This is a genomic window from Streptomyces sp. NPDC025618 (assembly GCF_055558795.1).
The window spans coordinates 117,686-172,683 of record NZ_JBVHLW010000005.1; the positions used below are offsets into that span (position 1 = coordinate 117,686).

51 protein-coding genes, 1 pseudogene and 1 riboswitch (2 of these 53 running past the window's edge) are annotated in these 54,998 nt (G+C 73.5%); of the genes and pseudogenes, 25 read left to right on the forward strand and 27 right to left on the reverse strand.

Going from position 1 to position 54,998, the window contains the following annotated elements:
• Positions 1 to 235 carry the final stretch of a PIG-L family deacetylase gene (locus ACZ4A5_RS07520; RefSeq protein WP_467579429.1) on the forward strand. Its footprint begins 1,859 nt before the window's first position, so only the last 235 of its 2,094 coding nucleotides appear in the window; its start codon lies beyond the left edge, outside the window; the stop codon is at positions 233 to 235.
• A 68-nt stretch (positions 236 to 303) separates the two neighbouring features.
• Here the strand turns inward: ACZ4A5_RS07520 and ACZ4A5_RS07525 are convergent, their stop codons facing one another.
• The 6 genes from ACZ4A5_RS07525 to ACZ4A5_RS07550 form a co-directional block, all read right to left on the reverse strand.
• On the reverse strand, positions 304 to 1,101 hold the full coding sequence (locus tag ACZ4A5_RS07525) for a thioesterase II family protein (RefSeq protein WP_467579432.1): 798 nt from the start codon (positions 1,099 to 1,101) through the stop codon (positions 304 to 306).
• Between the two features lie 84 nt (positions 1,102 to 1,185).
• Positions 1,186 to 2,826 carry a GMC oxidoreductase gene (locus ACZ4A5_RS07530; RefSeq protein ID WP_467579435.1) on the reverse strand — a complete coding sequence of 547 codons (1,641 nt, stop codon included), beginning with the start codon at positions 2,824 to 2,826 and terminating at the stop codon, positions 1,186 to 1,188.
• Positions 2,823 to 5,621, reverse strand: coding sequence for an ATP-binding protein (locus tag ACZ4A5_RS07535; protein ID WP_467579438.1), 2,799 nt, complete (start codon positions 5,619 to 5,621; stop codon positions 2,823 to 2,825). Before ACZ4A5_RS07535 ends, ACZ4A5_RS07530 begins: the two co-directional genes overlap by 4 nt.
• Complete coding sequence (locus tag ACZ4A5_RS07540) at positions 5,618 to 8,206, reverse strand: AAA family ATPase (protein ID WP_467579441.1); 2,589 nt, start codon at positions 8,204 to 8,206, stop codon at positions 5,618 to 5,620. Before ACZ4A5_RS07540 ends, ACZ4A5_RS07535 begins: the two co-directional genes overlap by 4 nt.
• Positions 8,207 to 8,217: 11 nt before the next feature.
• Positions 8,218 to 11,058 (reverse strand): helix-turn-helix transcriptional regulator, encoded by a 2,841-nt coding sequence (locus ACZ4A5_RS07545; protein WP_467579444.1) that lies wholly within the window; start codon positions 11,056 to 11,058, stop codon positions 8,218 to 8,220.
• Positions 11,059 to 11,428: 370 nt separating this feature from the next.
• Positions 11,429 to 12,646 carry an acyl-CoA dehydrogenase family protein gene (locus ACZ4A5_RS07550; protein ID WP_398874173.1) on the reverse strand — a complete coding sequence of 406 codons (1,218 nt, stop codon included), beginning with the start codon at positions 12,644 to 12,646 and terminating at the stop codon, positions 11,429 to 11,431.
• Positions 12,647 to 12,811: 165 nt separating this feature from the next.
• Between ACZ4A5_RS07550 and ACZ4A5_RS07555 the strand changes: the two genes are divergently transcribed.
• Positions 12,812 to 13,468: a TetR/AcrR family transcriptional regulator gene (locus tag ACZ4A5_RS07555; protein WP_467579447.1), complete on the forward strand. Its 657-nt coding sequence runs from the start codon at positions 12,812 to 12,814 to the stop codon at positions 13,466 to 13,468.
• A 41-nt stretch (positions 13,469 to 13,509) separates the two neighbouring features.
• Here the strand turns inward: ACZ4A5_RS07555 and def are convergent, their stop codons facing one another.
• On the reverse strand, positions 13,510 to 14,049 hold the full coding sequence (gene def / locus ACZ4A5_RS07560) for a peptide deformylase (protein ID WP_467579450.1): 540 nt from the start codon (positions 14,047 to 14,049) through the stop codon (positions 13,510 to 13,512).
• A gap of 166 nt (positions 14,050 to 14,215) precedes the next feature.
• Here def and ACZ4A5_RS07565 point away from each other — a divergent pair, with 166 nt between their 5' ends.
• From ACZ4A5_RS07565 to ACZ4A5_RS07585, 5 genes are all read left to right on the forward strand, one after another.
• Positions 14,216 to 15,454 carry a MurT ligase domain-containing protein gene (locus ACZ4A5_RS07565; RefSeq protein ID WP_301889506.1) on the forward strand — a complete coding sequence of 413 codons (1,239 nt, stop codon included), beginning with the start codon at positions 14,216 to 14,218 and terminating at the stop codon, positions 15,452 to 15,454.
• Between the two features lie 29 nt (positions 15,455 to 15,483).
• Positions 15,484 to 16,212 carry a type 1 glutamine amidotransferase gene (locus tag ACZ4A5_RS07570; protein ID WP_467579455.1) on the forward strand — a complete coding sequence of 243 codons (729 nt, stop codon included), beginning with the start codon at positions 15,484 to 15,486 and terminating at the stop codon, positions 16,210 to 16,212.
• 130 nt (positions 16,213 to 16,342) lie between these two features.
• Positions 16,343 to 17,368, forward strand: coding sequence for a 6-phosphofructokinase (locus tag ACZ4A5_RS07575; protein WP_467579458.1), 1,026 nt, complete (start codon positions 16,343 to 16,345; stop codon positions 17,366 to 17,368).
• 334 nt (positions 17,369 to 17,702) lie between these two features.
• Complete coding sequence (locus ACZ4A5_RS07580) at positions 17,703 to 18,653, forward strand: cytochrome c oxidase assembly protein (RefSeq protein ID WP_467579461.1); 951 nt, start codon at positions 17,703 to 17,705, stop codon at positions 18,651 to 18,653.
• A 102-nt stretch (positions 18,654 to 18,755) separates the two neighbouring features.
• Complete coding sequence (locus ACZ4A5_RS07585) at positions 18,756 to 18,914, forward strand: hypothetical protein (RefSeq protein WP_467579464.1); 159 nt, start codon at positions 18,756 to 18,758, stop codon at positions 18,912 to 18,914.
• Positions 18,915 to 18,930: 16 nt separating this feature from the next.
• Here ACZ4A5_RS07585 and ACZ4A5_RS07590 read toward each other — a convergent pair whose 3' ends face one another.
• The 9 genes from ACZ4A5_RS07590 to ACZ4A5_RS07630 all read right to left on the reverse strand — a co-directional run bounded on the left by ACZ4A5_RS07590 (position 18,931) and on the right by ACZ4A5_RS07630 (position 26,737).
• Positions 18,931 to 19,320, reverse strand: coding sequence for an SSI family serine proteinase inhibitor (locus tag ACZ4A5_RS07590; protein ID WP_467579466.1), 390 nt, complete (start codon positions 19,318 to 19,320; stop codon positions 18,931 to 18,933).
• 156 nt (positions 19,321 to 19,476) lie between these two features.
• Positions 19,477 to 20,139, reverse strand: coding sequence for a peptidylprolyl isomerase (locus tag ACZ4A5_RS07595; protein WP_467579469.1), 663 nt, complete (start codon positions 20,137 to 20,139; stop codon positions 19,477 to 19,479).
• A gap of 102 nt (positions 20,140 to 20,241) precedes the next feature.
• On the reverse strand, positions 20,242 to 21,843 hold the full coding sequence (locus tag ACZ4A5_RS07600; protein ID WP_467579472.1) for an alpha/beta hydrolase: 1,602 nt from the start codon (positions 21,841 to 21,843) through the stop codon (positions 20,242 to 20,244).
• Between the two features lie 173 nt (positions 21,844 to 22,016).
• Positions 22,017 to 22,814, reverse strand: a complete 798-nt coding sequence (locus ACZ4A5_RS07605) for an urease accessory protein UreD (RefSeq protein WP_467579474.1) — start codon at positions 22,812 to 22,814, stop codon at positions 22,017 to 22,019.
• On the reverse strand, positions 22,811 to 23,506 hold the full coding sequence (ureG, locus tag ACZ4A5_RS07610; RefSeq protein ID WP_467579477.1) for an urease accessory protein UreG: 696 nt from the start codon (positions 23,504 to 23,506) through the stop codon (positions 22,811 to 22,813). The genes ACZ4A5_RS07605 and ureG overlap by 4 nt, the downstream gene beginning before the upstream one ends.
• 197 nt (positions 23,507 to 23,703) lie before the next feature.
• On the reverse strand, positions 23,704 to 24,396 hold the full coding sequence (locus ACZ4A5_RS07615) for an urease accessory protein UreF (protein ID WP_467579480.1): 693 nt from the start codon (positions 24,394 to 24,396) through the stop codon (positions 23,704 to 23,706).
• Complete coding sequence (locus tag ACZ4A5_RS07620; RefSeq protein ID WP_467579483.1) at positions 24,396 to 26,117, reverse strand: urease subunit alpha; 1,722 nt, start codon at positions 26,115 to 26,117, stop codon at positions 24,396 to 24,398. The genes ACZ4A5_RS07615 and ACZ4A5_RS07620 overlap by 1 nt, the downstream gene beginning before the upstream one ends.
• Positions 26,110 to 26,421, reverse strand: a complete 312-nt coding sequence (locus tag ACZ4A5_RS07625) for an urease subunit beta (RefSeq protein WP_467579486.1) — start codon at positions 26,419 to 26,421, stop codon at positions 26,110 to 26,112. Before ACZ4A5_RS07625 ends, ACZ4A5_RS07620 begins: the two co-directional genes overlap by 8 nt.
• Positions 26,422 to 26,434: 13 nt before the next feature.
• Complete coding sequence (locus tag ACZ4A5_RS07630; RefSeq protein WP_467579488.1) at positions 26,435 to 26,737, reverse strand: urease subunit gamma; 303 nt, start codon at positions 26,735 to 26,737, stop codon at positions 26,435 to 26,437.
• A 799-nt stretch (positions 26,738 to 27,536) separates the two neighbouring features.
• A riboswitch (cyclic di-AMP (ydaO/yuaA leader) is annotated at positions 27,537 to 27,710 on the forward strand.
• 4 nt (positions 27,711 to 27,714) lie between these two features.
• Between ACZ4A5_RS07630 and ACZ4A5_RS07635 the strand changes: the two genes are divergently transcribed.
• Positions 27,715 to 28,185: a C40 family peptidase gene (locus ACZ4A5_RS07635; protein WP_398874070.1), complete on the forward strand. Its 471-nt coding sequence runs from the start codon at positions 27,715 to 27,717 to the stop codon at positions 28,183 to 28,185.
• A gap of 82 nt (positions 28,186 to 28,267) precedes the next feature.
• On the opposite strand, the gene ACZ4A5_RS07640 is transcribed toward ACZ4A5_RS07635, so the two are convergent.
• On the reverse strand, positions 28,268 to 28,708 hold the full coding sequence (locus ACZ4A5_RS07640) for an ATP-binding protein (protein WP_467579492.1): 441 nt from the start codon (positions 28,706 to 28,708) through the stop codon (positions 28,268 to 28,270).
• A 253-nt stretch (positions 28,709 to 28,961) separates the two neighbouring features.
• On the opposite strand from ACZ4A5_RS07640, the gene ACZ4A5_RS07645 reads away from it, so the two are divergent.
• Together ACZ4A5_RS07645 and ACZ4A5_RS07650 are read left to right on the forward strand one after the other, a co-directional pair.
• A complete protein-coding gene (locus tag ACZ4A5_RS07645) occupies positions 28,962 to 29,831 on the forward strand; it encodes a helix-turn-helix domain-containing protein (RefSeq protein ID WP_467579494.1) in 870 nt (289 codons plus the stop codon).
• A 90-nt stretch (positions 29,832 to 29,921) separates the two neighbouring features.
• Positions 29,922 to 30,086, forward strand: a complete 165-nt coding sequence (locus tag ACZ4A5_RS07650) for a DUF397 domain-containing protein (protein WP_467579497.1) — start codon at positions 29,922 to 29,924, stop codon at positions 30,084 to 30,086.
• A gap of 4 nt (positions 30,087 to 30,090) precedes the next feature.
• Here ACZ4A5_RS07650 and ACZ4A5_RS07655 read toward each other — a convergent pair whose 3' ends face one another.
• Entirely contained in the window at positions 30,091 to 31,242 is a 1,152-nt protein-coding gene (locus tag ACZ4A5_RS07655) for an 8-amino-7-oxononanoate synthase (protein ID WP_467579500.1), read from the reverse strand.
• A 200-nt stretch (positions 31,243 to 31,442) separates the two neighbouring features.
• Between ACZ4A5_RS07655 and bioB the strand changes: the two genes are divergently transcribed.
• From bioB to ACZ4A5_RS07700, 9 genes and pseudogenes are all read left to right on the forward strand, one after another.
• Positions 31,443 to 32,666, forward strand: coding sequence for a biotin synthase BioB (bioB, locus tag ACZ4A5_RS07660; RefSeq protein WP_467579502.1), 1,224 nt, complete (start codon positions 31,443 to 31,445; stop codon positions 32,664 to 32,666).
• Positions 32,659 to 33,963 carry an adenosylmethionine--8-amino-7-oxononanoate transaminase gene (locus ACZ4A5_RS07665; protein ID WP_467579505.1) on the forward strand — a complete coding sequence of 435 codons (1,305 nt, stop codon included), beginning with the start codon at positions 32,659 to 32,661 and terminating at the stop codon, positions 33,961 to 33,963. Before bioB ends, ACZ4A5_RS07665 begins: the two co-directional genes overlap by 8 nt.
• Positions 33,964 to 34,029: 66 nt before the next feature.
• Positions 34,030 to 34,746, forward strand: a complete 717-nt coding sequence (bioD, locus tag ACZ4A5_RS07670) for a dethiobiotin synthase (RefSeq protein WP_467579508.1) — start codon at positions 34,030 to 34,032, stop codon at positions 34,744 to 34,746.
• Between the two features lie 227 nt (positions 34,747 to 34,973).
• Positions 34,974 to 35,669 carry a class I SAM-dependent methyltransferase gene (locus ACZ4A5_RS07675; RefSeq protein ID WP_467579510.1) on the forward strand — a complete coding sequence of 232 codons (696 nt, stop codon included), beginning with the start codon at positions 34,974 to 34,976 and terminating at the stop codon, positions 35,667 to 35,669.
• A gap of 82 nt (positions 35,670 to 35,751) precedes the next feature.
• Positions 35,752 to 36,627, forward strand: coding sequence for an LLM class F420-dependent oxidoreductase (locus tag ACZ4A5_RS07680; RefSeq protein ID WP_467579512.1), 876 nt, complete (start codon positions 35,752 to 35,754; stop codon positions 36,625 to 36,627).
• A gap of 181 nt (positions 36,628 to 36,808) precedes the next feature.
• A complete protein-coding gene (locus ACZ4A5_RS07685; RefSeq protein ID WP_467579514.1) occupies positions 36,809 to 38,152 on the forward strand; it encodes a hemolysin family protein in 1,344 nt (447 codons plus the stop codon).
• Entirely contained in the window at positions 38,149 to 39,162 is a 1,014-nt protein-coding gene (locus ACZ4A5_RS07690) for a hemolysin family protein (RefSeq protein WP_467579516.1), read from the forward strand. The genes ACZ4A5_RS07685 and ACZ4A5_RS07690 overlap by 4 nt, the downstream gene beginning before the upstream one ends.
• Before the next feature lie 70 nt (positions 39,163 to 39,232).
• Complete coding sequence (locus ACZ4A5_RS07695; RefSeq protein ID WP_467579519.1) at positions 39,233 to 40,036, forward strand: SGNH/GDSL hydrolase family protein; 804 nt, start codon at positions 39,233 to 39,235, stop codon at positions 40,034 to 40,036.
• A gap of 71 nt (positions 40,037 to 40,107) precedes the next feature.
• A pseudogene (locus ACZ4A5_RS07700) lies at positions 40,108 to 40,545 on the forward strand (VOC family protein).
• A 16-nt stretch (positions 40,546 to 40,561) separates the two neighbouring features.
• Here the strand turns inward: ACZ4A5_RS07700 and ACZ4A5_RS07705 are convergent.
• Positions 40,562 to 41,392 carry an alpha/beta fold hydrolase gene (locus ACZ4A5_RS07705; RefSeq protein ID WP_467579522.1) on the reverse strand — a complete coding sequence of 277 codons (831 nt, stop codon included), beginning with the start codon at positions 41,390 to 41,392 and terminating at the stop codon, positions 40,562 to 40,564.
• Positions 41,393 to 41,549: 157 nt separating this feature from the next.
• Here ACZ4A5_RS07705 and sigJ point away from each other — a divergent pair, with 157 nt between their 5' ends.
• Complete coding sequence (gene sigJ / locus ACZ4A5_RS07710) at positions 41,550 to 42,497, forward strand: RNA polymerase sigma factor SigJ (RefSeq protein ID WP_467579525.1); 948 nt, start codon at positions 41,550 to 41,552, stop codon at positions 42,495 to 42,497.
• Here the strand turns inward: sigJ and ACZ4A5_RS07715 are convergent.
• Positions 42,446 to 43,225 (reverse strand): SDR family NAD(P)-dependent oxidoreductase, encoded by a 780-nt coding sequence (locus ACZ4A5_RS07715; RefSeq protein WP_467579527.1) that lies wholly within the window; start codon positions 43,223 to 43,225, stop codon positions 42,446 to 42,448. The genes sigJ and ACZ4A5_RS07715 overlap by 52 nt on opposite strands.
• A 176-nt stretch (positions 43,226 to 43,401) precedes the next feature.
• Between ACZ4A5_RS07715 and ACZ4A5_RS07720 the strand changes: the two genes are divergently transcribed.
• Positions 43,402 to 44,142, forward strand: coding sequence for a GntR family transcriptional regulator (locus ACZ4A5_RS07720; protein ID WP_467579530.1), 741 nt, complete (start codon positions 43,402 to 43,404; stop codon positions 44,140 to 44,142).
• 18 nt (positions 44,143 to 44,160) lie between these two features.
• On the opposite strand, the gene ACZ4A5_RS07725 is transcribed toward ACZ4A5_RS07720, so the two are convergent.
• From ACZ4A5_RS07725 to purB, 4 genes are all read right to left on the reverse strand, one after another.
• Complete coding sequence (locus ACZ4A5_RS07725; protein ID WP_467579533.1) at positions 44,161 to 45,327, reverse strand: ROK family protein; 1,167 nt, start codon at positions 45,325 to 45,327, stop codon at positions 44,161 to 44,163.
• A 164-nt stretch (positions 45,328 to 45,491) separates the two neighbouring features.
• Complete coding sequence (gene mug, locus ACZ4A5_RS07730) at positions 45,492 to 46,001, reverse strand: G/U mismatch-specific DNA glycosylase (protein WP_467579737.1); 510 nt, start codon at positions 45,999 to 46,001, stop codon at positions 45,492 to 45,494.
• Between the two features lie 26 nt (positions 46,002 to 46,027).
• Complete coding sequence (locus tag ACZ4A5_RS07735) at positions 46,028 to 46,453, reverse strand: large conductance mechanosensitive channel protein MscL (RefSeq protein ID WP_467579536.1); 426 nt, start codon at positions 46,451 to 46,453, stop codon at positions 46,028 to 46,030.
• Between the two features lie 169 nt (positions 46,454 to 46,622).
• On the reverse strand, positions 46,623 to 48,065 hold the full coding sequence (purB, locus tag ACZ4A5_RS07740; RefSeq protein WP_467579539.1) for an adenylosuccinate lyase: 1,443 nt from the start codon (positions 48,063 to 48,065) through the stop codon (positions 46,623 to 46,625).
• Positions 48,066 to 48,227: 162 nt separating this feature from the next.
• Between purB and ACZ4A5_RS07745 the strand changes: the two genes are divergently transcribed.
• The 3 genes from ACZ4A5_RS07745 (at position 48,228) to ACZ4A5_RS07755 (ending at position 52,814) form a co-directional block, all read left to right on the forward strand.
• The gene (locus ACZ4A5_RS07745) at positions 48,228 to 49,601 is read left to right on the forward strand and encodes a dihydrolipoyl dehydrogenase family protein (protein ID WP_467579542.1); all 1,374 of its coding nucleotides are present in this window, start codon (positions 48,228 to 48,230) and stop codon (positions 49,599 to 49,601) included.
• Positions 49,602 to 49,691: 90 nt separating this feature from the next.
• Positions 49,692 to 51,053, forward strand: coding sequence for a GNAT family N-acetyltransferase (locus ACZ4A5_RS07750; RefSeq protein ID WP_467579545.1), 1,362 nt, complete (start codon positions 49,692 to 49,694; stop codon positions 51,051 to 51,053).
• A 75-nt stretch (positions 51,054 to 51,128) separates the two neighbouring features.
• Positions 51,129 to 52,814: a DUF885 domain-containing protein gene (locus ACZ4A5_RS07755; protein WP_467579548.1), complete on the forward strand. Its 1,686-nt coding sequence runs from the start codon at positions 51,129 to 51,131 to the stop codon at positions 52,812 to 52,814.
• 58 nt (positions 52,815 to 52,872) lie between these two features.
• Here the strand turns inward: ACZ4A5_RS07755 and ACZ4A5_RS07760 are convergent, their stop codons facing one another.
• Together ACZ4A5_RS07760 and ACZ4A5_RS07765 are read right to left on the reverse strand one after the other, a co-directional pair.
• A complete protein-coding gene (locus tag ACZ4A5_RS07760; RefSeq protein WP_116210477.1) occupies positions 52,873 to 53,244 on the reverse strand; it encodes a toxin Doc in 372 nt (123 codons plus the stop codon).
• On the reverse strand, positions 53,244 to 53,474 hold the full coding sequence (locus ACZ4A5_RS07765) for a hypothetical protein (RefSeq protein ID WP_116210478.1): 231 nt from the start codon (positions 53,472 to 53,474) through the stop codon (positions 53,244 to 53,246). Before ACZ4A5_RS07765 ends, ACZ4A5_RS07760 begins: the two co-directional genes overlap by 1 nt.
• 200 nt (positions 53,475 to 53,674) lie before the next feature.
• On the opposite strand from ACZ4A5_RS07765, the gene ACZ4A5_RS07770 reads away from it, so the two are divergent.
• Positions 53,675 to 54,121 (forward strand): Lrp/AsnC family transcriptional regulator, encoded by a 447-nt coding sequence (locus tag ACZ4A5_RS07770; protein ID WP_467579552.1) that lies wholly within the window; start codon positions 53,675 to 53,677, stop codon positions 54,119 to 54,121.
• On the opposite strand, the gene ACZ4A5_RS07775 is transcribed toward ACZ4A5_RS07770, so the two are convergent.
• Positions 54,111 to 54,998 carry the final stretch of an AAA family ATPase gene (locus tag ACZ4A5_RS07775; RefSeq protein WP_467579554.1) on the reverse strand. The gene runs 2,196 nt beyond the window's last position, so the window shows 888 of its 3,084 coding nt (coding positions 2,197-3,084); its start codon lies beyond the right edge, outside the window; its stop codon occupies positions 54,111 to 54,113. The genes ACZ4A5_RS07770 and ACZ4A5_RS07775 overlap by 11 nt on opposite strands.

Here is a 54,998-nt window from a genome sequence, read left to right on the forward strand (position 1 = left end):
CAAGGGCCTCGTCCGGCTGTCGGCCGGTTCGGGCCGCCCCGGCCCCTGGGCGGACGAAGGCATACCGCACCGTGGCATGACCGGCATGACCCAGGACGCCAAGGGCCGTACGGTCGCCGTCGTCCTCGGCATGGACGGCAGGCTCAGCAGCGCCCGGCACACGGGCTCGGGCAAGTCCGCGTTCACGGACTGGCTCTCGCACGACGGCACGACCCAGGCCGACCTGGAGTCGTGACCCCGGCGCCCGGGGCGGGCTTGTCGCGGATGCCGCGGCAAGCCCGTTTCGCGTTCATGACCAGCGCCCTACGCCCCCTGGCGGGCCCGCAGGTGGTCCGCCATCAGCGTGTTGAGTGCCTTCTGGTGCGCGGCCAGGTAGAAGTGACCGCCCGGGTAGACATGGAAGTCGAAGGGGCCCTCGGTGTGCTCGGCCCACGCCCGGGCCTCCTCCAGGGTCACCTTGGGGTCGTCGTCACCGGTCAGCGCGGTCACCGGGCAGTGCAGCGGCTCCCCCGGCTCATAGGTGTAGGTCTCCGCGGCGTGGTAGTCGGCGCGGATCGCCGGGAGGACCATGCGCAGGATCTCCTCGTCGCCGAGGAGCTGGGTGTCGGTGCCGCTCAGCCCCTTCAGCTCGGCGATCAGGCCGTCGTCGTCCCGCTGGTGCACGGTCTCGTGCCGGGGCCTGGACGGCGCGCGGCGGGCGGAGGCGAAGAGTCCGGCGAGGACGATGCCCTTCTCCCGCTCGAAGCGCCGGGCGACCTCGAAGCCCAGTGTGGCGCCCATGCTGTGCCCGAAGAACGCCAACGGCCGGTCGGCCCACGGGAGGAGCGCGGCGAAGACCCGGTCGGCGAGCTCGGGGATGTTGTCGATGAGCGGCTCCGTACGGCGGTCCTGGCGGCCGGGGTACTGAAGGCAGATGACGTCGATGTCGGCCGGCATGGCCTGCGACACGGGGAAGTAGAAGCTCGCCGAACCACCGGCGTGGGGCAGGCAGACCAGCCGGGTGGCGGCGTCCGGGCGCGGGTGGAACCTGCGGACCCACAGGCCGTTGTCCTCGGGGTTGTCGATCACGGTCGGTCGTTCCTTCCAACGGAAATTCGACATACGGAGCAAGCGTGAGCAAGGTGACGAACAGCCGTGGGCGGCAGGGACCTTGCGGCCCCCGCCGCCCACGGTCACCCGGCCACCTTATGACGCGAGGACGTCCTGCTTGATGATGCGTTCGATGTTCCGTTCGGCAAGTGCGGTAATGGTCACAAAGGGGTTGACACCGATGGAACCGGGGATGAGCGCCCCGTCGTTGACATAGAGGTTGGGGTAGCCGGTGACGCGGCCGTAGAGGTCGGTGGCCTTGCCGAGGACGCAGCCGCCGAGCGGGTGGTAGCAGAAGTCGTCGGCGAACGCCTTGAGCTGGGAGCCGAAGAGGTCGTAGCGGTAGACGGTGCCGTTGGCCTTGTTGATCCGGTCGAAGAGGGACTTCGCGGCATTGACGGCGGGCGCGTTCTGGTCCCGCGTCCAGCGCAGGAGGGCCCGGTCGGTGGCCTTGTCGTAGACGAAGGTGCCGCGCTCGGGGTTCTTGGTGATGGCGAGGTAGAGGCTGACCCAGGTCTCGAGGCCCGCCGGCATGGGCGCTATCTCCGCGAAGACCGGGGCGGCCGCGTTGTCCCAGTCGTTGATGCCGAGCGCGGGGATCGAGGACTGGTGGGCGCCGGTGGTGTCCCAGATGTGGTTGGCGCGGGCGGTCATGATGTTGCCGTTGGGGCCCCACCCGGCGCCGACCTCGGCGCTGAGGTCGGGCAGGGCGCCGGTGTCCCGGGCCCGTACGAGCAGTTCGGTGGAGCCCAGGCTGCCCGCGCCGAGGAAGAGATGGCGGCAGGTGATCCGCTTGCGGGCGAGCACCTTGCCGTAGGCATCGGCCTGTTCGACCGTCAGGACGTACTTGCCGTCGGACTGCCTGCCGATCGCCCGGACGGTGTGCAGGGCCTCGATGGTGACCTTGCCGGTGCCGAGGGCGGCCGCCAGATAGCTCTTGTCCAGGCTCCGCTTGCCGTGGTTGTTGCCGTAGATGACCTCGGTGGCGAGCGCCGACTTCGGCACCTCCCCGGCCGCCTCGCGCTGCATGTAGGGGAAGTCGTAGACATTGGGCACGAAGGTGGTGCCCAGCCCCGCCCGGCGCGCGTGCTCGCGCGAGACCCGGGCGAACTTGTAATACTCGGACTTCTCGAACCAGTCCGGGTCGATGTGGTTGACCCCGAGCGCGCTGTCGGCGCGCGGGAAGTAGCGGTCGTACATCTCGCCCGAGTCGACCTGCGGCAGCACCTCTTCGAAGTAGGCGCGGGACGGGCGTACGGCCATGCCGCCGTTGACCAGCGAGCCGCCTCCCACGCCGCGCCCGACGTAGACGGACATGTCGCTGTACTCGACCCGGTCCAGGACACCCGCGTAGGGCTCGATGTCACGGTTGATGACGTCCAGCCAGAGGAAGGAGCCCAGCGGGGCCTTGGTGCGGTTGCGGAACCAGCTGGAGCGCTTGTCGGGCGCGAGCATGGTGTTGAAGATCTTGCCGTCTGGGCCCGGCTGGTTCCACAGCTGGCCCATCTCCAGCATCAGCGTGGGCACTCCGGCCTCGCCGAGGCGCAGGGCGGAGACGGCGGCGCCGTAGCCGGTGCCGATCACCACGGCCGGTACGTACGCGCCGTCGGTGGCCGTGGCCGCGGCGGCGCGCGTCGCGGTGGTGATGGTGGTCGCCCCGGCCATGGCGGCGGCGCCGAGGGCGGCCATGCCGAGCAGGCGGCGCCGCGAGAGGGGCTGGTTCAATGCGCTGTTCATGAGTGACCTTTCGTACGGGTGACAGTGGTGGGGGCCGCCGGGGCACCGTCTGAGGGTGCGGCCGAGGCGTCCGGCAAGAGGTGGGCCAGGGCGGCGAGTTCGCCCCTGCCCGCCACGTCGAGCTTCCGGTAAGCGTGGGTCAGGTGTTTCTCCACCGCCCGGGAGCTCACCTCCAGGAGCTCGGCGATGTCCCGGTTCGACACCCCGTGCGCGGCGAGCCCGGCGACCTTGCGTTCGCTCCGGGTGAGGGACTCGATCGCGACGGGGGCCACCGGGCTGGCCATGGCGCGCAGTTCGCGGGCCGCCAGGTCCGCGAGCCAGGGCATCCCGCCGGCGAGGGCCTGCTCGCGGCCGCTGCGCAGGTGGGTCTCGGCCTCCGGCCGGCCGCCGGCCCGCAGCCGGCGGCCGAGCAGGACGGCCGTGCGGGCGCGCTCCAGGCCGTTGACGGACCCCTCCAGGATGGCGAGGGACTCGCGGAGCAGGGCGATGCCCCGCTCGCCCTGGGTGACGGCCCCGCGCATCCGCTGGGCGCGGCCGATGGCCACGGGGCTCCCCCAGGCGGCCGCCCGCGCGCACTCCTCCTCCAGCAGATCCCTGGCCAGGGCGGGGTGTCCCATCCGGTAGTGCAGCCCGGCGGCCCAGGAACGCCAGGGGAAGACGGCGGGGTTGCGCCAGTCGGCGCGTTCGGCGGACCGGCCCCACTCCAGGATGTGCTCCAGCGCCGTGGGCAGATCGCCGGACACGACCGCCATCGAGCCGCGGACGAGGTGCAGGGAGGACGGCTGGTTCCCCTGCCGTACGCCGTCGCGGCGGTAGGCCAGCAGCCTCCGGGCCAGGGCCGTGTCCCGGCTCTCGATGGCGACCATGACGATGCCGACGAGCGACTGGAGCGTCGCCCACTCGGTCACGCCCAGGGCGAGCGCCTCGTCGGCCTGGGCCCGCGCCTCCGCCAGGCGGCCCTGTGCGAGCAGCACATGGGCGAGTTCGACGCTGATCACCGCGCGGGGCACGGTGGTGCTCTCCCTGCGGGCCCGTTCCTGGGCGGTGTGCAGCCAGGGCCCGATGGTGCCGACGGAGTCGGCGGCGATCAGGACGTGCGTGAGCAACGGCAGGGCGGTGTACGCGTGGTCGGGGGCGGCGGGCTCGTACTGCAGGAGGCGGTGGGCGAGCCGGGCGGCCTCCGCCGCGGACGTGCCCTGGGCCATGGTCGCGCCGTGCAGCAGTACGGTGACCAGTTCGCGCTCGGCGGCGGTGTCCAGGGAGGGGTCAGGTCCCAGGGAGCGCAGCCGTTCGGCGCTGGCGCGCAGCTGCCCCGGCGTCACCACCTCGACGTGGCGCAGCCGGGCCTCGAGCCGTAGCGCGGGCTCGCGGTCCTCGTCGGCGGGCCGCCCGGACGTGCCCAGTTCGTCGGCGAGTTCGCGGACCGCCTCGACGGAGGGCAGCGGGACGCCGCCGAGCTGGGACGGCGGGATGCGCGCGGCGGCCAGGGCGCGCTGCCGGGGCGCGGGGATGAGGTCCAGCGCCTGGAAGACGTGCCGGATCGCGGCGGCCGGGTCGAAGGCGCGCTCGGCGGCGGCGAGGTCGACGAGGAGCGCGGCCCGCTGCGGCTCGTCCGGCGCGCTGCCCAGCAGGGCCCGGCGCAGGCACCGGGCGGCGTCCTCGTGGGCCCCGCGGTGCAGGGCGGCCGTGGCGGCGGCGCGCAGCACCTCCAGGGCCCAGTCCTCCTGGCACGAGGGCGCGGCCAGAAGGTGGGCGGCGGCCTCCTCGGCGGGGTACCCGGCGCAGTGCAGGAGGAGCGCGGCGCGGACGTGGTGCTCCTCCTGCTCCGCCGGGCTCAGCAGGTCCTCGGCGGCGTCGCGTACGGCCCGGTGCACGAAGCGGGGTTCGGAGCCGGCCGTCAGCAGCCCGAGCCTGCACAGGGCCCGCAGGGCGGTGTCGCGGCCGGTCGGGTCGAGGCCGGCGAGCCGGCCGGTGAGCTCCGGGGCGGTGCGGGTGCCGAGGACGGCCAGCACCTCGGCCAGGGCGCGTACGGGCCGGGGCTGGGCGCGCAGCGCGACGGCGAGGCGCTCGCGCAGCGCCGGCAGCGGCGCCTCGGCCAGGGCCGTGGCCGAGGCGGCGTCCGGCTCGCCCTCCCCGGCGGTGGCGTCGATCAGGGCGGTGAGGAACATCGGGTTGCCGCCGCTGATTTCCTGACAAGCAGTCACATAGGCGGATGTGCCCGCCCGGCCGTGGCGGGCGGCCACGAGCTCGGCGGTGCTCTCCCGCCCGAGCGGCGCCGGGCGCAGGACGTGGGCGGCGCTGTCGACGATCTCGTGGACCCGCGGCTCCTCGGCACGGGGCTCGCCCTCGCGCAGGGTGACGACGGCAGTGATCCGGAGGTGGTTGATCCGGCGGGCGAGTCGGCCGAGCCAGCGCAGGGACTGCGGATCGGCCCACTGGAGATCGTCGACGAGCAGCAGCAGGGGCTGCCGTTCGCTGTGCCGGACGGTGAGGGCGAGAAGTTCGCCGTAGTGCCCGCCCTCGGGCGGTTCCGGCTGGAGGGGGTCGAGGAGCTGGCCGGTCACGCCGAAGGGGAAGTCCGTCTCCATGGGGGCCGCGCTGGCGGTCAGTACGCGCGTCCCGGACCGTTCGGCGAGGGGCGGCAGGGCGCGCAGCAGGGCGGTTCTGCCGATGCCGATGCCACCGGCGACGACGATCAGCGAGCCGCTGCCCCGGGCGGCGTCCCGCATCGCCCCGATGATGAGGTCCAGCTCTCGCTGCCGGTCGAGCAGTCGCCGGTCGGGCACGGGCGTCATCGGGTCTTCCTCCCTAAGGGCCCCAGGACGCGGGCCAGTTCGGTCCGGCGGGTGATGCCCAGCTTGCGGTACGCCTTGGTCAGGTGCAGTTCCACGGTGCGCAGGGTCACCGAGAGCTCGGCGGCGATGGCGCGGTTGGTCATGCCGCGCGCGGCGAGGACCGCCACGCGCAGCTCGGCGTCGGTCAGCCCGCGGCCGGAGGGGATCTCCTCCTGGGGGGCGGCCGCGGGGACGGCGGGGGCCTGGGCGGTCCGGAAGGCCACTTCCGCGACGTAGCGCATCGCCCGGTCGACGTCGTCGGGCGCGCCCCAGGCACGGGTGAGGCGGCGCTCCTCGGCCAGCAGGTCGGCGGCCGGCCCGCCGCGCGCGGCGGGGCCGTGGGCCGCGGCGGCGGCCGAACGCCAGGGCAGCAGGACGGGGTTGGCGACCTGCCGGGCGAGCAGCAGGCGGCCGCACTCCAGCAGGTCCGCCAGCGCCGGGCCGCCGCGGCCGCCCGCGAGCCGCACCCGGCCGCGCGCGTAGAGCAGATAGGCCCAGGCCAGGCCGCCCTCCGCACCGGCCGGGCGGACCCCTTCGACCGCGCGCTCGGCGGTCGCGACATCGCCCAGCGCCAGATGGGCGAGTGCCCGGAGTCCGGCGGGGGCGGGTGCCATCAAGGGGTGCCAGCAGTGGGGCGGCATGACGTGCTGGAGGCGGTCGAGGAAGGTGACGGCCTCCTCGGGTCTGCCCTGGTGGAGCGCGGCCTGCGTCTCGACGATCAGGGCGAGCCCGACGGTCGGGCGGGCGCCGGAGCGCTGTGCGCGCACCAGGACCGCGTCCAGCGCGGCCTGCGCCTCGGCGAAGTCGCCGGTGAGGAGCAGGGCGTGGCAGGCGGCCAGTTGGGCGGCCGGCGGGGCTGCATCCCTGGCGTCGGGGGCGAGGGCGGCACGGGCCAGGGAGCGGGTGCGCGCGATGTCCTGGCCACGCAGGGCGCAGTGCCAGGCCGCGACACCGGCTTCGGCCGGTTCCGCGGGCAGATCGGGCAGGGCGGCCATGGCGGGCCGGTCCAGCTCGGGTTCGGCGCCCTGCTGGCTGTGTTCGGCGAGCCAGTACAGCGCCCGCAGCGCGGCCCGGTCCTGTGTGCTCACATCCGTACCGTCGAGGATGCGGGCGATCAGCGGCTGGGCGGACACCACGTCGCCGCGGGCCACGAGGAGGCCGGCGGCCTCGACCCACGAGGGGCCCGCGCCGGCGTCGGCCCGGGTGAGCAGGGCGCTGCGCAGGTGCCGGTCCGAGACGGCGGGCGAGCTGGGGAGCACGACGGCGCTCAGCTCGACGAAGAGCTTCGCCCGCGCGGCCGGTGCCATGGGCTCGCGCAGCGCGCGGTGCAGCAGCCGGCCCGCCGCGCGCAGGTCTCCGGCGGCGTGGCAGCGGGCGGCCTCCCGGCGCAGGGCGTCCACGGCCCAGGGGGCGCCGATGACGTGGGCGGCGAGCAGCATCCTGGTCAGCACGCCGTCGGGGAGCGCGGCCCGGTGGGCGTGCCGGGCGGCACGGGCGTAGAGCGACTCGCGCCGCTCCGCGCCGAGCCCGGCGAGCACCGCCTCGGCGGCCCGCGGTTCGCGGAAGGCGGGCCGGTCGCCGTCGGTGAGCAGGCCGGTCCCGGCCAGCCGGCCCACGGCACGGGCGGTGTCGGTGCCGCCGGGGTCCGTCAGCGCGGCGATCATGTCGGGGGTGCCGTCCCGTCCGCAGACGGCGATGGCCCGCAGGACGTCGAGGAGTTCGGCGGGGAGGGCGGCCGCCGTCCTGGCCGCGCGTTCCCGGAACGCTTCGGCGACGCTGTCGGCGAGGTGCGGCAGGTGGTCGGCCGCGGGCCGCCAGCCGTGCCGGGCGAACCGCCCGGCCACCGTGCGCAGCAGGGCGGGGTTGCCGCCGACGGCATGGGCGGCGGCCGTGCCGAAGACCGGATCGACCGGCGATCCGTAGGCCCGGGTGAGGAGTTCGGTCACCCCGGCGGGGGACAGCGGGGCCGGGGTGAGGGTGTGGCGGACGACGGTGCGCCCGGTGGCGAGCGAGCCGGGCTCCAGCGGGTCGTGGGTGCCGTCGGCGGGGACGCCGCCGCGGGTGGTCAGCAGCATCATCGGGGCGCCCGAGAGCCGGCGGGCCAGGGCCCGCAGCCAGCGCCACGAGTGCGGATCGGCCCACTGGGCGTCGTCCAGGGCGACGAGCAGGGGCTGTTCGCGGGCCGCGGCGAGGAAGGCGCGGCACAGCGCCGGTACGAGGACGGTCTCGTCCGCGCCGGACGGCGGTGCGGCCCCGGGCCGCCCGAGGGCGGCGAGGAGCTGGTCGGCGACGCCGTAGCGCAGCGCGGATTCCTCCCACGACGCGTGGGCGGTGACGGCCCGGACCCCTCTCCGCCCGGCGAGCGTGACCGCCTGGTTCAGCAGGGCGCTGCGGCCGCTGCCGGGTCCCCCCTCGATCTCGACGAGGGCGGACGGGCCGTCGCGCAGTCCGCTCAGCAGGTCGCGCAGCAGCTCCTGTTCGCGGTCCCGCTCGACGAGCTCCGTCCCCCCGTGTCCGTCCCAGTGGCCGGTGTTCCCTTGTGTCACCCGCGGCGCTCCTAGTTGCTCGCGACGCGGGTGCCGGCCGGTGAGTGCCGCGGTCCGTCGGGTGCGTGGCGGCCCGGGCGGTAGGGGGTGCCGAGGGAGGAGGGCAGGTCGGCGCGGCCGCGGACGTCGAGCTTGCGGTAGACGTTCGTCAGGTGGGCCTCGACGGTGCGGAGGCTGATGAAGAGGGTGGCGGCGATCTCCTTGTTGGTGACACCGCGCCGGGCGAGCTCGGCGACGCGGCGCTCGCTCTCGGTCAGGGAGTCGACCGGGCTGGCGGCAAGCCGGGACATCCGGCCGCCCGCCGCGACGAGCAGGTCCCGGGCGCGGGCGGCGAGCATGTGGTAGCCGCAGCCGGTGGCGAGTTCGACGGTGCGGCGCAGGTGGCGGCGCGCGTCGGGGGTCGCGTCGTGCCGCAGGAGCTCGCAGCCGAGCTGGTATTCGGCCTTGGCGCGGTCGAGGCGGGCCGGGGAGGCGGCCAGGGCGTCCACGGCCTCGACGAGCAGGTCCAGCCGGGCGCGGCCGTCGGCGACGACACCGGCGGCGATCAGCCCGAGGCCGACGGCGCGCGGGGTTCCCCAGCGGCGTGCGGCCTCCTGTGAGCGTTCGGCGAGGTCCGCTGCGGCCTTGGTGCGGCCCTGGCGCACGAGGGTGGTGACGGCGGGCAGCCACCACGGGGCGAGGACCGGGTTGCCGATGCCCGCCGCCTCCATGCTGCGCCCGCAGTGCAGCCACAGCTCCAGCGCGCCGTCGAGATCGCCCCGCTCCCGCCGGGCTCTGCCCTTGGTGTAGAGGAAGTGGTGCCATTCCCAGACGCCTTGGGCCACGTCCGGTCCGGCGACTCCGTCGAGCAGGGCGTCGGCCTCTTCGGCCTCGCCCCAGGAGAGCAGGGCGGTGGCGAGGGCGAGGGCCGGCATGGTGGCGTCGGGGCAGCCCGCCCGGGTGGCGTGTTCGACGGCGGTGCGGGCGGTCGAGACGGCCGCGGTGACGTCGCCGGTGCCGTGCAGGGTGAGGGACTGCCCGCAGAGCGCGGCGATGTGGGTCCACGTCTCGCGGCGCGCCCGGCTGTCGGACACGCACCGGCCCAGAGCGTCCATGGCCTCGTCCACCTCGTCGGCGAGGGAGAGCACGAGGGAGGCGCCGAGCACGCAGGGGCCGACGGGTGCGGGCTCCTTGATCCACAGGGCGCGGCGGGCCAGGTCGACGGCCGGGCCCGCGGGCTCGCCGTCGAGGGCGGCGAGGACGCTCAGGCCGGCCAGCAGGTGGCGTTCGGCGCGGCTCTCACCGGGGGGTACGGGCCAGTCGCGGGCCCGTTCGCGGGCGGCGGGCAGGGCCGTGCGGTCGTTGACGGCGGTGACGAGGAGGGCGGCCGCGACGGGGGCGCGGAGCGCTTGGCCCGGGACGCCGGGCTCCGTCGGCAGGGTGTCGAGCACGGCGCCCAGTTCCCGTACAGCCTGGGGGGCGCGGCGGGTGCCGGCGGCGATCAGCCCGTACTGCACGACGATGCGGGCCCGGTCGTGCGGGCGGGTGGCCTCGGCGAGGGCCTGCCGCAGCTGCGCGAGGGTGGTCGCGGGCGCCAAGTGCGCCGAGGTACGGGCCAGTTCGACGCGTATCTCCTGGCGGAGGCCGCCGGTGGGCCCGGCGGCGAGGGCGCGGCGCAGACTGCGCATGGCGGCCCGCGCGGTGGCGCGGTCCGGCGCCTGGGCGGCGGCCTCGCGGAGCACGCCGGGCATCCACGGCTCGGCCGGCTCCTTGAGGTGGACGAGCTGGGCGGCGACCTCGCCGGCGGGGCGGCCCGCGTCGTTGAGCAGCCGGGCGGCGCGGGCGCGCAGTGCCTCCCGCTCGGGGGCGGGCAGTTCGGCGAGGACGGCGCGGCGGACGGCTTCCCGCATGGCGGCGGGCCCATCGGCCGGGGCGAGGATCCCGTCGCGGCGCAGGGTCTCCAGCGCGGCCGTCAGGCGTCTGCCGGTCACCGCCGAGAGCGCGCCCAGCGGTTCGGGGTCGGTGTGGCCGAGGACGGCGACGGCGCGGGCGACGGCGCGGACGTGACCCGCCTGTCCGGACAGCCTCGCCGTCGCCGAGCGGGTGAGGAGCTCCTCGCCGATGGCGCGCAGCCGGTGGAGGCCGTCCGCGTCGGGGCGGATGTCCGCCGCGCGCACGTCGGTGAGCAGCCGGGTCAGCAGTCCGGGGTTGCCGCCGGAGAGCTCCGCGCAGTGCTGGAGGAAGGATTCCGACGGGGAGCGGCCCAGGGCGCGGGTCACGACGGTGGCGATGGCCGCGGGGTCGAGCGGGCCGAGGTCCAGGGCCGTGCAGCCGTCGTGGGCGAGGAGCGCGGAGAGCGCGTCCGCGCCGGGCCCGGGGTGGTCGGTGCGCTGGGCGAGGACCACCAGGAGGGGTAAGGAGGTGGCGCGGCGGAGCACGAAGCCCAGGCCGTTCAGGGAGGTTTCGTCGCACGCCTGGGCGTCGTCGAGGAGGAGGGCGAGCGGCCCGTTCGCCAGGAGGCCCGTGGCGCGGCGGTGGAGCGCGCGGTGGACGGCGTACGCGGCGGGGGCGTCCGGGAGGCCGGCGTCGAAGGGGTCGAAGGGTGCGAAGAGGTCGCGTAAGACCTGGTGTTCGCGCGCACCGGACGGTGCCGTACGGTGCCGTACGGTCATGCCGGTGGAGGTCAGCCGCTCGGCGAGGGCGGCGAGGAGAGCCGTCCTGCCGGTCCCGGCCGGGCCGCGGACGACGACGGCCCGCGCGGATCCGGCGCGCACGGCCGCCGCTGTCCGCAGGAGGCCGTCCAGCGCGTGGGAGCGGCCGGACAGGTGCCGCCGGGAGGAGGTGTCCTGTTCCCGATCGCTGCTGACCGCCACGGCGCTTCCTTCTTCCATGAAGCCACACTTGAGCTCCGGTGATCGACGTGCGCACCGGAGGGCGGATCCCCAAGAGCGACCGCCAAGACCGGACTTGCACGAACAAGATCGGAAACGACGGTAACAGAACGCCTGATGAACGCCTATGACGTTTGAGCCAAAACGACATCCCAGACACGACCGAAAACGTGCGTTCGATTCCTGGATGCCCACAGGGTCCGCCCGTCAGCGGGCCCCTCGGCAATTGAGCCGAAAACAATCCATCGGGGACAAGCCGACATCTCCACGTAATACGCCTGTTGTAGCCTCCCGCGGCTTCGCAGCGGGCTCCGCGGGTGCCGGGCCGAGGCCCGCGGAGCCCGCTCCCGGGCTATCGGATCGGCATCCCCGACAGCGTGCGCGCGATGACGAGGCGCTGGATCTCGCTCGTGCCCTCGAAGATCGTGTAGATGGCGGCGTCGCGGTGCATGCGCTCCACCGGGTACTCACGGGTGTAGCCGTTGCCGCCGAGGATCTGCATCGCCTGGGCCGTCACGGCCTTCGCCGTCTCCCCCGCGAAGAGCTTCGACATCGAACCCTCCGCCGCGGTGAAGGGCTTGCCCGCGGTGGCCATCCAGGAGGCGCGCCAGACCAGGAGGCGGGCGGCGTCCACGCGGGTGCGCATGTCGGCCAGCTGGAAGGCGATGCCCTGGTTGTCGATGATGGGGCGGCCGAACTGGACCCGGGTCTTGGCGTAGTCGAGGGCGACCTCGTACGCCGCGCGGGCGATGCCGACCGCCTGGGCGCCGACCGCGGGGCGGGACGCCTCGAAGGTGGCCATCGCGGCGTTCGGCGACCCCGCGCCGCGCTGCCCCGCCGCCCGCTCCCGCGCCCTGGCCAGCCGCTCGTCCAGCTTCTCCTTGCCGCCGAGCAGACAGTGGCCGGGGACGCGGACGCCGTCGAGGACGACCTCGGCGGTGTGCGAGGCGCGGATGCCGTGCTTCTTGAACTTCTGCCCCTGGGAGAGCCCCGGGGTGCCCGGCGGGATGATGAAGGAGGCGTGGCCGCGCGAGCCCAGCTCCGGGTCGACCACGGCGACGACGACATGGACGTTGGCGATGCCGCCATTGGTCGCCCAGGTCTTGGTGCCGTTGATCACCCACTCGTCCTTGGCCTGGTCGTAGACGGCGCGGGTGCGCATGGCGGAGACATCCGAACCGGCGTCGGGCTCGGAGGAGCAGAAGGCGGCCACCTTCACATCGGCCGCGTCGCCGTACATCTGCGGCACCCAGGTGCCGATCTGCTCCTCGGTGCCGTTGGTGAGCACGCCGATCGCGGCGAGGCCCGTGCCCGCGATGGCGAGCCCGAGGCCCGCGTCACCCCAGAAGAGCTCCTCCAGGGTGAGCGGGACGCCGAGACCGGTGGGGTCGAAGAACTGCTGCGCGTAGAAGTCGAGGGAATAGAGGCCGATCTTGGCGGCCTCCTGGACGACCGGCCAGGGGAACTCCTCGCGCTCGTCCCACTCCGCGGCGGCCGGGCGCATCACGTCGACCGCGAAGCCGTGGATCCAGTCGCGAATGCCCCGCTGATCCTCGTCGAGCTCCATCATGAACTGCGTCACGACCCCTCCAACTCGTCATTACTCGCGGTAACATGAGTATGTTACCCGTCAGTAGAGGTGTCAACAGCCCGGCCTCCCGGATTCGCTGAGTGGGCTTGGTGTTACGTTGCGCAGGCGTTACCGGATACACAGGGGCGGGGAGGCGGGTCCTTAATGGAAACCAGTCAGCGGGACGATCAGCAACGAGCCGCGGAGCGGCGGCGCAAGGAGCTGCTGGAGGCCGCGGACCGGGTGGTGCTGCGGGACGGGCCGGGGGCGTCCATGAACGCCATCGCGGCGGAGGCGGGCATCACCAAGCCCATCCTCTACCGGCACTTCGGCGACAAGGGCGGGCTCTACCGCGCCCTGGCCACGCGCCACACGGAGGCTCTGCTCGCGGGGCTGCGCGCCGCGCTCGACGCCCCGGCGGCCACCCGGCGCGACCGCGTCGAGGCGACGCTCGACACCTATCTCGTGGCCATAGAGACCCGGCCGCAGGTCTACCGCTTCCTGATGCACCCGGCCGACGAGGGCCACCCCTCCGACCAGGGCGAGCAGGGCTTCGACGTCGGCCGGCACTCCGCGCCGCTGCTGCGCCGGCTCGGCGAGGAGCTGGCCCAGGTGATAGCCGAGCGCGTCGACCTCGGGCCGGGCAGCGACGAGCTGGCCCGCGCGTGGGGGCACGGCATCGTCGGCATGATGCACGCGGCGGGCGACTGGTGGCTGCGCGAGCGGCCGTTCCCGCGGGAGAACCTCGTGCGGCACCTCGCGGACCTGCTGTGGGGCCGGCTCGCGGCCGCGGGCGACCTGGAGGGCGGCCCGGTCTTCTGACCGCGGCTCAGGCGCCGGGCGGGCCCGGCCCGTGGCACGGGTCAGGCCGCCCAGGGAGCCTTGCGGACGGCCCGCAGCGCGCGGCGCCGCCGCAGGCCCGTCAGGCGGTCGAGGTACAGGCCGCCGTCGAGGTGGTCGCACTCGTGCTGGAGGCACCGCGCGAAGAAGCCGGTGCCGCTCACACGCACCGGGGCGCCGTCCACGGTGAAGCCCTCCACCACGGCGTGGTCGAAGCGCGGGGTGCCCGCCTCGATGCCCGGCACGGACAGACAGCCCTCGGGCCCGCGGACGACGACGCCGTCGGCCTCCACCAGGCGGGGGTTGACGAGGTGTCCGAGGTGACGGAGGTCCTCGTCGTCGGGGCAGTCGTAGACGAAGACCCGCAGCGGAACGCCGATCTGGTTGGCGGCCAGGCCCACGCCGTGGGCCGCGTACATCGTGGCGAACATGTCCTCGACGAGTTTCGCCAGGTCAGGACCGAAGTCCGTGACCTCTTCGCACGGTGCGCCAAGGCCCCGGTCGCCGAGCAGCCGCATGGGCCGCACCTGTCCCGCGCTGCCGGGAATCGAGCTTGTTCGCATGGGGTCAAGCGTACGTTCCAGGGGCTCTGGGTTCGGGCCCCCGGCCGGATCTCGATAGGCTGAGCCCCGACCGAAGCCTCCTGGCCGGCGTTCGGCACGGAGGGGGCGTTCCACCGGCGGACCAGGAAACAGGCGGCGGCGCCGGATGCAAGGAGGATCTAGGACGATGGCAGGCAACACGGGGCCGCTGTCGCCGCGGGCCAAGCTGGCCGTGACGGCGGGCAAGGCAGCTGCGGCGGTGTCGCGAGCCGCGGGCCGCGGCAGCGGATCGGTGATCGGTGGCAAGGTCGCGCTCAAGCTCGACCCCGATCTGCTGGCCCGGCTGGCGACCCACCTGGACGTGGTCCTGGTGTCCGCGACCAACGGCAAGACGACCACGACCCGGCTGATCGCCGAGGCGCTGCGGGCCAGCGGCCCGGTCGTCTCCAACGCGCTGGGCGCGAACATGCCGGCCGGCATCACCTCCGCCCTCGCGGGCGGCTCGGACGCGCGCTACGGCGTGATCGAGGTGGACGAGAAGTATCTGGCGGGTGTCGCCCGGGACGTCTCACCCAAGGCCATAGCGCTGCTGAATCTCTCGCGCGACCAGCTCGACCGGGCCGCGGAGACGCGCATGCTCGCCGAGAAGTGGCGCGAGGGACTGGCGGGCACCAAGGCCGTGGTGATCGCCAACGCCGACGACCCGCTGATCGTATGGGCCGCCTCCTCCTCGCCGAACGTGGTGTGGGTGGCGGCGGGCCAGGAGTGGAAGGACGACGCCTGGTCGTGCCCGTCGTGCGGTGGCGTGATGCAGCGCCCCGGCGACGACTGGTTCTGCGGCGAGTGCGGCTTCCGCCGGCCGACCCCGAGCTGGGCGCTGTCGGGCGACTACGTCCTCGACCCGCACGGCAGCGCGTGGCCGATCCACCTCCAGCTGCCCGGCCGGGCCAACAAGGCGAACGCCACCACGTCGGCGGCCGTCGCGGCCACCTTCGGGGTGCCGCCGCAGGTCGCGCTGGAGCGGATGTACCAGGTGCAGGCCGTCGCGGGCCGGTTCGACGTGGTGTCGTTCCTGGGCCGTGACGTCCGGCTGCTGCTGGCGAAGAACCCGGCCGGCTGGCTGGAGACCTTCTCCCTCATCGACGGCCCGCCCGCCCCGGTGATCCTGGGCGTGAACGCGCGCGGCGCGGACGGCACGGACACCTCGTGGCTGTGGGACGTCGACTACACCCGCCTCGCCGGGCACCCGATCTTCGTGATCGGCGACCGCAAGCTCGACCTCGCGGTGCGGCTGGAGGTCGCGGGCCTGGACTTCCGGGTCTGCGAGACCGTCGACGAGGCGGTGCAGTCCGCACCGCCCGGCAGGATCGAGCTGATCGCGAACTACACGGCGTTCCAGGACGTGCGCCGCCGCGTCGGCAACTGACCCCGCGAGCACTTGACAGGATTGTGAGCATGAGCCAGAACAGTCTGCGTGTCGTGTGGGTCTACCCCGACCTGCTCAGCACCTACGGCGACCAGGGCAACGCCCTGGTCCTGGAGCGGCGCGCGCGCCAGCGCCGCCTCGATGTCCAGCGCGTGGACATCCGCTCCGACCAGCCCATCCCGACCTCCGGTGACATCTACCTGATCGGTGGCGGTGAGGACCGTCCGCAGCGGCTGGCGGCCGAGCGGCTGCGCCGTGACGGCGGTCTGAACCGGGCCGTCGCCAACGGCGCGATCGTCTTCTCGGTCTGCGCCGGCTACCAGATCCTTGGCCACGAGTTCATCAACGACCTGGGCCAGCGCGAGCAGGGCCTCGGGCTGCTGGACGTCGTGAGCACCCGCGGTGAGGACGAGCGCTGCGTCGGCGACGTGCTGGCCGACATCGACGAGCGGCTGGGCCTGCCCCCGCTGACCGGCTTCGAGAACCACCAGGGCGTCACCCATGTCGGCCGCAACGCGCGCCCGTTCGCGCGGGTGCGGATCGGCAAGGGCAACGGCACCGGCGACGGCACCGAGGGCGCGTACAACGACACCGTCTTCGGTACGTACATGCACGGCCCGGTCATGGCCCGCAACCCGCACATCGCGGACATGCTGATCAAGCTGGCGCTGGACGTCAACGCCCTGCCGCCGGTCGACGACCGCTGGTACGACGCGCTGCGCGAGGAGCGCATCGCGGCGGCGACCCAGCCCGCCTGAGCCGCGGAACGGGCCGGTCGGCCCGGATGACGGACGGTTGTATCCCCCGCCACCCACCGCTTGTAGGGTGGCGGGGATCCAGCCGGACGACGGGGTCCGGTCTCCGGCCCTGTTGTGAAGGTTCCCTGTCATGCGCATTGGTGTACTCACCTCCGGTGGCGACTGCCCCGGTCTGAACGCCGTCATCAGGTCCGTCGTGCACCGCGCCGTGGTCGACCACGGCGACGAGGTCATCGGTTTCCACGACGGCTGGCGGGGCCTGCTGGAGGCCGACTACCGCAAGCTCGACCTGGACGCGGTGGCGGGCATCCTCGCCACCGGCGGCACGCTCCTCGGCTCGTCGCGGGTGCGGCCCGCGCAGCTGCGGGACGGCGTCGAGCGGGCCAAGGGCCACGTCGCCGACCTCGGCCTCGACGCCGTCATCCCGATCGGCGGCGAGGGCACGCTCAAGGCGGCCCGGCTGCTGTCCGACGCGGGCCTGCCCATCGTGGGCGTCCCGAAGACCATCGACAACGACATCGCGTCGACCGATGTGACCTTCGGCTTCGACACCGCCGTGGGGGTCGCCACCGACGCCCTGGACCGGCTGAAGACGACCGCCGAGTCGCACCAGCGCGTGCTGATCGTCGAGGTCATGGGCCGCCACACCGGCTGGATCGCCCTGCACTCGGGCATGGCCGCGGGCGCGCACGCCATCGTCGTGCCGGAGCGCCCCTTCGACATCGACGAGCTGACCGAGGTCGTCGGCCGCCGCTTCGAGGACGGCAAGCGCTTCGCGATCGTGGTGGTCGCCGAGGGCGCCAAGCCGCGCGAGGGCTCGATGGCCTTCGAGATCGGCGCCACGGACGTCTACGGCCACGAGCGCTTCGCGGGCGTCGCCCGGCAGCTCGCCGGCGAGCTGGAGCGGCGCCTGGGCAAGGAGGCGCGCCCGGTGATACTCGGCCACGTGCAGCGCGGCGGTACGCCCACGGCGTACGACCGGGTGCTGGCGACGCGCTTCGGCTGGCACGCGGTGGAGGCCGCGCACCAGGGGGCGTTCGGGATGATGACGGCGCTGCGCGGGACGGACATCACGCTGGTGCCGCTGGCGGAGGCGGTCGAAAGCCTCAAGACGGTGCCGCACGAGCGTTACGCCGAGGTGGAGTGCGTCCTGTGAGACCGGGCGCCGGCTGAGCTCTCCCCTCCGCCCCGGGCCCGTTCCCGCCTGCGGCGAGCCTTTCCCCACCCCGCCCCTTCCCGAACTGGGGGCAAGCCCCCACACCCCCAGCAACACGCTTCGCGCGTTGTCCTCAATCGCCGGACGGGCTGGAGATCCAGCCCGTTGGGGGCACCTCCCAGCGTTAGCCGGGGGAGAGTGAGGACGCGGCCGCGGGCCGCACCCGCCGCAGGCGGCAACGGACCCGCACCCGGGGACGGCCCCCGGCCACCGCTCCGGCCGAGGGCGCCTCTAGTCTTGACGAGGCGCATTGGTGCGAAATGGGAGAGAGCGGATGGATCACAGCGGGCACGGCATGATGATGGACATGCCGCCGTTCACGCTGGGACGGGGGTTGCAGTACAGCAGCGAACCCTTCTTCTTGATCGGCTGCCTGCTGGCGCTGGGGCTGTACGGCTGGGGCGTGGTCCGGCTGCGGCGGCGGGGTGACGCCTGGCCCGTGGGCCGCGTCGTCGCGTTCGTGACCGGTGTGCTGACCGTGGCGCTGGTGATGTGCACCAAGCTGAACGACTACGGCATGGTCATGTTCAGCGTGCACATGGTGCAGCACATGGTGATCAGCATGCTCTCGCCGATCCTGCTGCTGCTCGGCGCGCCGGTGACGCTGACGCTGCGGTCGCTGCCCGCGGCCGGGCGGGGCCGCAGGGGCCCGCGCGAATGGCTGGTGTCGCTGCTGCACAGCCGCTACATGCGGATCATCACGCACCCGGCGTTCACGATCCCGCTGTTCATCGCGAGCCTGTACGCGCTGTACTTCACCCCGCTCTTCGACTTCCTCATGGAGACGAAGACCGGGCACATCGCGATGATGGTGCACTTCCTGGCCGTGGGTCTGGTGTTCTTCTGGCCGATCATGGGCGTGGACCCGGGTCCGCACCGGCCCGGCTATGTGATGCGGATGCTGGAGCTCTTCGCGGGCATGCCCTTCCACGCCTTCTTCGGCATCGCGCTGATGATGGCCTCGGAGCCGATGATCGGCACGTATATGCACCCGCCGGCCTCGCTGGGCATCGACGCGCTGGAGGATCAGCAGGCCGGTGGCGGCATCGCCTGGGCGTTCAGCGAGATCCCCTCGGTCGTGGTGCTGCTGGCCCTCGTCCTCCAGTGGTACCGCTCGGAGCAGCGGCAGGCCCGCCGCTTCGACCGCGCCGCGGACCGCGACGGCGACAAGGAACTCGCCGCCTACAACGCCTACCTGGCGTCGCTCCAGGGCCGGGGGCGGTAGGCGGACGCCGTAGCGGCAGGGGCCGCGGCCGGGAGACGATGGTCTCCTGGCCGCGGCCCTTTCGCTTGCCACGCATCCGGGCCGCCGTGAGGAGGTACGGGCATGCCCGGATCGACGAAGGCGATGGCGGTGCTGACGGTGGGCTCGCTCATCGTCGTGACCGCGTATTCGGTGACGATCGGCAGCAACGGCTGGCTGTGGTTCACGTGGGTGATGCTGGGGCTGCTGACGATAGGGGCGTCGGCGACCAGGAGAACGTAAGGGCCCGCGGGGCCGGTCAGAAACGGAAGACGGGGCCCGTCGCCGCGTCGAGCGCGCACGCGTTGGGGTAGGTCTTGTGCCAGACGATCGGCCGCCCGTTCCAGTCGCCTTCGGCGGTCGCGGTGACCGGGTCGTACTCCCGCGTGCACAGGTGGCTCTCGACGATCACCTCCCCCGGCTCCCCTTGCGCCCGGTGCAGGGCGGCGCAGGCCGCCGTCCCGTGCGGGTGGTGCCCGTCGCCGTCCGGGCAGGTGAGCTGGAGCCCGCGGGTCCAGGTGTTCTGGGCGCCGGAAACGGTCAGGAAGAGCCGCCCGTGGTCGGATTCGCCGGCCGCTGGGGGCGCGGCCAGGGCGAGCAGAGCGGTGGCGCTCGCCGCGGTGGCCACGGCGGCGGTACGTACGGACATCGGTTCCTCCTGGGGCGCGGGGGTGCCCGGAGCAAGCTCATCGCGCGCGCGAGGCGCGCCGCAAGCCCCCGCACCGGCCGGTCCCCCGACCGGCCGCACACCGTCACCCGCCCGGCGGGCCCTCTCCCCGCGCCCCCGCCCTCCGTCGGCGTAACGCTATCCGACCCTGATGTGGACGCGTTTGATGTCGACGGGCAACGTCGGGAAGCCGTCGCCGGGGCCGTTCTGGTCGTCCTCGCCGCCTGCCGCGATCTTCCGCAGCACGTCGAGGCCGGCGGTGACCTTTCCGAACGGGGTGTAGGCGGGTGGGAGCTTGGTGTCCTTCCAGACGAAGAAGAACTGGCTGCCGTTGGTGTCGGGGCCGGCGTTGGCCATCGCCACCGTGCCGGCCGGGTAGGTGGCCCCGGCCAGGTTCTCGTCGGGGAAGGAGTAGCCCGGGCCGCCGCTCCCGGTGCCGGTCGGGTCGCCGCATTGCAGTACGTAGATGCGTGCCGTGGTGAGCCGGTGGCAGTGCGTCCTGTCGAAGTACGCGCGCTGCGCGAGGAACCTGAAGGAGTAGGTGGTGCACGGCGCCTTGTCGGTCTGCGCCCGGAAGGTGACGGCGCCCTGGCTGGTGCGCAGCGTGGCGCTGTAGGGCCTGGCGGCCTTGACCGGGTCGAAGACCGGTATCCCCTTGAATCTGTCGGCGGGGACGGCGGGCGTATAGGTGCAGGCGGCCGTCCGCGCGGGTGGCGGCGGGGTGTCCGCCGCGGCAGGCGTCGCGGCGCCGAGAGCGAGCAGCGCGGCGGCGGTGAGCAGGGCGTGCGGCTTACGGAGCATGGGACGGTTCCCTTCGGATGCGACTCCGGACGGGCATGGACCGACGATCGCGCCCCGGTCCCTCAGGGACCGGGGCGCGACTTCCGCCGTGACCTCTGAGCCTTACTTGGCCGCGGAAGCCTTCGGGGGCTCCGGGACGGCGTGCGGGGCGCACGTGACGTCCTTGCTGTCGACCTTGCCCTCGAGGAGGTAGGCGTCGACACGGGAGTTGATGCAGGGGTTCACGAGGCCCGTGACGCCGTGCGAACCCGCGCCCTGCTCGGTGATCAGGCGCGAGCCCTGGAAGCGCTTGTGGAGCTCGACCGCGCCCGCGTAGGGGGTGGCGGCGTCACGCGTGCTCTGGACGATGAGCGTCTTCGGCAGGCCCTTGTGCGTGGTGACCTCGACCGGCGTGCCCTGAGGGGCCTTCCAGGTGGCGCAGGGGAGGTTCATCCAGGCGTTGGCCCAGGTCATGAAGGGGGCCTGGCGGTTGACGCGGGTGTTGTCCCGGTCCCACTTCTTCCAGCTGGTGGGCCACTTGGCGTCGGCGCACTCGACCGCGGTGTAGACGGCGTTGCCGTTCTCCGCGGTGATGTTGGCCGCCTTGTCGGCCAGGTTCGGGCCGGCCGCGGCGACCAGCGGCTTGCTGTCACCGGCGACGTACTTGCTCCAGGCTTCGGCGACCGGGACCCACGAGGAGTCGTAGTACGCGGCGCTCTGGAAGAAGTTGATGAGCTCGGCCGGGCCGACGACCCCGCCGATGGGGTTCTTCTTGGCGGTGGCCCGGATCTTCTCCCAGCCCCGCTGGACCTCGGCCTGGGTGCCGCCGAGGTGGAAGACGGCGTCGTGCTGGGCGACCCACTTCTCCCAGTCCTTGAAGCGGCCCTCGAAGGCGACGTCCTGCTCCAGGTTGGCCTGGTACCAGATGTTCTCCTGCGCCGGGTTGACGACGCTGTCGACGATCAGGCGGCGGACGTGGTCGGGGAAGAGCGTGCCGTAGACGGCGCCGAGGTAGGTGCCGTAGGAGACGCCCAGGTAGTTGAGCTTCTTCTCGCCGAGGGCGGCGCGCACGACGTCGACGTCACGGGCGGTGTTGGCCGTCGTGAGGTACGGCAGGAGGTCGCCGCTGCGCGCGGCGCAGCCGTCGGCGTACTGCCGGGCCAGCTTGCGCTGGGCGAGCTTGTCGGCCTCGTTGGAGGGCACCGGGTCGGCCTTGGGCGCCGCCACGAACTTCTGCGGGTCGATGCAGGAGATCGGGGCGGAGTGGCCCACGCCGCGCGGGTCGAAGCCGACGAAGTCGTACGCCTTGGCGGTCTTGGTCCACAGCGGGCTCTTGGTCGTGATCCGCTTGGGGAACCTCAGGCCGGAGCCGCCGGGGCCGCCGGGGTTGTAGATCAGCGAACCCTGGCGCTCCGCGGCGGTGCCGGTGGACCGGGCCCGGTCCACGGCGATCTTGATGGTGCGGCCGTTCGGCTTGCGGTAGTCCACCGGCACCGTGACGAAACCGCACTCGATCGGCTTCTCCAGGGCCCAGTCGGCAGGGCAGTCCTGCCACTTGATGCCCGACTTCGCCGCCTTCGCGGCGGCGACCTGCACACCGTGCGCCTCGGCGGCGCCGCCCGGCACGCGGTCGACCGCGCCGGCTGCCGGGGCGGTCAGGAACCCGGCCACCAGCGCGCCGGTCACCGCAGTGCCGGCCGCGCCGAGTATTGATGTAGGTCTCACGTAGGAATCCCCCTGCTGATGCGCCGCCTGCTGCGGCGATGATCGCACTACTGCTGCTCGGATCCTTCCGTCTCCCTTGCCATAAAGGACAGGTTCCACAGGGGTTTCTTTACTAATCCGTAAGAATGAAGACACAAAAGACGCCACATGTGCCGCCGTTCATCCCCGGCGCATCAAATCGCCCGCATGATGCGATCTGCCGGCATGTCGCCCGCTTCCAGTGCTTTTCGGAGCCGGAGGCCGTCCGGGGCGACCGCGCACACCACGGCGGCGGGCCCGGCGAGCGGGGCGACGGCGGCCGTCGCGCCGAGCGGGCGCGCCGCCACCGGGGCGCCCTCGAAGGCCGGGTCGACGACGAGGAGTTGGCCCACGGCCCGGTGGCCGCCGAGCACCGCGCCGCCGTCCCAGCCGGGCGCCCCGGGCCCGTACGACAGCTCCTGGTCGAAGAGCGGGCGGCCGGCGCGGTGGACCGTCAGCCGTGCGGTCAGCCGGCCCGGCTCCTCCCCCGCGCGGCCGAGGATCTGCTCCTCGCGGAGCACCAGGCGCGCGGTCGGCGCGAGTTCGACCCGGGTGGTGCTGCGCAGGTCGCTGCCCCGGGCGGAGATCAGCGGCTCGGGCAGCCAGTGCAGCGTGGCCCCGTCGCCGACGCGGATCCGGGTGTCGTAGGTGGCCGGCTCGCCCGTACGGCCGGGCAGGGCGATGGTCGCCGCCGTGGTGGAGAAGCGCAGGGTGGCGCCGTCCTCGACCTCGGCGGTGAGGGTGAGCCGGTCGCCGCCGAGGGGCGCGCTCATCGCGCCCACGAGGGCCACCCGCGCCCCGGGCCCGGACGCCCGCAGCCTGCGCAGCGCGAAGGGGCCCGCGCCGTCGAGGACGGGCAGGGCGGTGCCGCCCCTGCCGTCGGGGGTGGCGACGATCCGGGCGGCGGCCCGGATCCCCGCGGCGGGCTCGGGCCGTACGGGTGCGAGGGTCATCGGGTTCCGGCGGTCCAGGCGGTGAGCTGCGCGCGTACCCAGTCGGCGACGGGGCCGACGCCGCCCTCGGTGGCCAGCGAGGTGAAGGCGACGGGGAGTTCCCCGCGCTGGGCCTTGGCGTCGCGGGCCATGCCCTCCAGGTCGGCGCCGACGTAGGGGGCGAGGTCGGTCTTGTTGACGACGAGCAGGTCGGCGGTGGTGACGCCGGGGCCGCCCTTGCGGGGGATGTCGTCGCCGCCCGCGACGTCGATGACGAAGATCTGCGCGTCGACGAGCCCCTTGGAGAAGGTGGCGGTGAGGTTGTCGCCGCCGGACTCGACGAGGATCAGGTCCAGCGGCCCGACCGCGTCCTCCAGGTCCTCGACGGCCTCGAGGTTGGCCGAGATGTCGTCACGGATCGCGGTGTGCGGGCAGGCGCCGGTCTCGACGGCCGTGATGCGCTCGGGCGGCAGCACGGCGTTGCGGAGCAGGAACTCGGCGTCCTCGCGGGTGTAGATGTCGTTGGTCACGACGGCGATGGACAGCCGGTCGCGCAGCTCGCGGCAGAGCGCGGCGACGGTGGCGGTCTTCCCGGACCCCACGGGCCCGCCGAGCCCGATCCGCAGCGCCCGCCGCGACCCGTCACCGCGCAGCGGGCCGGCGGCGCTGTAGGTGTGGCGGTGGGGGAAGGCGTCGGGGTGGTCGAGATGCATGGTCCCTCCGGGGGTTCGGTGATGGGTGTCTGTGGGTGTCGCCGCCCGCGGAGGGAGCACCCTGCGGGCACGTCCTCGGACGCCGGGCAGGCCGAGTGCGTACCCCGAGGGCCGGGGCTTGCCCCCCGTCGCGGCGCGGCCGCACACCGGATGCGTCGGGGAGGGGCGGGGCAGGGAAGACAGGACCGTCCCCCTCCCTACGTCGCGAACAGGCGGACCGGCCACGCCGCGTGGTGCTCCGCCATGATGTCGAGCAGGGGCGCCCCGCCCGCCGGAAGCGCGTCCAGTCCCTCACACGCCGCGGCGGCCGCCCGCGCCGCGACGGTGTCCAGCTCCGGCGCCAGCCGGGCCAGCACTCCTGTCGCGTCGAAGGGATCGAGGCCGAGCAGCCGTACGACCGCCGTGGCCGGTCCGCCGACCGACTCGTAGACGGCCGCGTACGCGGCGTCCAGCGGAGTCAGCCCGGCGGCGCGGGCGGCCAGCCCGAGCACGATCGGCTGGTGGGCGCCGCGCGGCCGGGCCTCGACCAGCGCTTCCAGTTCGGGCGAGGGCCACGTGGCCCGTACGGCACGGGTCAGCTGCCGCCCCAGCCGGCGCGCGGCGGCACGCAGGGCCGGTGAGGGGGTGCGGGCGTCGGCGGCCTCGTCGAGCGCGAGCGGGTCGAGGCCCGCGGCGGCCGCGGCGGCGAGCCCGGCCGCGGTGAGCCCCGCGGTGTGCAGCCGCCCCCGGCAGAACGTCTCCAGGGTGGCCGCGTCCCGGACGCGGCCCGCCTTGACGGCGGCCTCGGCGCCGCCGGAGTGCGCGTGGCCTCCGGCGGGGAAGCGCCCGTCGGCGAGGACGAGCAGCGCGGCCCGCGAGCCCGCCGGCGTCCCGGTCTCCCCCGCCGCCATCAGAAGAGGAAGTAGCGCTGTGCCATGGGCAGTTCCGCCACCGGCTGTGGTTCGACGACGTCGCCGTCGACCGTGACCGTGAAGGTGTCGGGGTCGACCTCCACCCGGGGGCGGGCGTCGTTGTTGCGCATGTCCGCCTTGGTGACGCCGCGCGTGCTGCGGATCGGGGTGAAGCGCTTGCCGAGGCCGAGCCGCTCGGGGAGGCCGTCGTCGAGGGCCCACTGGGTGACGAAGTTCAGGGAGTTGGCGGCGGGGGCGCGCCCCATGGCGCCGTACATGGGCCGCGGCAGGATCGGCTGCGGGGTGGGGATGGACGCGTTCGCGTCGCCCATCTGCGCGTACGCGATCTGGCCGCCCTTGATGACGAGCAGCGGCTTGACGCCGAAGAACGCCGGTTCCCACAGCACGAGGTCGGCGAGCTTGCCGGTCTCGACGGAGCCGATCTCGTGGTCGAGGCCCTGCGCGACGGCCGGGTTGATGGTGTATTTGGCGACATAGCGCCGGGCCCGCCGGTTGTCGGCGGCGCCGTCCCCCGGCAGGGTGCCGCGCCGCCGCTTCATCACGTGCGCCGTCTGCCAGGTGCGCAGCACGACCTCGCCGACGCGGCCCATCGCCTGGGAGTCGGAGGAGATGATCGAGATGGCGCCGAGGTCGTGCAGGACGTCCTCGGCGGCGATGGTGCCGGGCCTGATGCGGGATTCGGCGAAGGCGAGGTCCTCCGGCACGGCGGGGTTGAGGTGGTGACAGACCATCAGCATGTCGAGGTGTTCGTCGACGGTGTTGACGGTGTGCGGGCGGGTCGGGTTGGTGGAGCTGGGGAGGACGTTGGCCTCGGAGACGACGGTGATGATGTCGGGCGCGTGCCCGCCGCCCGCGCCCTCGGTGTGGTAGGCGTGCAGGGTGCGTCCGGCGATCGCGGCGAGGGTGTCGCCGACGAAGCCCGCCTCGTTGAGCGTGTCGGTGTGGATGGCGAGCTGGGCGCCGCTCTCCTCGCAGACGGACAGGCAGGCGTCGATGACGGCGGGGGTCGCGCCCCAGTCCTCGTGGATCTTGAAGCCGACGGCTCCGGCACGCAGTTGGGCGCGCATGGAGTCGTAGGAGACGGTGTTGCCCTTGCCGAGGAAGCCGACGTTCAGCGGATAGCCCTCCATCGCCTCGAACATCCGGGCAAGGTGCCAGGAGCCGGGGGTGATGGTGGTGGCCTTGCTGCCCTCCGCCGGGCCGGTGCCGCCGCCGACGAGCGTGGTGACGCCGGAGGCGAGGGCCTCGTCCGCGATCTGCGGGCAGATGAAGTGGACGTGGGCGTCGACGGCCCCGGCGGTGAGGATCTTGCCGTTGCCCGCGATGATCTCGGTCTCGGGGCCGATGACGAGGTCGGGGTGGACGCCGTCCATCGTGTCGGGGTTGCCGGCCTTGCCGATGCCGGTGATGCGGCCGTCGCGGATGCCGATGTCGGCCTTGACGACGCCCCAGTGGTCGAGGACGACGGCGCCGGTGACAACGGTGTCGGGGGCGCCGTCGGCCCGGGTCGCGCGGGACTGGCCCATGGACTCCCGGATGACCTTGCCGCCGCCGAAGACCGCTTCGTCCCCGGCGTGGCCGGGCCCTCCGCTGCGGTCCTCCTCGATCTCGATCAGGAGGTCGGTGTCGGCGAGGCGGATGCGGTCCCCCGCCGTCGGGCCGAACAGATCGGCGTACGCGGCCCGGCTGAGCTCAGTCATCGAGCGGCCCTCCGCACTCGCCGCGCAGCCCCTCGACGACGCGCTTGCCGGCGATCGGCACCAGGCCGACCTCGACGGGGATGCCGGGCTCGAAGCGCACGGCGGTGCCCGCGGCGATGTCGAGCCGCTTGCCGCGGGCGGCGGCGCGGTCGAAGTCGAGGCCCGGGTTGGCCTCGGCGAAGTGGTAGTGCGAGCCGACCTGCACGGGCCGGTCTGCGGCGTTGAGCACGGTGAGCCGGGTGCGGTGGAGCCCCTGGTTGAGGGGTACGGGGTCGGCGGCGAGCAGGATCTCTCCGGGAATCATGGCGGTCTTCCCTTCAGCCGATGGGCTCGTGCACGGTGACGAGCTTGGTGCCGTCCGGGAAGGTGGCCTCCACCTGGACCTCGCGGATCATCTCGGGTATGCCGCTCATCACCTCGGCGCGGCTGAGCACCTTGCGCCCGGAGGACATGAGCTCGGCGACGGTCCGGCCGTCGCGGGCGCCTTCGAGGACGTGCACGGTGATCAGGGCCACCGCCTCGGGGTGGTTGAGCAGCACCCCACGGGCCCGGCGCTTCTCGGCTACGTCGGCGGCCACATGGAGAAGCAGGCGTTCCTGCTCATGCGGGGAAAGTTGCATGCGTCCACCTCACTGACGAACCAGTGCCCCCAGCGAACCCAACGGAGGCACACAAGAGTTCTACACACCTTTGACCTGGGGTTCTTCATCGGACGGCCAGGGATTGCAGATTAGAGCGGAAGCTTTTCCAACGCGTTAACTGACTCTTTGCGCATCCATGGCCAGGGGTGTCACGGGGGGCCGGAGGGGCCAGGGGGACGAAACCGGCGATCCGGGCCGGAACTTCATGCCGCTGCCGTCTGCAACTACTGGATCTTCTGGGCCGGATCACTCCGCTCCATCCGCATGACACGTACGACGGGCTACGGGCCCCGCAGACCGCGCGCGTCGCCCGCGCCGGGCCCGGCGAAGCCCTCGCAGCCGCGTTCGAGGGCGGTGGGCGGGAGTTGCCCGGGAGCCGCCTGGCGCGCCCGTTGCCGGTCCGGACCGGGGCGCGTCGGCGCGTCCGGGGCGCGGTCCCGCTCACGCTCCCGCCCGCGTCCGTGCATCACGGGTCGGCGGGCGAATAAACACCGCTCCCTCAGACGCCGGACGGTGTCGTAGACGACGCGCGGTGATCGATGTCAACCGGGCACGCACGCCGCGCCGGAGCGGTGCCGCGGGCCCCCAGGCCAGGGGCTCAACAGGGCTTCGCCGAAACGGACAATCCCCGTCGTGTCCAGCGGAATTGCCCGGGAGTGAGCAGCCTCACATACCTCTGGTTCCGCTCGGAATCCGTACCTGGGCTGCGCCAAGATCCGGTCGACGACAAGACCCCGCCATCCCGGCGGGGCGGTCCAGGCGGACGCCGAACCCCGCCGCTGCCTGGATGCCGGGTCGAACGAACGCACCGGTGGGGATGGAGGACCCGAGCACGGTGGGACGACCAAGAGTAGTGCGGTCGGCCCTTGGGGTGAAGCCGTTGACACGGCCGGGCATCTTCGCCTGCCCGAACCCGACAGGTCATCCTTCACAGGCGGCTGACGAAGGGTTGGCACATGGGTGCGCACAAACGTCCGTCAATGATGTCCAGGGCCGGCGCGGCCTCCGCGCTCACGCTCGCCGCCGTCGGCGCCACGGTGCTGGTGCCGGGCGGCGCGACGGGAGCCGAGGCATCGACCGTCGCCACCGACGCACTGCACATCGCGGCCTCGAAACAGGGTTCCCCCTATCAGTGGGGCGCGACCGGCCCTTACCGCTTCGACTGCTCGGGCCTGACCCTCTACTCCTTCAAGCGGGCCGGGAAGACCCTGCCCCGCACCGCCGCCGAGCAGTACAACCGGACCACCCATATCTCCCGCTCCGCCCGCGAAGCCGGTGACCTGGTGTTCTTCGTCTCCGGCCAGGGCATCTACCACGTGGGGATATACGCGGGCGGCGGCAGGATCTGGCACGCGCCCAAGACCGGAGCGGTGGTCCGCCTGGAGCGGATCTGGACGAACAACGTCCGCTACGGCCGGGTGAACTGACCCGCCGGCACACCCAGCGGCAGGAGGCGGCCGCGCCGCCGCACCGGGGCCCCGCACGCCGTGCGGGGCCCCGGCCCCGCCCTCACCGTTCGGCGCTGAGGGCGGGCACGGTCCAGGGCAGCGAGATCCACACGGTCTTGCCGCCGTCCGGGTTCGGGGTGAAGAAGACCCTTCCCCCGCGCTCCGCGGTGAGGCAGCGGATGATGACCAGGCCCCGCCCGTTGTCCTGCTGGACGGCGGCGGGCAGTCTGCGGGGGAAGCGCGGGTGGCTGTCGGTGACCCCGATCCGCAACTGCTGGTCGAGATCGAGCCGCACCTCGACGGTGAAGGTGGGCGACTGGCCACGGGTGTGCTGCACGGCGTTGGTGGCGAGCTCGGAGACGATCAGCCGCACGGTCTCGGCGGCGTCCGTGCCGCCCGGCAGCCCCCAGTCCGCGAGCACGCCGGCCACATAGCGGCGTGCGGTGGAGACCGAGGCGGGGGCGCTCGGCAGGGTGACGGTGGCTTCTTGGTGATCTGCCATGGCGCTGTCCCTTTCCCGCCGGGAGCGGACTCCGACGCAATGCGTCGTGAAGTCGAGAGCACTTCCGGACGGCTCTGCGCGACAGCCTGCCACCGGAAATGGGGGTGATGCGGGCGATCCTCCAGCATCTGCATATATCTGTCGCTCGAAGCGGTGAACTCTACGACGAGAGACCGGATTCCGACGGCACACTGGTCTATTGACAAGAAACACCACGTTCGTCACGGGGTTCATCACAGGCGGAGGCAGGGCTATGCGAAACGGACCCGCGGTGCGCCGCCGCAAACTCGGCGGCGAGCTGCGCCGCCAGCGCGAACTCGCCGGACTGACCAGCCTGGAGGCCGCGCACGCGGTGGGCTGGCACCAGTCGAAGGTCAGCCGCATCGAGACGGGCAGCAGTGGCGTGAAGTCCTCGGACGTCGCGCTGCTGCTGGACGCGTACGGGGTGTCGGACCCCGAACTGCGCGCGCTGCTGGGAGCGCTGTGCGGCGCGGGCACCGCCGATGCGGAGGGCGCCCGCCGGGGCTGGTGGTACGCCTACCGCAATCTGCTGCCGGCGGCGTATCTCGACTTCATCAGCCTGGAATCGGAGGCGTCGCGGTTACGCACCCTGGAGACGACGGTCGTGCCGGGCCTCCTCCAGACTCCCGCCTATGCCCGCGCGGTGACCCGTGCGGCGCTCAACGACCCGCCGCCGGAGCAGGTGGAGAAGCTGGTGCGGGTGCGCATGGCACGGCAGTCGGTGCTGGGCGGCGACAGTCCGCTGGAGCTGTGCGCCGTGCTGGACGAGGCGGTGCTCCGCCACGAGGTCGGTGGGCGGGAGGTCATGGCCGGGCAGTTGCGACACCTGGTGGAAACGGGTGCGCAGCGTCATGTGCGGCTGCATGTACTGCCGTTCTCCAGGAGCTGTCATATTGGCATCACCGGACCTTTTGTTATTTTCTCATTTCCGCGCATTGCTGATCTGGACGTGGTTGTTCTCGACCATTTGACGAGTAGCCTCTACCTCGAGCGGAAAGAAGACCTCCGGGCGTACGCCGAGGCATTCACCACGCTGCGGGCGCACGCCCTCTCGCACGAGAACTCGCTGGATTTCATCGCCGGGATCTACGACGGCGCGTAAGGAGGCACCATGTCCGCAATGCCTCGGTACGTACCTTCCCCTTCGGCCCTGTGCGGCGCAGTGTGGCGACGCAGCAGCTACAGCACCGGAATGAACAACTGCGTGGAGACGGCCGGTCTGGCCCCCGGGCTCCTGGCCGTGCGCGACTCGAAGAACACCGCCCTGTCCGCCCTCTTGCTCTCCCCCCTCGCCTGGTCCTCCTTCCTCGGAGGACTGCGCGACGGCTCCCTCCGTCCCCCCGACCGCACGACCTGAGCCGTCAGGCGGCCGGTGCGGTCCGTACGACCGTGCCGGCCGCCTCCTCGACCTGCCGGTCCGACAGGTCCGCCCGGGCGGTCAGCCTCAGCCGCGAGATGCCGTCGGGCACGGACGGCGGCCGGAAGCAGCCGACCGCGATCCCGGCGGCCCGGCAGTCGGCCGCCCAGCGCACCGCCGCCTCGGGGGACGGCGCCCGTACGGACACCACCGCCGCGTCGGGCCGTACGGCTTCGAGGCCCGCGGCCGTCACCCTTCGGTGCAGCTCGCGGGCGACGTGCCGGGCGCGCGCCGCGCGCTGCGGCTCGCGGCGCAGCACCCCGAGGCTCGCCAGGGCCGCGCCCACGGCCGCCGGGGCGAGGCCGGTGTCGAAGATGAAGGTCCGGGCGTTGCTGACGAGGTGCCTGATCACCCGGGCCGGGCCGAGGACCGCACCGCCCTGGCTGCCCAGTGACTTCGACAGGGTGACGGTGGCGACGACGTCCGCCGCGCCCGCGAGGCCCGCCGCGTGCACGGCCCCGCGGCCGCCCTCGCCGAGGACGCCCAGGCCGTGCGCGTCGTCCACGAGCAGGGCCGCGCCGTGCGCCCGGCAGGCGTCGGCGAGCGCGGCCAGCGGGGCGGCGTCGCCGTCGACGGAGAAGACGGAGTCGGTGACGGCCAGCGCGCGGCCGCCGTGGGCGTCGAGCGTCTTGCGGACCACGTCGGGATCGGCGTGCGGGACCACCGCGGTCTGTGCCCGGGCGAGCCGGCAGCCGTCGATGAGCGAGGCGTGGTTGCCCGCGTCGGAGACCACGAGGGCCGCGTGCTCCGCGGGCCCGGTGAGGGCGGTGACGGCGGCGAGGTTGGCCGCGTAGCCCGAGGAGAACACCAGGGCCGCCTCGAAGCCGCAGAAGGCGGCCAGTTCCTCCTCCAGCCGGGCGTGCAGCGCGGTGCTGCCGGTGACCAGTCGCGAACCGGTCGCTCCCGCGCCCCACCGGAGCGCGGCCTCGGCCGCCGCCGCGGTGACCTCCGGGTGCCGGGTGAGCCCCAGATAGTCGTTGCCCGCCAGGTCGGCCAGCGGCGATTCGGCGGGGCGCGGACGCAGGTCCCGCACCAGACCGGCGGCGAGGCGGCGCTCGTGGTGCCGGTCGATCCAGTCGAAGGGGTCCTGGGGCATCGGCCGTCCTTGTCGTTTCCGTGGCGGGGCGACGGTGGGTGGGAGCACGGCGGGGCCCCGGGCCCCGCTTTGTATGCAGTGCATAGAACGTAGTCCTCGTCCCGCCTGGTCAGGGTGTGGCAATACACACACCTCAAAAGGGGGCTGTTGTGCGATCTCTCCATTGGCCCGAGGCGGTGCGGTGCGTAAGGATCTCGGCCATGGACCTGCTGAACACGCTGGTGGACAAGGGGCTGCGGCGGGAGCTGCCGACCCGTGAAGAGGCGCTCGCCGTACTGGCGACCTCCGACGACGAACTGCTCGATGTGGTGGCCGCGGCGGGCAAGGTGCGCCGCAAGTGGTTCGGGCGCCGGGTGAAGCTCAACTATCTGGTCAACCTCAAGTCCGGGCTCTGCCCCGAGGACTGCTCGTACTGCTCGCAACGGCTCGGTTCCACGGCCGGGATCCTGAAGTACACCTGGCTGAAGCCGGAGGAGGCGTCGCAGGCGGCGGCCGCCGGTGTCGCGGGCGGCGCGAAGCGCGTCTGCCTGGTGGCCAGCGGGCGCGGGCCGACGGACCGGGACGTGGAGCGGGTCACCCGGACCATCGAGGCGATCAAGGAGCAGAACGAGGACGTCGAGGTGTGCGCCTGCCTCGGGCTGCTCTCCGCCGGGCAGGCGGAGCGGCTGCGCGCCGCGGGTGCCGATGCCTACAACCACAACCTCAACACCTCCGAGGCCACGTACGGCGACATCACCACGACGCACACCTACGCCGACCGCGTGGAGACCGTTCAGCAGGCGCAGGCGGCCGGCATGTCCGCGTGCTCCGGGCTGATCGCGGGCATGGGCGAGAGCGACGCCGATCTCGTCGACGTGGTCTTCTCGCTGCGGGAGCTGGACCCGGACTCGGTGCCGGTCAACTTCCTCATCCCCTTCGAGGGGACGCCGCTGGCGAAGGAGTGGAACCTCACCCCGCAGCGCGCGCTGCGGATCCTGGCGATGGTGCGGTTCGTCTGCCCGGATGTGGAGGTCCGGCTGGCGGGCGGCCGCGAGGTGCACCTGCGCTCGATGCAGCCGCTCGCGCTGCACCTGGCCAACTCGATCTTCCTCGGCGACTATCTGACCAGTGAGGGCCAGGAGGGCAAGGCCGACCTGGCGATGATCGAGGACGCGGGCTTCGAGGTGGAGGGCGCGGACACCACGACCCTGCCCGAGCACCGCGCCGACGCCCTGGCCTCCGCCTCGGCCGGCAGCTGCGGCGGGCACGGCGGTGGCGGCTGCGGACCGTGCGGGGACGGCGGCGCCGAGGCCGCCAAGGCTCCCGAGGCGGCAGCGCCCCAGGCGGAATCGGTAGTTCCGGTCGGTGCCCCGGGCGAGGTGCGCCCGGAGCTGGTCGCCGTACGCCGCCGGGGCGCGGGGACGGACCTGCCGCCCAATGCCTGAGCCCCTCGCCCCCGGGGAACTGCTCGCCCTCGACCGGCAGCACGTCTGGCACCCGTACGGCCCGATGCCGGGCCGTACGGAGCCGCTGATCGTCGCTTCCGCGTCGGGGGTGCGGCTGCGGCTCGCCGAACCTGCCCACGGCAGGGACGAGTTGATCGACGGGATGTCGTCGTGGTGGTCCGCCGTCCACGGCTACAACCACCCCGTGCTCAACGCGGCCGCGCGGGAACAGCTGGGCCGGATGAGCCATGTGATGTTCGGCGGGCTCACCCACGAGCCCGCCGTGCGGCTCGCGGCCCGCCTGGTGGAGATCACTCCCGAGGGCCTGGAACACGTCTTCCTCGCCGACTCCGGTTCGGTTTCGGTCGAGGTGGCCGTGAAGATGTGCCTCCAGTACTGGCGCTCGGTGGGACGGCCGGAGAAGCACCGGCTGATGACCTGGCGCGGCGGCTACCACGGCGACACCTGGCAGCCGATGGCCGTGTGCGACCCGGACGGCGGGATGCACGAGCTGTGGTCGGGGGCGCTCCCCCGGCAGGTGTTCGCGGACGCGCCGCCGCACGACTACGACACGGACGCGGTGGACGCCTACTCGGCGCACCTGCGGGAGGTCCTCGCGCGCCACGCGCACGAGCTGGCCGCCGTGATCGTGGAACCGGTGGTGCAGGGCGCGGGCGGGATGCGCTTCCACGACCCGGTGTATCTGCGCGTGCTGCGCGAGGCGTGCGACGAGCACGGCGTGCTGCTGGTGCTGGACGAGATCGCCACCGGCTTCGGCCGTACGGGCAGGCTCTTCGCGGCGGAGCACGCGGGGATCACCCCCGATGTGATGTGCCTGGGCAAGGCGCTGACCGGCGGCTATCTCACGATGGCCGCGACGTTGTGCACGACGCGGGTCGCGGAGGGCATCTCCGGCGGCGAGGTCCCCGTGCTGGCCCACGGCCCGACGTTCATGGGCAATCCGCTGGCGGCGGCCGTCGCGTGCGCGTCCATCGACCTGCTGCTGTCCCAGGACTGGCGGACGGAGGTCAAGCGCATCGAGTCCGCCCTGCGCGACGGCCTCGCCGACGCGGCCGGGCTGCCCTCGGTACGGGACGTCCGGGTGCTCGGCGCGATCGGCGTGGTCGAGCTGGACCACGAGGTCGACATGGCGGCGGCGACCCGCGCGGCGGTCGGCGAGGGCGTCTGGCTCCGCCCGTTCCGGAATCTCGTCTACACGATGCCGCCGTATGTGACGGGTGACGAGGACGTGGCCCGGATCTGCGCGGCGGTGCGCGCGGCGGCGCGGGTCGCGTAGCCGGTCCGCGCGGACGCCTGCGGGGCACCCCGAGAAGAACGAGAAGAACGAGAAGAAGTGGAAGACATGACCGTTCTCGTCGTCACAGGCACCAACACCGAGGTCGGCAAGACCGTCGTCACCGCGGCCGTCGCCGCGGCGGCGACGGCCGCGCACCGGACCGTCGCCGTGCTCAAGCCCGCCCAGACCGGTGTCACCCCGGAAGAGCCCGGTGACATCGCGGAGGTGCGGCGGCTCGCCGGTCCGGTGACGGGCCGCGAACTCGCCCGGTTCCCCGACCCGTTGGCCCCCGCCACCGCCGCCCGCCGCGCGGGCCGCGCGCCCGTGCGGCCGCGCGAGGCCGAGCGGGCCGCGACCGGGCTGGCGGCCGAGCACGACCTGGTCCTGGTCGAGGGCGCGGGCGGGCTGCTCGTCCGGTTCGACGAGGCCGGTTCGACACTGGCGGACGTGGCGGGCCTGCTGGCCGCCCCCGTGCTGCTCGTGGCCCAGGCCGGCCTGGGCACGCTCAACGCCACCGCGCTCACCGCGGAGGCGCTGCGCGCCCGCGGTCTGCGCTGTCAGGGCGTCGTGATCGGCAGCTGGCCCGCGGACCCCGGCCTCGCGGAGCGCTGCAACCTCGCGGACCTCCCCGAGGCGGCGGGCGCGCCGCTGCTGGGCGCGGTGCCGGAGGGCGCGGGCGCGCTGCCGCCCGCGGAGTTCCGCGCCGCGGCGCCCGGCTGGCTGGCACCGGAGCTGAACGGCACGTGGGACGCGGCCCGCTTCGCGGCGTCCCAGCGCGGTTGACGAACCACGCGGGAGGCGCAAGTTGGCGGTCGCTTACGGCCGACCCAGCCCGTCCGGCGCTTGAAGACGGGCCCGAGGGGCACCTCCGCCGCAGGCGGCAACGAACCCGCGCCTGATCAACGAACCGCACCCAGGACTCCAGCACCCGGACACACCGGGAATGGTGCGGGTGCGCCTGGCGGGGGAAGAATCGCGATAACCGCCATATCCCCGGGAAGGGGTGTGCCATGTCGCTCCGGTCCACCACGACGCCGCACGACTCCGTGCACCATCCGGTGTTCGCCCGGTACTACGCGAAGCTGAGCCCGCTCCTCGACGAACGCGCCGGCATGGCCGCGCACCGGCGGGAGTTGCTGGCCGGGCTGTCGGGCCGGGTGATCGAGATCGGCGCGGGCAACGGCCTTAACTTCGCGTACTACCCGGACACGGTGTCCGAGGTGGTGGCGATCGAGCCGGAGCGGCTGCTGCGCAGACACGCGGTGAACGCCGCGGTCCGCGCGGGTGTTCCGGTCGATGTCGTGCCGGGGGCCGCGGAGGCGCTGCCGGTCAAGAGCGAGGCGTTCGACGCGGCGGTGGCGTCGCTGGTGCTGTGTTCGGTACGGGATGTGCGGCGGGCGCTCACGGAGTTGCGGCGGGTCCTGCGGCCGGGCGGTGAGCTGCGGTTCTTCGAGCACGTCCGGGCGGAGGGGCCGGTGCCTGCGGGGGTGCAGCGGGTGCTGGACGCCACGGTCTGGCCGGTGCTCTTCGGCGGCTGTCACACGGCCCGGGATCCGCTGGCGGCGATCGGGGCGGCGGGCTTCGAGCTCGGGGCGTACCGGCGGCTGCGCATCCCCGCGGGCCGGATGCCGAATCCGGTCGCGCCCTGTGTGCTGGGAGCGGCCCGGCGCCCGGCCGAGCCGGACGGGGCCGACGGCACTTCCTGAATCCGCTCACCGGTCGGCCGGGTACTAAACGGAGGATCCCTCCGGTAGGGTCTGCGCAAGAGAACGATCAAGGGGGGCCTCCATGACACGTCCGTTCCGTTTCGCCGTCAACATGCTCTCGCCCGGCTCCGCCGCCGAGTGGCGCGAGAAGTGCCGCCGGGCCGAGTCCCTGGGCTACGACGTCATCCTCGTACCCGACCACCTCGGCATGCCCGCGCCCTTCCCCTCGCTGGTCGCGGCCGCGGAGGCGACCGAGCGGCCGCGCCTGGGCACCTTCGTGCTCAACGCCGGGCTGTGGAACCCCGCCCTGCTCGCGCGCGAGGTGGCGACCACCGACCAGCTCACGGGCGGACGCCTGGAGCTGGGGCTGGGCGCGGGCTATGTGAAGGAGGAGCACGACAGGGCGGGGCTGCCGTTCGGCTCGCCGCGCGAGCGCGTGGACCACCTGGAGCACATGGTCACCGAGCTGGGCCGGCTGCTGGGCGACCCGGAGCACCTGCCGCGGCCCGCGCAGGCACCGCACCCGCCGCTGCTGCTCGGCGGCAACGGCAAGCGCATGCTGCGGCTGGCCGCGCGGCACGCCGACATCGCGGCGTTCACCGGGGCCGTCACGAACGACTCCGGCGCCCTGGAGCTGATGAGCCCGGCCCTCATGGAGGAGCGGATGGCCGTCTACCACGGGTTCGCCGCCGGCCGCGAGACGCCCGCCGAGCTGAACTACCTGGTGCAGATCGTGTCCGTCTGCGCGGACCGCCGGGCCACGGTGCGCAAATTGGGCGAGAAAGCGAAGCTCACCGAGGACGAGCTGCTCGGGCACCCGGCACTGCTGGCGGGCTCGGTCAAGGACATCGCGGACCAGGTGCGCGGCCACCGCGAGCGGTTCGGCTTCACCTACTTCACCGTCCTGGAGGCGAGCATGGAGGCGTTCGCCCCCGTCATGGAGGAGCTGCGCGCCTGACGGCCGCACCGGGCCGGGGGCACGGACCCCGAGCCGCTTTGCTCGTCCTTTACCATGGATGGTCACCCGTATCTTCACTTCCCGAAAGGTGTGAGCGTCCGCCCATGGGCGAGCCTCCCAGTAGCCGACATCGCGCGATCCTCCCTGCCCTGCCCGATCATGGGACGGAGGTGTGGAACCGATGATGGAAGTGCTGCTCCTGGCAGTGGCCCTGCTGCTGACGCTGGCGTGCGCCGTCTTCGTCGCGGCGGAGTTCTCGCTCACCACCGTCGAGCGCGGGGAGCTGGAGCGGGCCGCCGAGCAGGGTGACCGCGGCGCGCAGAGCGCGCTCAAGGCCGTGCGCACCCTGACCTTCCAGCTCTCCGGCGCCCAGCTCGGGATCACCGTCACCGGGCTGATCATCGGCATGATCTCCAAGCCCTCGATCGCGGCCCTGCTCACCGGGCCCGTCGAGGCGCTCGGCCTGTCCCGGGCCGCGGCCTCCTCGACCGCGCTGGTGCTCGGCACCGTGCTCTCCACGGTCGTGCTCATGGTGATCGGCGAGCTGATCCCCAAGAACTGGGCGATCTCGCGCCCGCTCCCGATGGCCAGGAAGGTCGCCGGGCCGCAGCGCGCGTTCAGCTCCGCCTTCCGCCCGCTGATCCGGCACCTCAACAACACCGCGAACCGCACGCTGCACCGGATGGGCCTGGAGCCCGCCGAGGAGCTGGCCTCCGCGCGCGGCCCGCAGGAGCTCGCCGCGCTCGCCCGCCACTCCGCCAAGGAGGGCGCCCTGGAGGCGGACACCGCCGAGCTGTTCATCCGCACGCTGAACCTCGCCGAGCTGACCGCGGAGAACGTGATGACGCCCCGCGTGCAGGTCACCGCGCTGGACTCGCACGCCACCGTCGAGGACGTCGTGAACGCCACCCGGGCCACCGGCCTCTCGCGCTTCCCCGTCTACCGCGGCAGCCTCGACGCCGTCATCGGCACCGCCCACGTCAAGGACGTCCTGGCGATACCGGCGGAGCAGCGCCGCCACCACCCCGTCACCGCGACGCTGCGCGAGCCGCTGCTCGTCCCCACGTCGCTGACCGTGGACCGGCTGCTGGACCGGCTGTCGGGCCGGCGCACCATGGCCGTCGTCATCGACGAGTACGGCGGCACGGCCGGCGTGGTCACCCTGGAGGACATCGTGGAGGAGGTCGTCGGCGAGGTCCGTGACGAGCACGACCCCGACGAGCTGCCCGACCTGGCCCCGGCCGGCACGGACGGCGAGGGACGGCGGCTGTACGACGCGGACGGCGCCGTGCGCACCGACCAGCTGGAGATCATCGGGCTGCGGGCGCCGGACGGCCCGTACGAGACGCTCGCCGGGCTCGTCGCCACCGAGCTCGGCCGGATCCCGGCCGTGGGCGACACCGTCGAGATCGCGGGCTGGCGGATCGACGTGGCGGACGCCGCGGGCCGCCGCGCGGCCCGGGTCCGGCTGACGGCCCCGGCCGCCGGTCACGGCCTCCCCACCGGTGGGGAGGCGGGCCGATGACCGTCGTCCAGCTGCTCATCGGCCTGGCGACCCTCGTCGTCAACGCCTTCTTCGTGGGCGCGGAGTTCGCGCTCATCTCCGTGCGCCGCAGCCAGATCGAGCCGTACGCCGACCAGGGCGACCGGCGGGCCCGCAGCGTGCTGTGGGGGCTGCGGCACATCTCGGCCCTGATGGCCGCCGCCCAGCTCGGCATCACGCTGTGCACCCTGGTGCTCGGTGTGGTCGCCGAACCGGCCATCGCCCACCTGATGGAGCCGGTCTTCCACGCCGTCGGCCTGCCCGGCGGGCTGATCCACGTGGTGTCGTTCGCCATCGCGCTGGCCGTGGCGACCTATCTCCACATGCTCTTCGGCGAGATGGTCCCGAAGAACGTCGCGCTCGCCGAGCCGGTGCGCACCGCCCTGCTCCTCGGCCCGCCGCTGGTGACCCTGGCGCGGGCGCTGCGCCCGGTGGTCTTCACCATCAACTCGCTCGCGAACACGCTGCTCAAGCTGCTGCGGGTCGAGCCGAAGGACGAGGTCGCGGCGACCTATTCCGACGACCAGCTGGCCCGGATCGTCGCCGACTCCAGCGCGGCGGGGCTGCTCGACGAGCGGGCGACCGAACGTCTGCGGGACGCCCTGGAGCTGGGCAAGCGCCCGGTCAAGGATGTGGTGACCCCCGTCGAGCAGGTGGTCTCCGCCCCGCTGGGGGTCACGCCCGAGGAGCTGGAGCGGCTCTCCGCCGAGTCCGGCTTCTCCCGTTTCCCGGTGCTCGACGACTCCGGCCGGCTCATCGGCTATCTGCATGTGAAGGACGCGCTGGACGTCACCCCGCGCGACCAGCCGTTCCCCGTGCGGCGGATGCGCCGGATCGCGACGGTCCGGGCGGCGACCCCGCTCGACGACGTGATCACGACGATGAGCGGCACCGGCACCCACCTCGCCGCGGTCACCGGCGACGACGGCCGGCCGGTGGGGCTGGTGACCCTGGAGGACGTGCTGCGCGAGCTGGTCGGGCAGCGCCCGTAGCGCTCACGCCCCGGGGCGGCGGGACACCGCCCCGGGGCCGCCCGCCCGGCAGGAGTAGGATCACCGCGCCATGCAGATGAATGCCACGTACACCAGCTTTGTCGCGGTCGGCGACTCCTTCACCGAGGGGATGTCCGACCGGCTCCCCGACGGCTCGTACCGCGGCTGGGCCGATCTCCTCGCGGCACGGCTGGCCGCCCGTGCGCCCGGCGGCCTGCGCTACGCCAATCTGGCCGTGCGCGGCAAGCTCATCGGCCAGATAGCCGACGAGCAGTCGCCCGCCGCCGCGGCCATGGGCGCCGATCTGGCGACCCTGGTCGGCGGGCTCAACGACGTGCTGCGCCCGAAGTGCGACGTCGATCTCGTGTGTGCCCGGCTGGCCGATGCCGTGGAGCGGATCGCGCCGAGCTGCGGGCAGCTGGTGCTGATGCGCAGCCCCGGGCGGCACGGTCCGGTGCTGGAGCGGTTCCGGCCGCGCATGGAGCACCTCTTCGGCTTCGTCGACGAGCTCGCGGAGAAGCACGGCGCGCTGGTGGTCGACCTCTTCGGGGCCGAGGTGCTGGGCGATCCGCGGATGTGGGCGGAGGACCGGCTGCACCTCAACGCCGAGGGGCACCGCCGGGTGGCCGAGGCCGTCTGGCAGGCGCTCGGCCACGAACCGGAGCTCGACTGGCGCGCCCCGCTCCCGCCGTTCGTCCGGCCGCCCTGGACCGCCCGCCGCACCTCCGACGCGCGCTTCGCCCGCGAGCACCTGCTCCCCTGGATCGGCCGCCGCCTGACGGGCCGTTCATCGGGCGACGGACGCGTGGGAGCACACTTCGACGCCACCACGGGACGGGCCCGGCCGGTGGTCATCGGCCCCGCACAGGACTGACAGCCCGTCAGGCCACGGCCCAGGACCGACGGCCGATCGCGCGGGTGACGGCCCGTGCGTACGGTCGTGCCATGCCCGCGAACGCGCCATCCCACATCCGCGTCGCCCGCCCCTCCCGCGACCTCGACGCCGCCGAGCGCTTCTGGACCGAGGGGCTCGGCCTGTCCGTGATCTGGCGGCGGGAGGTGTCCCCCGGGGACCTCCCCGGCGAGGACCACCGCCTGGTGGCGGTGGGCCGGCCGGGGGCCGGGTGGCACCTGGAGCTGACGTACGAGACCGGGGCTCCCACCGCCCCCACGCCCACGGAGGAAGACCTGGTCGTCGTCTGTCTCGACGAGTCGTCTGTCTCGACGAGCGGATCCCCGAGGAAATCGTCGCCCGCCTGGAAGCCCACGGCGGCAAGCGGGTAGCCGTCCCGCAACCCCTGCTGGGAGAACCGGGGCGACACCGTGGAGGATCCGGACGGCTGCCGGCTCGTTCCGTGCACCCGGGACTGGTCCGTCTCCTGAGGCGAACGCCCCTCGCTCAGCGGGACGCGTCGAGGATGACGCGGGCGACCAGTGCCGGGTCGTCGTTCATCGGCACATGGCCGCAGCCGGACAGGCGCAGCAGCCGGGCGTTCGGTATGACCTTCTTGGCGCGGATGCCCTGGCGGGGCACCAGCACCCGGTCCTTGCTGCCCCAGGCGATGGTGACCGGGATGTCGGGCACGTCCTGGTCGAACCGCCCCGTGCGGCCCGCCGCCAGGGTCGCGGCGAAGCCGGTGGCCTCGCGCAGGGCGCGTGTCTCGGCGATCACGGCGTCGGGGGAACGGCGCAGGGGCCGGGCGTAGATGGCGCCGACCATCGCCGCCCGGCCGACGGCCGTACGGGCCAGCCGGGCCGCCAGCGGCGGGGGCATGGTGAGGGCGCCGCGGCGCAGCTGGCACAGCACCCCGAAGGCGTACAGCCGCTCGGGCTCGTTCCAGAACCCGGCGGGCGAGATCGCCGTGACGGAGCGGACGAGCTTCTCGCGGCCGAGCTGGAGGGCGAGCAGCCCGCCGAGGGAGTTGCCCACGACGTGCGGCCGGTCCAGGCCGAGCGCCTCGAAGAGCGCGGCCAGGACGGGGGTCACGCCCTGGAGGTCGTAGCGGATTCCCTCGGGCAGGCCGGACGAGCGGCCGAAGCCCGGCAGGTCGACGGCGATGACGTCGCGCTCGGCGGCGAGGATGCCCGCGACCGGGTCCCACACCTGGAGGTGGTGGCCGATGCCGTGCAGCAGGACGAGGGGTTCCCCGCCGCCGAGCCGTTCGTAGGACACCTCGACGGTCCGCTCTCCGGCGGGGGTGTCGATGGGGAAGGCGACCGTGTCGGCCATGGTGCGACTCCTCGTCATCCACGGGGCAGTGCAGGGGTATTGAGACAGGATGTCAGCAAGGATTACCGATGGGTAGACCCCGGCGGGCGCCTCGCCGCGGCGGGCAGGGGAAGGCTCATATGGACAACCCCGCCCGGATCGCGGTGGGATGGACGCCGTGACCGCACCCGATTCCGCGCTCGACGCCTTCGAGGAACACCGCGGTGTCCTGACCGGTGTGGCCTACCGCATGCTGGGCCGCGTCGCGGACGCCGAGGACGTCGTGCAGGAGGCGTGGCTGCGCTGGTCCCGCGCCGGCCGCGAGGAGGTGCGCGACGCCCGCGGCTTCCTGGTCCGCGTCACCACGCGGCTGGCCGTCGACCGGCTGCGCCAGGCGCACTCCCGCCGCGAGAGCTATGTGGGCCCGTGGCTGCCGGAGCCGGTCGTGACGGACTTCGGGACGACCGTCCCGGACACCGCCGAGCGGGCCGTGCTCGCCGATTCCGTCTCGCTGGGCATGCTGGTCGTCCTGGAGTCCCTCTCGCCGCTGGAGCGCGCGGTCTTCGTGCTCCGCGAGGCGTTCGCCTTCCCCTATCAGGAGATCGCCGCCGTGCTCGACCGCTCGGAGGCGGCCGTGCGGCAGCTCGCCGGGCGGGCGCGCCGCCATGTCGACGAGGGCAGACCGCGGTTCCCGGTGGACCCCGTCCAACAGCGCGACCTCACCGAGAAGTTCCTCGCGGCCGCCACCGGCGGGAGCATCGAGGACCTGCTGGCCCTGCTCGCCCCCGACGTGCGGCTGGTCGGCGACAGCGGCGGGAAGTCCAAGGCCCCGCCGCGCGTGCTGGAGAGCGCCGCCAAGGTGGGCCGCTTCCTCTTCGCGGTGGCCCACAGGGACGTGCCCGAGCCGGAGATCCGCTTCCTGGAGCTCAACGGCGGGCCGGCGCTGCTCGTCCTCTCCGCGGGCCGGCCCGACACCGCCCTCAGCGTCGAGCCCTCCGGCGACGGCCGGATCGCGGCCGTCTATGTCCAGCGGAACCCCGGCAAGCTCGCGCGTCTCGCACCGCGGCGTGCGGCTCAGTGCACGGAGAAGCCGCCGTCGACGAAGAGGGACTGGCCGGTGACATAGGCGGAGGAGCGGCTCGCCAGGAAGACCGCCGCGCCCGCGAAGTCCTCGGCCAGGCCGTTGCGTCCGGTCATCGTGCGCGCCGCGAGCGCCGCCACCTTCCCGGGGTCGGCGGACAGCCGTTCGTTGAGCGGGGTCATCACGAAGCCCGGCACGAGGGTGTTGCAGGTGACGCCGTACGGGGACCACGCCTCGGCCTGTGAACGGGCCAGCGATTCCAGCGCGCCCTTGGACACCCCGTAGGCACCGCTCTGCACGAACGCCCGGTGTGCCTGCTGGGAGGTGATGTGGATGATCCGGCCGAAGCCCCGCTCGGCCATGCCGGGCCCGAACCGCTCCCCCAGCAGATACGGCGCCTCCAGGTTCACCGCCATCGTGGTGTCCCACACGTCCTCGCCCAGCTCGCCCATCGGCGGGCGCAGGTTGATCCCGGCGCTGTTGACGAGGATGTCGGGTTCGCCGAACACGGCGGCCGCCTCCTCCGCCGCCCGGCGCACGCCGTCGCGGGTGCCCAGGTCGGCGCTCACCCAGGCCGCCCGGCAGCCGTCGGCCGCCAACTCCTCGACGGTGGCGGCCAGCTCGGCCTCCCGGCGGGCCACGACCACGACGCGCGCCCCGGCGCGCGCGAGCGCCCCGGTGACGGCCCGGCCGATACCGGAACTGCCGCCGGTCACCACCGCGACCCGGCCGTCCAGCGAGAAGAGCTCGGAGAGATACGCCTGCGGGATCATGCCCGCACCCTAGACGGCGGTCCCGCGCGGACAGCGGCCGGGACCGGGGTCTTCCGGCCCGGTCGGACAATCACGCCATTGGTCTTGACCAAGTCTGCGTGCCGCCTTATGGTCGCAGGCATACTGCAACAACCTTTAATAAAGAAGCGCGCGAAAAGCCTTTGCGGAGGATCAGGGTGGGGACCACGCAGCTGGACACGGTGCCGGAGCCGAAGTACTGGCACCTGAAGACCGTGCTCACCGACGCACTCGACTCCGAGTTCGCGGTGGGCGAGATCCTGCCGAACGAGCGCGAGCTCGCGGCCCGCTTCGGCGTCGCGCGGGCCACGCTCCGCCAGGCCCTCGAACAGCTCGAGCTGGAAGGGCGCCTCCAGCGCCGCCGGGGCGTCGGCACCACCGTGGCCCCGCCCCGCATGGGCGTCTCCGTCGGCGACGCCGACCACTCCTGGCCGGGCGCGGGACCGGACGCCTGGCTCGCCGTCGACTGCGCCGAGGCGGTCCCGCCCGCGGTTGTCGCCCGCCTCCTGGACACCCGCGGCGGGGAGCCGGTGCACACCGTCCGCCGCACCCGCCGCACCCACGGCCAGCCCGTGGCGACCGAGTTGCTGTACGTCCCGCTGAGCAGCGTGCCGGGGCTCACCGGCATCGACGCGCCGGCGGGCGCGGCCCGGGCACGCGCGGTCCTCCGGGAGTTGCAGCGCCTGGAGCTCGACGGCCAGGACCAGGCCGTGGAGCTCGGCTCCGCCCGCGCCGACGACGCCAAGCAGCTCGACCGGCTGCCGGGCGCGCCCGTCCTCGTCGTCACCACCCGCTATTTCACGGCGGGCCGCACGGGCGCGGTGGCGGTGGCCACCTACCGCGCGGACACCTGCCGGCTCACCTTCGGCGACTCGGGGATGCAGCTGCTGGCCGGCTGACGCCGGCCACGGCCCGCCTCACCGCCGCGCCGTCACCGTGCTCTCGACCGCGAACAGTTGCTCCTCCACGTGGTCGAGAGCCAGCCGCAGCGCGCCCGTCGCCACCGCGGCCTCGCCCAGCAGCGACTGCACGACCCGCGGCGGGCGCAGGCAGTAGCGGGCGAGCTCCGCGCGCAGGGGTTCCAGGACGCCGTTCAGCCCGGCGGCCCAGCCGCCCACCACGACGAGCTCCGGATCGAGGGCGAGCACCAGGGCGGCCACGTCGTGCACGAGCCGCCGCATGAACCGGTCGACGGCGGCACCGGCCCGCTCGTCGCCCTCCCGTGCCAGCGTGAAGACGCGTGCCACCTGCGCCTCGTCCAGCGGGTGCAGGGGTTCGCCCGTCGTGGACAGCACGACCTCGGGGGTGGCCTCCCGGCCCAGCAGGTGCAGCGCGCCGATCTCCCCGGCCGCGCCGCCGTAGCCACGGTGGAGCCGGCCGCCGATCAGCGACCCGGCCCCCGGGCTCAGCCCGGCGAGCACGAACACCACGTCGTCCGAGCCGGTGGCCGCGCCCTTCCAGTGCTCGGCCACGGCGGCGGCGTTGGCGTCGTTCTCGACCAGCACCGGGCACCGGAACGAGCGCCGCAGCCGCTCCCCGAGGGGCAGTCCGGTCCAGCCCGGCAGGGCGGTCCCCAGCCGTACGGTCCCGTCGGCCTCCACGATGCCGGGGCTGGCCACGCCGACCGCCCGGAGCCTGCTGCGGGGCACGCCCGAGCGCTCCAGCAGGTCGGCGACCGCGACCCGCACGCACCCCAGGCGCTCGTCCGCCGAGGCGGTCTCCGCGACGTCGAGGGACGCCGAGCCCATGACCCGGCCGCCGAGATCGGCCATCAGGGCGGCGATCCGGTGCGGGCCGATCTCGATGCCCATCAGGTGGCCGGCCTCCACGCGGAAGCGGAAGCGGCGCGCGGGGCGGCCCTGGCGCCGGGCCTCGCCCTCCTCGGCGGGCACCTCCACCACCAGGCCGGATTCCATCAGCCCCTCGACCACGCCCTCGACGGTCGGCCGGGACAGGCCCGTCACCTTGGTCAGGTCGGTGAGCGTGGGGGAGCCGGGAGGCGCCGCCGCGCGCAGCGCGTGCAGCACCACGGCCGAATTGATCCGCCGCAACAGAGACGGATCCCCGCCGGTGAGCCGCCCCAACGTGCCGCCTCCTCGCTTTGCGTGTCCTTTGCTGTCGGGTCGGATGGTATCCGGTGCGGAGGAGACCGGCGAGCCTCGGGACCGCACGCGGGCCGGCAACCGGTGGCGGCCGTTCCGCGGCGGCCCGGGGGCGGTGGGCGGTGCGGCGCCCGGATCCCGTCGTGTCAGACGGGGAGCTCCGTCGCGGCGCGCAGCCGCTCGAATTCCTCGGCCATTTTCGGGAGCGGCCAATGAGCGTTGAGGCCACTGGGGTTGGGGAGGGCCCAGACGCGGGTGGTGCCGATCGTCCGGTCCTGCGGGCCGATGCGGGCGTGCTTGTCGTCGAAGGCGACGCGGTAGGCGGTGATGCCGACGACGGCCAGCCAGCGCGGCCGCAGCCGGGTGACCTTGTCGAGGAGGAGGCGCCCGCCCTCGCGGAACTCCTCGTCGCCGATCTCGTCGGCCCGCGCCGAGGGGCGCGCCACCACATTGGTGATGCCGAGGCCGTACGTCAGAAGTTCCTCCTGCTCGGCGGGGGCGAGGAGGCGGGGGGTGAAGCCGGAGAGGTGGAGGACGGGCCAGAACCGGTTGCCGGGGCGGGCGAAGTGATGGCCGGTGGCCTCGGACATCAGGCCGGGATTTATGCCGCAGAACAGGACGCGGAGATCCTCCGCGACGACATCGGGTACCACCAGGCGTCCCCTCCCTTTTCGGGACAACCCTATACCGGGGGCTGGTCCGTCCCGCAGTGGAGGCACTTGCGGGCGCGCTCGGGAAGGTCCTCCGAGAGACAGGCCGGGCAGACCTTGAGCGGTCCGGGCTCGGCGAAGACGACGAGCCCGCGCCGGGCCTGGACGTGCTTGTAGGGGACGACGATGAGGAAGTAGACGACGGCCATGAAGATCAGGAAGTACACGAGGGCGGAGAGGAAGGAGCCCAGGTCGAGATAGGTGGCGCGGTTGCCGGTCCGGCCGAGCTGCCAGCCGAGGCCCATGGAGTGGCCGCCCTGGGCGCGCGTGATGATCGGGTTGATCACGAAGTCGGTGAACGCCTTGATGAGCGTGCTCATCGCGAGGGCGATGATCAGTCCCACGGCGACGGTGACGATGTCACCGCGCATGACGAAGTTCTTGAATCCCTTGAACACGGCCGTCTCTCCTCGCGTCGGGCATCCGATGAGACCACGCAGAACGGTACATTCCGGACTCCCGTCACCGGTGGTACGGCACGGCCGGCCCCGAAACGCCGACCGCCCGTGGCGGCGTCCCCACGAGGGGGACACCGCCACGGGCGGCGAGGGGCGGGAAGCGCGGGCGCTAGAGGATCGACCCCGGCGCGTACGCGGCGGCCTCCGGGTGCCGCTTGGCGATCTCCTCGATGCGGGCGACGACCAGGGCGACCTGGTCGGCGGCGGCACCGCTGAAGGACAGCTTGTCGGCCATCAGGGCGTCCAGGCCCGCCCGGTCCAGCGGGATGCGGTCGTCGGCGGCGAGCTTGTCCAGCAGCTCGTTGCGCTCGGCGCCCTGCTCGCGCATGGCCAGCGCGGAGGCCACGGCGTGCTCCTTGATGGCCTCGTGCGCGACCTCGCGGCCGACCCCGGCCCGCACGGCGGCCATCAGGACCTTGGTGGTGGCGAGGAAGGGGAGGTAGCGGTCCAGCTCGCGAGCGACGACGGCGGGGAAGGCGCCGAACTCGTCGAGGACCGTCAGGAAGGTCTCCAGCAGGCCGTCGAGCGCGAAGAACGCGTCCGGCAGCGCGACGCGGCGCACCACCGAGCAGGAGACGTCGCCCTCGTTCCACTGGTCGCCCGCCAGCTCGCCGGTCATCGAGGCGTAACCGCGCAGGATGACCATGAGGCCGTTGACGCGCTCGCAGGAGCGGGTGTTCATCTTGTGCGGCATCGCGGACGAGCCGACCTGGCCGGGCTTGAAGCCCTCGGTCACCAGCTCGTGGCCGGCCATCAGCCGGATCGTCTTGGCCAGCGAGGAGGGGGCCGCCGCCAGCTGCACCAGCGCGGTGACGACGTCGTAGTCGAGAGAGCGCGGGTAGACCTGGCCGACGGAGGTGAAGGCGTGCGCGAAGCCGAGGTGGCCCGCGATGCGGCGCTCCAGCTCGTCCAGCTTCGCGGCGTCGCCGCCGAGCAGGTCGAGCATGTCCTGGGCGGTGCCGACCGGGCCCTTGATGCCGCGCAGCGGATAGCGGCCGAGCAGCTCCTCCAGCCGGCCGTAGGCGACGAGCAGCTCGTCGGCCGTGGTCGCGAAGCGCTTGCCGAGGGTGGTGGCCTGGGCGGCGACGTTGTGCGAGCGGCCCGCCATCACAAGCTCGGCGTGCTCGCCGGCCAGCTTGCCCAGCCGGGCCAGCACGGCGACGGCGCGGTCGCGGACGAGCTCCAGCGAGAGCCGGATCTGGAGCTGCTCGACGTTCTCCGTGAGGTCGCGGGACGTCATGCCCTTGTGGACGTGCTCATGGCCGGCGAGGGCGTTGAACTCCTCGATCCGGGCCTTGACGTCGTGGCGGGTGACCTTCTCGCGCTCGGCGATCGAGGCCAGGTCCACCTGGTCCAGGACCCGCTCGTAGTCGGCGAGCGCGGCGTCCGGCACCTCGATACCCAGGTCCTTCTGGGCGCGGAGCACGGCCAGCCAGAGCTTCCGCTCCAGGGTGACCTTGTACTCGGGGGACCACAGGACGGCGAGCTCGGCGGAGGCGTAGCGGCCGGCGAGGACGTTGGGGATGCGGGGCTTCAAAGACGCAGCTGTCACACGACCAGAGTCTACTGGCGGTTCGCGCAGGCCAGCGCCCCGGCTCGGTTCGTGCGTTGCTACGAGAGAGCCACGGGGGAGGCCGTGGGCGTGCCCCGCCGCCGGGCCGGTGGGATGGTGGGTGCGCACACCCGGGCACGCCGCGAGCGGAAGGTGGCACACATGGCCGAGCAGGTGGACGTCGTCGTCATCGGCATGGGGCCGGGCGGTGAGCACGTGGCCGGGCGGCTGGCCGAGGCCGGGCTGAGCGTGGTGGGCGTCGAGGCGGAGCTGGTGGGCGGCGAGTGCCCGTACTGGGGGTGCGTCCCGAGCAAGATGATGATCCGGGCCGGGAACCTGCTCGCGGAGGGGCGCCGGATCCCCGGTATGGCCGGGGCCTCCGAGGTGACGCCGGACTGGGCGCCGCTCGCCCGCAGGATCCGCGACGAGGCCACCGACGACTGGAACGACCAGGTGGCGGCCGACCGCTTCACCGGCAAGGGCGGCCGGCTGGTCCGGGGCCGCGGCAGGCTGGCCGGGCCCGGCAGGGTCGAGGTGGCCGGCCAGGTCTTCGAGGCCCTGCGCGGGGTGGTGATCGCGACGGGCACCGAGCCGTCCGTGCCGCCGGTGCCGGGCCTGCGGGACGTGCCGTACTGGACCAACCGCGACGCGGTGTCCGCGAAGGAACCGCCCGGTTCGCTGCTCGTGCTCGGCGGCGGTGCCATCGGGCTCGAACTGGCCCAGGTCTACGCCCGCTTCGGCACCCGGGTCGAGATCGTGGAGGCGATGGAGGGCCTGCTCCCGGCCGAGGAGCCGGAGGCCGGCGAGCTGCTGGCGGAGGTGCTGCGCCGGGAGGGCGTCCACATCCGGACCGGCGCCCGGGCGGCCGGGGTGCGGCACTCCGGGGACGTCTTCACGCTCACGCTCGCGGACGGCACGGAGCTGACGACCGACCGGCTGCTGGTGGCCACGGGCCGCCGGGCGGACCTCACGGACCTCGGCCTGGAGACCGTCGGGCTCGATCCACAGGCGCGGTCGCTGAAGGTGGACGGCCAGCTGCTGGCGGCGCACGCGCTATGGGGCGTCGGCGATGTGACGGGGCACGGGGCGTTCACGCACGTCGCGATGTACGAGGCCGAGATCGTGATCCGCGCCGTGCTGGGCGAGCCGGGGCCCGACGCCGACTACCGCGCGCTGCCCCGGGTGACCTTCACCGACCCGGAGGCCGGGGCCGTGGGCCTGACGGAGCATCAGGCGCGGGAGAAGGGGCTGCGGGTGCGCACCGGCCTGGCGCGGGTGCCCTCCTCGGCGCGCGGCTGGATCCACAAGGCGGGCAACGACGGCCTGGTCAAGCTGGTCGAGGACGCGGACCGGGGCGTGCTGGTCGGCGCGACCGCGGTGGGGCCGACGGGCGGCGAGGTGATGTACGGCCTGGCCGTGGCGATCCAGGCACAGGTGCCGGTGGAGGCCCTGCGCCATATGATCTACGCCTACCCGACCTTCCACCGGGGCATCGAGGACGCGCTCGCCGACCTCCGCGGGGCACCGGAGGGCTGACAACCGGGACAGTTGGCGACAAGGCCGCCCTTAACCCATCGGTCACAAGCCGTTCGTGATCACGCAACACCGCTCCGTCAGGGTGGGGGCATGACTGACGAGACCCGTGCGAAGAGCGTCCGCGCGCGCCATCACTGGCGGCGGGAACTGGTGGAGCTGGCCGCCCTTTTCACCGCGGTCGCCGCCACCGACTCCGTGGCCGACACGGTGGTGCACGGCGCGGACGGTCCCGTCCTGCTGCTCTCCTCGGCCGCCGCGCTGCTGGCCACGGCCGGCTGCCACACCTGGTGGGCCCGGCGCCACGCCGCTCCCGCCCGCCTCGCCGGGCCGGACCACCTCGCCGGCCCCGGCCACGAGGAGCCGGAGGCCGACGGCGGCACCACCCTGTGGCGGATGCGGACCACCGTACGGGACGAGCCCGGCAGTCTCGCCGCGCTGTGCGCAGCGCTGGCCCGCCACCGCGTCGACATCCTCGCGCTCCAGACGCACCCGCTGGCCGACGGCGCCGTGGACGAGCTGCTGCTGCGCGCCCCGGACACCCTGGCACCCGCCGCCCTGTCGGACGCCGCCACCGCGGGCGGCGGCAGCGGGACATGGCTGGAGCGCGCCGACGCCCACGACCTCGTGGACGCCCCGACCCGGGCGCTCACCCTCGCCACCCGCACGGCCCTCGACGCCGCGGAACTCCCGCTCGCTCTGCGGCAGTTGTTCGGCCGCTGCACCATCCGTTCCCTGCCCGGCACGGAGGCCGAGGTGCCGCCGGAGGGGATGTGGGACGAGAACGTGATCCGTCTGCCGGACCCCTCGGGCGGGACGATCACCATCGAGCGCCCCCACCCGCCCTTCACCCCCACGGAGTTCGCGCGGGCCCGCGCGCTGGTCGAGCTGGACGCCCGCCTCGGCCCGCGCGTGCCGCCGCGCAGCGATGTGCTGACGCTGCCGGAGGGCAACGAGATCACCGTGCGCCGCGCCGGCCTCGGGGATCTGGCGGCGGCGCGCGAGATGCACGAGCGCTGCTCCCCCGCGACGCTGTCCCGCCGCTACCACGGGCCGTTCGGTGACGCCGACCGCTATCTCCGCCACCTGCTGAGCCCGCGCTTCGGCCGCACCCTGGCCGCGTACACGGCCTCCGGCCGGCTGGTGGCGCTCGGCCACCTGCTGTGGGACGGCGAGGAGACCGAGGTCTCGCTGCTCGTCGAGGACGCGTGGCAGCGGCGCGGGGTCGGCGGTGAACTTCTGGGCAGGCTGGTCGCGATGGCCGCCGACGCCGGGTGCGAGAGCGTCTACGCCGTCACCCAGTCGTCCAACACGGCGATGGTGGGGGCGATGCGCGCCCTGGGCCTGCCGCTGGACTATCTGATCGAGGAGGGCACGCTGGTCGTCACGGCCCGGCTGACCCCGGAGCAGGGCGCGCCCGCGGTCCGTACGGGATCTGCCGCCCGCGAACGGTGAATCGCCGCACCGCTTTCGATATCCGGAACCGTAATGCCGGTGACGCGGCGGCCTCACGCGTACGAGGATGACCGCATGCCGAACAACACCAGCACCCTCCTCCCCCGTCAGGTCGCCGACGCCTACGTCGACGCGTTCATCGAACTCGACCCGCTCACCGGCACCTATCTGGGGGTGGCGGAGTCCGCGCGGCGGCTGCCCGACTTCTCGCCCGCGGGCCAGCAGGCCCTGGCCGACCTGGCCCGCGAGACGCTCGACCGGCTCGCCGAGGCGGAGCGGCTGCCGGGCGCGGACAGCGACATCGAGCGGCGCTGCGCCCGCCTGCTGCGCGAGCGTCTCACCGCCGAACTCGCCGTCCAGGAAGCGGGCGAGCCACTGCGCGCGGTGAGCAACATCCACTCCCCGCTGCACAGCGTGCGGGAGACCTTCACCATCATGCCCGTGGAGAGCGCCGAGGACTGGTCGGCGGTCGCCGAACGGCTGCGGGCCGTTCCCGCGTCGCTGGAGTCCTACCGGGCGGCGCTCGCCGAGGGCCTCGAGAGGAAGCTGCCCGCCGGTCCGCGCCAGGTGACCACCGTCATCGGGCAGTTGGACGAGTGGATCGGCACGGACGGCGGCTGGTTCGCCGACTTCGTCGCCCAGGGGCCCGACGCGCTGCGCGCGGAGCTGGAGGAGGGCGCCGCCGCCGCGACGGGCGCGCTCGTCACGCTGCGCGACTGGCTGCGCGACGTCTACGCCCCGGGCGTCGAGGGCGCCCCCGAGGTGGTGGGCCGCGAGCGGTACGTCCGTTGGGCGCGCTACTGGAACGGCACGGATCTCGACCTGGAGGAGGCGTACGCCTACGGCTGGTCGGAGTTCCACCGCATCCTCGGCGAGATGCGCGTGGAGGCCGAGAAGGTGCTGCCCGGCGCGAGGACGCCCTGGGAGGCACTGGCCCATCTCGACGCCCACGGCCCGCACATCGAGGGCGTCGAGGAGGTGCGGGTGTGGCTCCAGAAGCTGATGGACGAGGCCATCGAGGCGCTGGACGGCACCCACTTCGAACTGGCCGAGCGGGTCAAGCGGGTGGAGTCCCGCATCGCTCCCCCCGGCAGCGCCGCGGCCCCGTACTACAGCTCGCCGTCCGAGGACTTCTCGCGGCCGGGCCGCACCTGGCTGCCGACGATGGGCGAGACCCGCTTCCCGGAGTACGACCTGGTGTCCACCTGGTACCACGAGGGCGTGCCCGGCCACCACCTCCAGCTCGCGCAGTGGACGCACGTGGCGGACCGGCTCTCCCGCTACCAGACCACCGTCGGCCACGTCAGCGCCAACTGCGAGGGCTGGGCGCTCTACGCGGAGCGGCTGATGGACGAGCTGGGCTTCCTCACCGACCCCGGGCGCCGGCTGGGCTATCTGGACGCCCAGATGATGCGCTCCACCCGCGTGATCGTCGACATCGGGATGCACCTGGAGCTGCGGATCCCGGAGCACTCGCCGTTCCACCCCGGCGAGCGGTGGACGCCCGAGCTGGCACGGGAGTTCTTCGGGCTGCACAGCGGCCGCCCGGCGAGCTTCGTCGACAGCGAGCTGGTGCGCTACCTCGGCATGCCGGGCCAGGCGATCGGCTACAAGCTCGGCGAGCGGGCCTGGCTGGCCGGGCGCGACGCGGCCCGCAAGGCGCACGGTGACGCGTTCGACGCGAAGGCGTGGCACATGGCGGCGCTTTCGCAGGGGTCGCTGGGCCTGGACGACCTGCTGGCGGAGCTGTCGGCCCTCTGACGCGCGGCCGCGGGGGCGGGCCCGGTGCGGCATCCGGGCCCGCCCCCGCGCGCGGCCGTCAGATGCGCCAGGTCCGGATGCGGTCGGCGCACTCGTAGACGTCGACCCGGTACTCCTTGATGTCCCGGGCGAGATCCACTATGGAGCCGTAGGGCGGGTCGATGCCCTCGCCCGCTGCGGCCATATAGGCGACGACGACCATGCAGGCGTAGAGGCTGCTGCGCACCGGCAGCGGCTGGAGCCGGACCAGGGTGTGCATCAGGGCGGCGGCCCGCCAGGCGGCGTCGGGCTCGTGGTCGAACTTCGCGACGTCGAAGGCGTGCCGGGAGACCGCGGCGGCGAGGGCGGTGTAGTCGTGGACGGCGGGCTCCTCGTACAGCTTCTGCTCCTGCACGCCCAGGAGCCAGGGCAGGTCGATGAGCAACGTCATCAGGCGGCCGCACCGCCCTCGGACGGAGGTGCCTCCTCGGGGAAGGCGGCGTCGAATTCCTCTATGTGTTCGTTCCAGAACTTCGCGGCACGCTCCACGAAGCGGCGCCGCTGCTGCTCGCGCACGGACAGGTCGTGCACATACGCCTTGATGCTCTTCCCGTCGGCGGCAGCGGCCTCACGGATGGCCGCGAGCTCCTCTTCCGTGAATTCAATGTTGAGTGCCGGCATGCCCCCCACGGTACCGGCCGAGTACCAGCGGTGGCAGGGGACACCGCGAGGCTCATCAGCCGCGGTCGGCCGGGGCCGCGGCCGTACGGGGCGCGGTGGCCGTCATGGCGGGAAATCCACGGGCCGGCCACCCCTTCGCGAACCGTCAATCCCCGGTAAAACCCTTGTTCAACCGGGGTTTCCACTGTTAGACATCACCCATGACCGGCTATTCCCCCGACGCCACCGACTGGCGCATCCTCGACGCCCTCCAGAGCAACGGCCGTGCGGGCTTCGCGGAGTTGGCGCGCACGGTGAACATGTCCTCCAGCGCCGTGACCGAACGTGTCCGGCGCCTGGAGGAGGCCGGCGTCATCGGCGGGTACACGGCCGTCGTCGACGCCGGGAAGCTGGGGCTGCCCGTCCTCGCCTTCGTCCGGCTGCGCGCTCCGGAGGGCGGCCACGAGCCGTTGCGCGATCTGCTGGCGACCACGCCGGAGATCCTGGAGGCGCACCACGTCACGGGCGACGACTGCTTCGTCATCAAGGTCGCGGCCCGCTCGATGCGGCATCTGGAGGAGGTGGCGGGGCGGATCGGCGCTCTCGGCCCGGTGACGACGAGCGTCGTCTACTCCTCGCCGCTCCCCCGCCGGGCGCTCAGCCGGTGACCCCCGCCGTGCGGTGGCGCACGGCGGACCCCGACCGGCCCTTGACGACCTGGAGTTGAGCGGGGACGCGCCGGCGGAGGTCGGCGACGTGGCTGACGATACCGACCGCGCGGTCCCGCTCGCGCAGGGAGTCCAGGACGTCGAGCACCTCGTCGAGGGTCTGTTCGTCGAGGCTGCCGAAGCCCTCGTCGATGAAGAGCGTGTCGAGCCGGATGCCGCCCGCCTCCTCCGTCACCACGTCGGCGAGCCCGAGCGCGAGGGCCAGGGAGGCGAAGAAGGTCTCCCCGCCGGAGAGGGTCGCGGTGTCGCGCTCGCGGCCGGTCCAGGCGTCGACGACGTGCAGGCCGAGGCCGGAGCGCCGGGCGCCGCCGGAGCGGGCGTCGGAGTGCACCAGCGTGTAGCGCCCGGCGGACATCCGCTGGAGCCGCAGGGTCGCGGCGGCCGCGACCTGCTCCAGCCGGGCGGCCAGTACGTAGGACTCCAGGCGCATCTTCCGCTCGTTGTGGGCGGACGTCCCGGCGACGAGCGTCGCGAGGCCCGCCACCCGGTGGTGCTCCTCGCGCAGCGGGGCGAGGCGGCGCACGTCGGCGGCGGCCCGCGCGGAGAGCTGGTCCAGCTCCTGGCAGCGCGTGCGGGCGGCGGACTCGGCGGCGGAGGTCTCGCGCAGCCGCCGGGTCGCGGCGGCCAGCAGCGCGTCCGCGGCGGCCGGGTCGGCGGGGGGCCGCTGCGCGGCGGCCGCGTTGCGCGGGTCGGCCAGCTCGGCGGTGACGGCGGCCCGCTCGCTCCGCCAGTCGTCGAGGCGCTGCCGCAGGGCCCGCTGTTCGCCTTCGGGGAGTACGGCGCGGGCCGCGTCCGAGGGCGTGGGGAAACCGGCGCG

Excerpts from the sequence above, each read along its gene's own strand:
- ACZ4A5_RS07525 (WP_467579432.1), bottom strand. The coding sequence starts at position 1,101 with ATGTCGAATTTCCGTTGGAAGGAACGACCGACCGTGATCGACAACCCC.
- ACZ4A5_RS07530 (WP_467579435.1), bottom strand. The coding sequence starts at position 2,826 with ATGAACAGCGCATTGAACCAGCCCCTCTCGCGGCGCCGCCTGCTCGGC.
- ACZ4A5_RS07535 (WP_467579438.1), bottom strand. The coding sequence starts at position 5,621 with ATGACGCCCGTGCCCGACCGGCGACTGCTCGACCGGCAGCGAGAGCTG.
- ACZ4A5_RS07550 (WP_398874173.1), bottom strand. The coding sequence starts at position 12,646 with ATGATGGAGCTCGACGAGGATCAGCGGGGCATTCGCGACTGGATCCAC.
- ACZ4A5_RS07555 (WP_467579447.1), top strand. The coding sequence starts at position 12,812 with ATGGAAACCAGTCAGCGGGACGATCAGCAACGAGCCGCGGAGCGGCGG.
- def (WP_467579450.1), bottom strand. The coding sequence starts at position 14,049 with ATGCGAACAAGCTCGATTCCCGGCAGCGCGGGACAGGTGCGGCCCATG.
- ACZ4A5_RS07565 (WP_301889506.1), top strand. The coding sequence starts at position 14,216 with ATGGCAGGCAACACGGGGCCGCTGTCGCCGCGGGCCAAGCTGGCCGTG.
- ACZ4A5_RS07570 (WP_467579455.1), top strand. The coding sequence starts at position 15,484 with ATGAGCCAGAACAGTCTGCGTGTCGTGTGGGTCTACCCCGACCTGCTC.
- ACZ4A5_RS07575 (WP_467579458.1), top strand. The coding sequence starts at position 16,343 with ATGCGCATTGGTGTACTCACCTCCGGTGGCGACTGCCCCGGTCTGAAC.
- ACZ4A5_RS07580 (WP_467579461.1), top strand. The coding sequence starts at position 17,703 with ATGGATCACAGCGGGCACGGCATGATGATGGACATGCCGCCGTTCACG.
- ACZ4A5_RS07585 (WP_467579464.1), top strand. The coding sequence starts at position 18,756 with ATGCCCGGATCGACGAAGGCGATGGCGGTGCTGACGGTGGGCTCGCTC.
- ACZ4A5_RS07590 (WP_467579466.1), bottom strand. The coding sequence starts at position 19,320 with ATGTCCGTACGTACCGCCGCCGTGGCCACCGCGGCGAGCGCCACCGCT.
- ACZ4A5_RS07595 (WP_467579469.1), bottom strand. The coding sequence starts at position 20,139 with ATGCTCCGTAAGCCGCACGCCCTGCTCACCGCCGCCGCGCTGCTCGCT.
- ACZ4A5_RS07605 (WP_467579474.1), bottom strand. The coding sequence starts at position 22,814 with ATGACCCTCGCACCCGTACGGCCCGAGCCCGCCGCGGGGATCCGGGCC.
- ureG (WP_467579477.1), bottom strand. The coding sequence starts at position 23,506 with ATGCATCTCGACCACCCCGACGCCTTCCCCCACCGCCACACCTACAGC.
- ACZ4A5_RS07615 (WP_467579480.1), bottom strand. The coding sequence starts at position 24,396 with ATGGCGGCGGGGGAGACCGGGACGCCGGCGGGCTCGCGGGCCGCGCTG.
- ACZ4A5_RS07620 (WP_467579483.1), bottom strand. The coding sequence starts at position 26,117 with ATGACTGAGCTCAGCCGGGCCGCGTACGCCGATCTGTTCGGCCCGACG.
- ACZ4A5_RS07625 (WP_467579486.1), bottom strand. The coding sequence starts at position 26,421 with ATGATTCCCGGAGAGATCCTGCTCGCCGCCGACCCCGTACCCCTCAAC.
- ACZ4A5_RS07630 (WP_467579488.1), bottom strand. The coding sequence starts at position 26,737 with ATGCAACTTTCCCCGCATGAGCAGGAACGCCTGCTTCTCCATGTGGCC.
- ACZ4A5_RS07635 (WP_398874070.1), top strand. The coding sequence starts at position 27,715 with ATGGGTGCGCACAAACGTCCGTCAATGATGTCCAGGGCCGGCGCGGCC.
- ACZ4A5_RS07640 (WP_467579492.1), bottom strand. The coding sequence starts at position 28,708 with ATGGCAGATCACCAAGAAGCCACCGTCACCCTGCCGAGCGCCCCCGCC.
- ACZ4A5_RS07645 (WP_467579494.1), top strand. The coding sequence starts at position 28,962 with ATGCGAAACGGACCCGCGGTGCGCCGCCGCAAACTCGGCGGCGAGCTG.
- ACZ4A5_RS07650 (WP_467579497.1), top strand. The coding sequence starts at position 29,922 with ATGAACAACTGCGTGGAGACGGCCGGTCTGGCCCCCGGGCTCCTGGCC.
- ACZ4A5_RS07655 (WP_467579500.1), bottom strand. The coding sequence starts at position 31,242 with ATGCCCCAGGACCCCTTCGACTGGATCGACCGGCACCACGAGCGCCGC.
- bioB (WP_467579502.1), top strand. The coding sequence starts at position 31,443 with ATGGACCTGCTGAACACGCTGGTGGACAAGGGGCTGCGGCGGGAGCTG.
- ACZ4A5_RS07665 (WP_467579505.1), top strand. The coding sequence starts at position 32,659 with ATGCCTGAGCCCCTCGCCCCCGGGGAACTGCTCGCCCTCGACCGGCAG.
- bioD (WP_467579508.1), top strand. The coding sequence starts at position 34,030 with ATGACCGTTCTCGTCGTCACAGGCACCAACACCGAGGTCGGCAAGACC.
- ACZ4A5_RS07675 (WP_467579510.1), top strand. The coding sequence starts at position 34,974 with ATGTCGCTCCGGTCCACCACGACGCCGCACGACTCCGTGCACCATCCG.
- ACZ4A5_RS07680 (WP_467579512.1), top strand. The coding sequence starts at position 35,752 with ATGACACGTCCGTTCCGTTTCGCCGTCAACATGCTCTCGCCCGGCTCC.
- ACZ4A5_RS07685 (WP_467579514.1), top strand. The coding sequence starts at position 36,809 with ATGATGGAAGTGCTGCTCCTGGCAGTGGCCCTGCTGCTGACGCTGGCG.
- ACZ4A5_RS07690 (WP_467579516.1), top strand. The coding sequence starts at position 38,149 with ATGACCGTCGTCCAGCTGCTCATCGGCCTGGCGACCCTCGTCGTCAAC.
- ACZ4A5_RS07695 (WP_467579519.1), top strand. The coding sequence starts at position 39,233 with ATGCAGATGAATGCCACGTACACCAGCTTTGTCGCGGTCGGCGACTCC.
- ACZ4A5_RS07705 (WP_467579522.1), bottom strand. The coding sequence starts at position 41,392 with ATGGCCGACACGGTCGCCTTCCCCATCGACACCCCCGCCGGAGAGCGG.
- ACZ4A5_RS07715 (WP_467579527.1), bottom strand. The coding sequence starts at position 43,225 with ATGATCCCGCAGGCGTATCTCTCCGAGCTCTTCTCGCTGGACGGCCGG.
- ACZ4A5_RS07745 (WP_467579542.1), top strand. The coding sequence starts at position 48,228 with ATGGCCGAGCAGGTGGACGTCGTCGTCATCGGCATGGGGCCGGGCGGT.
- ACZ4A5_RS07750 (WP_467579545.1), top strand. The coding sequence starts at position 49,692 with ATGACTGACGAGACCCGTGCGAAGAGCGTCCGCGCGCGCCATCACTGG.
- ACZ4A5_RS07755 (WP_467579548.1), top strand. The coding sequence starts at position 51,129 with ATGCCGAACAACACCAGCACCCTCCTCCCCCGTCAGGTCGCCGACGCC.
- ACZ4A5_RS07760 (WP_116210477.1), bottom strand. The coding sequence starts at position 53,244 with ATGACGTTGCTCATCGACCTGCCCTGGCTCCTGGGCGTGCAGGAGCAG.
- ACZ4A5_RS07765 (WP_116210478.1), bottom strand. The coding sequence starts at position 53,474 with ATGCCGGCACTCAACATTGAATTCACGGAAGAGGAGCTCGCGGCCATC.
- ACZ4A5_RS07770 (WP_467579552.1), top strand. The coding sequence starts at position 53,675 with ATGACCGGCTATTCCCCCGACGCCACCGACTGGCGCATCCTCGACGCC.